General features: G+C 39.7%; 46 protein-coding genes (1 of these 46 running past the window's edge). 34 read left to right on the plus strand and 12 right to left on the minus strand.

Annotation, left to right across the window (positions count from 1 at the left end):
* The 4 genes in view from rlmKL to H5180_RS04085 are tightly spaced (at most 15 nt apart) and all read left to right on the plus strand, a layout consistent with a single transcriptional unit that may run on beyond the window.
* A protein-coding gene (gene rlmKL / locus H5180_RS04070) for a bifunctional 23S rRNA (guanine(2069)-N(7))-methyltransferase RlmK/23S rRNA (guanine(2445)-N(2))-methyltransferase RlmL (protein ID WP_145233826.1) crosses the window boundary here: on the plus strand, positions 1 to 2,076 show its 3' portion. 42 nt of this gene lie to the left of the window's left edge; 2,076 of the gene's 2,118 nt are visible here — the last part of the coding sequence; its start codon lies beyond the left edge, outside the window; its stop codon occupies positions 2,074 to 2,076.
* Positions 2,069 to 2,305: a glutaredoxin family protein gene (locus H5180_RS04075; protein WP_182730950.1), complete on the plus strand. Its 237-nt coding sequence runs from the start codon at positions 2,069 to 2,071 to the stop codon at positions 2,303 to 2,305. Before rlmKL ends, H5180_RS04075 begins: the two co-directional genes overlap by 8 nt.
* Positions 2,306 to 2,320: 15 nt before the next feature.
* Positions 2,321 to 4,240: an ABC transporter ATP-binding protein gene (locus tag H5180_RS04080; protein WP_145233830.1), complete on the plus strand. Its 1,920-nt coding sequence runs from the start codon at positions 2,321 to 2,323 to the stop codon at positions 4,238 to 4,240.
* An 11-nt stretch (positions 4,241 to 4,251) separates the two neighbouring features.
* Positions 4,252 to 5,985 carry a DUF3466 family protein gene (locus tag H5180_RS04085; protein ID WP_145233833.1) on the plus strand — a complete coding sequence of 578 codons (1,734 nt, stop codon included), beginning with the start codon at positions 4,252 to 4,254 and terminating at the stop codon, positions 5,983 to 5,985.
* A 110-nt stretch (positions 5,986 to 6,095) separates the two neighbouring features.
* Here H5180_RS04085 and H5180_RS04090 read toward each other — a convergent pair whose 3' ends face one another.
* Positions 6,096 to 6,605: a DUF2062 domain-containing protein gene (locus H5180_RS04090; RefSeq protein ID WP_145233835.1), complete on the minus strand. Its 510-nt coding sequence runs from the start codon at positions 6,603 to 6,605 to the stop codon at positions 6,096 to 6,098.
* 225 nt (positions 6,606 to 6,830) lie between these two features.
* Here H5180_RS04090 and H5180_RS04095 point away from each other — a divergent pair, with 225 nt between their 5' ends.
* Genes H5180_RS04095 through tcdA form a run of 7 tightly spaced genes read left to right on the plus strand, consistent with a single transcriptional unit; the run spans position 6,831 to position 14,057 of the window.
* Positions 6,831 to 8,864 (plus strand): DNA internalization-related competence protein ComEC/Rec2, encoded by a 2,034-nt coding sequence (locus H5180_RS04095; protein WP_310736480.1) that lies wholly within the window; start codon positions 6,831 to 6,833, stop codon positions 8,862 to 8,864.
* Between the two features lie 58 nt (positions 8,865 to 8,922).
* Positions 8,923 to 10,668 (plus strand): lipid A export permease/ATP-binding protein MsbA, encoded by a 1,746-nt coding sequence (gene msbA / locus H5180_RS04100; RefSeq protein ID WP_145233839.1) that lies wholly within the window; start codon positions 8,923 to 8,925, stop codon positions 10,666 to 10,668.
* Positions 10,665 to 11,645: a tetraacyldisaccharide 4'-kinase gene (gene lpxK, locus H5180_RS04105; protein ID WP_182757718.1), complete on the plus strand. Its 981-nt coding sequence runs from the start codon at positions 10,665 to 10,667 to the stop codon at positions 11,643 to 11,645. Before msbA ends, lpxK begins: the two co-directional genes overlap by 4 nt.
* Entirely contained in the window at positions 11,635 to 11,832 is a 198-nt protein-coding gene (locus H5180_RS04110) for a Trm112 family protein (RefSeq protein WP_145233843.1), read from the plus strand. The genes lpxK and H5180_RS04110 overlap by 11 nt, the downstream gene beginning before the upstream one ends.
* A complete protein-coding gene (gene kdsB / locus H5180_RS04115; protein WP_145233845.1) occupies positions 11,820 to 12,578 on the plus strand; it encodes a 3-deoxy-manno-octulosonate cytidylyltransferase in 759 nt (252 codons plus the stop codon). Before H5180_RS04110 ends, kdsB begins: the two co-directional genes overlap by 13 nt.
* Positions 12,579 to 13,256 (plus strand): TIGR01621 family pseudouridine synthase, encoded by a 678-nt coding sequence (locus tag H5180_RS04120; protein ID WP_182717867.1) that lies wholly within the window; start codon positions 12,579 to 12,581, stop codon positions 13,254 to 13,256.
* The gene (tcdA, locus tag H5180_RS04125; protein WP_182730946.1) at positions 13,257 to 14,057 is read left to right on the plus strand and encodes a tRNA cyclic N6-threonylcarbamoyladenosine(37) synthase TcdA; all 801 of its coding nucleotides are present in this window, start codon (positions 13,257 to 13,259) and stop codon (positions 14,055 to 14,057) included.
* Here tcdA and H5180_RS04130 read toward each other — a convergent pair.
* The 3 genes from H5180_RS04130 to H5180_RS04140 all read right to left on the minus strand — a co-directional run bounded on the left by H5180_RS04130 (position 14,054) and on the right by H5180_RS04140 (position 17,114).
* On the minus strand, positions 14,054 to 14,467 hold the full coding sequence (locus H5180_RS04130; RefSeq protein WP_145233851.1) for a SufE family protein: 414 nt from the start codon (positions 14,465 to 14,467) through the stop codon (positions 14,054 to 14,056). The genes tcdA and H5180_RS04130 overlap by 4 nt on opposite strands.
* A gap of 13 nt (positions 14,468 to 14,480) precedes the next feature.
* Entirely contained in the window at positions 14,481 to 15,695 is a 1,215-nt protein-coding gene (locus H5180_RS04135) for an aminotransferase class V-fold PLP-dependent enzyme (RefSeq protein ID WP_145233853.1), read from the minus strand.
* 132 nt (positions 15,696 to 15,827) lie between these two features.
* Positions 15,828 to 17,114 carry a citrate synthase gene (locus H5180_RS04140; protein WP_145233855.1) on the minus strand — a complete coding sequence of 429 codons (1,287 nt, stop codon included), beginning with the start codon at positions 17,112 to 17,114 and terminating at the stop codon, positions 15,828 to 15,830.
* Between the two features lie 411 nt (positions 17,115 to 17,525).
* Between H5180_RS04140 and sdhC the strand changes: the two genes are divergently transcribed.
* From sdhC to H5180_RS04190, 10 genes are all read left to right on the plus strand, one after another.
* Positions 17,526 to 17,903, plus strand: a complete 378-nt coding sequence (gene sdhC, locus H5180_RS04145) for a succinate dehydrogenase, cytochrome b556 subunit (protein ID WP_145233857.1) — start codon at positions 17,526 to 17,528, stop codon at positions 17,901 to 17,903.
* Complete coding sequence (gene sdhD / locus H5180_RS04150) at positions 17,894 to 18,241, plus strand: succinate dehydrogenase, hydrophobic membrane anchor protein (protein WP_145233859.1); 348 nt, start codon at positions 17,894 to 17,896, stop codon at positions 18,239 to 18,241. Before sdhC ends, sdhD begins: the two co-directional genes overlap by 10 nt.
* Entirely contained in the window at positions 18,242 to 20,014 is a 1,773-nt protein-coding gene (gene sdhA / locus H5180_RS04155; protein WP_182734755.1) for a succinate dehydrogenase flavoprotein subunit, read from the plus strand.
* 10 nt (positions 20,015 to 20,024) lie between these two features.
* Positions 20,025 to 20,741: a succinate dehydrogenase iron-sulfur subunit gene (locus H5180_RS04160; RefSeq protein WP_016709644.1), complete on the plus strand. Its 717-nt coding sequence runs from the start codon at positions 20,025 to 20,027 to the stop codon at positions 20,739 to 20,741.
* Positions 20,742 to 20,827: 86 nt separating this feature from the next.
* Positions 20,828 to 23,647: a 2-oxoglutarate dehydrogenase E1 component gene (gene sucA / locus H5180_RS04165; RefSeq protein WP_145233864.1), complete on the plus strand. Its 2,820-nt coding sequence runs from the start codon at positions 20,828 to 20,830 to the stop codon at positions 23,645 to 23,647.
* Between the two features lie 3 nt (positions 23,648 to 23,650).
* Positions 23,651 to 25,165: a 2-oxoglutarate dehydrogenase complex dihydrolipoyllysine-residue succinyltransferase gene (odhB, locus tag H5180_RS04170; protein WP_145233866.1), complete on the plus strand. Its 1,515-nt coding sequence runs from the start codon at positions 23,651 to 23,653 to the stop codon at positions 25,163 to 25,165.
* Between the two features lie 176 nt (positions 25,166 to 25,341).
* Complete coding sequence (gene sucC / locus H5180_RS04175) at positions 25,342 to 26,508, plus strand: ADP-forming succinate--CoA ligase subunit beta (RefSeq protein WP_145233868.1); 1,167 nt, start codon at positions 25,342 to 25,344, stop codon at positions 26,506 to 26,508.
* Positions 26,508 to 27,380, plus strand: coding sequence for a succinate--CoA ligase subunit alpha (gene sucD, locus H5180_RS04180; RefSeq protein WP_145233870.1), 873 nt, complete (start codon positions 26,508 to 26,510; stop codon positions 27,378 to 27,380). The genes sucC and sucD overlap by 1 nt, the downstream gene beginning before the upstream one ends.
* A gap of 215 nt (positions 27,381 to 27,595) precedes the next feature.
* Positions 27,596 to 28,285: a hypothetical protein gene (locus H5180_RS04185; RefSeq protein WP_182757719.1), complete on the plus strand. Its 690-nt coding sequence runs from the start codon at positions 27,596 to 27,598 to the stop codon at positions 28,283 to 28,285.
* Positions 28,286 to 28,341: 56 nt separating this feature from the next.
* Entirely contained in the window at positions 28,342 to 29,442 is a 1,101-nt protein-coding gene (locus tag H5180_RS04190; RefSeq protein WP_182757720.1) for a diguanylate cyclase, read from the plus strand.
* Between the two features lie 42 nt (positions 29,443 to 29,484).
* Here the strand turns inward: H5180_RS04190 and H5180_RS04195 are convergent, their stop codons facing one another.
* The gene (locus tag H5180_RS04195) at positions 29,485 to 30,555 is read right to left on the minus strand and encodes a DUF3083 family protein (RefSeq protein WP_145233874.1); all 1,071 of its coding nucleotides are present in this window, start codon (positions 30,553 to 30,555) and stop codon (positions 29,485 to 29,487) included.
* 511 nt (positions 30,556 to 31,066) lie between these two features.
* On the opposite strand from H5180_RS04195, the gene glnS reads away from it, so the two are divergent.
* Positions 31,067 to 32,728 (plus strand): glutamine--tRNA ligase, encoded by a 1,662-nt coding sequence (gene glnS, locus H5180_RS04200; RefSeq protein WP_145233878.1) that lies wholly within the window; start codon positions 31,067 to 31,069, stop codon positions 32,726 to 32,728.
* A gap of 90 nt (positions 32,729 to 32,818) precedes the next feature.
* Here the strand turns inward: glnS and fur are convergent, their stop codons facing one another.
* The 5 genes from fur to H5180_RS04225 form a co-directional block, all read right to left on the minus strand.
* Entirely contained in the window at positions 32,819 to 33,259 is a 441-nt protein-coding gene (fur, locus tag H5180_RS04205) for a ferric iron uptake transcriptional regulator (protein ID WP_145233880.1), read from the minus strand.
* Positions 33,260 to 33,445: 186 nt separating this feature from the next.
* Entirely contained in the window at positions 33,446 to 33,973 is a 528-nt protein-coding gene (gene fldA, locus H5180_RS04210; protein WP_182757721.1) for a flavodoxin FldA, read from the minus strand.
* 14 nt (positions 33,974 to 33,987) lie between these two features.
* Positions 33,988 to 34,266, minus strand: coding sequence for a LexA regulated protein (ybfE, locus tag H5180_RS04215; RefSeq protein ID WP_016709654.1), 279 nt, complete (start codon positions 34,264 to 34,266; stop codon positions 33,988 to 33,990).
* A gap of 2 nt (positions 34,267 to 34,268) precedes the next feature.
* On the minus strand, positions 34,269 to 34,490 hold the full coding sequence (locus H5180_RS04220) for a DUF2788 domain-containing protein (RefSeq protein WP_054204660.1): 222 nt from the start codon (positions 34,488 to 34,490) through the stop codon (positions 34,269 to 34,271).
* Positions 34,491 to 34,589: 99 nt separating this feature from the next.
* The gene (locus H5180_RS04225) at positions 34,590 to 35,354 is read right to left on the minus strand and encodes an alpha/beta fold hydrolase (RefSeq protein ID WP_145234106.1); all 765 of its coding nucleotides are present in this window, start codon (positions 35,352 to 35,354) and stop codon (positions 34,590 to 34,592) included.
* A 141-nt stretch (positions 35,355 to 35,495) separates the two neighbouring features.
* On the opposite strand from H5180_RS04225, the gene seqA reads away from it, so the two are divergent.
* The 7 genes from seqA (at position 35,496) to H5180_RS04260 (ending at position 43,426) form a co-directional block, all read left to right on the plus strand.
* A complete protein-coding gene (gene seqA, locus H5180_RS04230; protein WP_149981080.1) occupies positions 35,496 to 36,080 on the plus strand; it encodes a replication initiation negative regulator SeqA in 585 nt (194 codons plus the stop codon).
* A 10-nt stretch (positions 36,081 to 36,090) separates the two neighbouring features.
* The gene (pgm, locus tag H5180_RS04235) at positions 36,091 to 37,728 is read left to right on the plus strand and encodes a phosphoglucomutase (alpha-D-glucose-1,6-bisphosphate-dependent) (protein ID WP_182730940.1); all 1,638 of its coding nucleotides are present in this window, start codon (positions 36,091 to 36,093) and stop codon (positions 37,726 to 37,728) included.
* 84 nt (positions 37,729 to 37,812) lie between these two features.
* Entirely contained in the window at positions 37,813 to 38,865 is a 1,053-nt protein-coding gene (gene astE / locus H5180_RS04240) for a succinylglutamate desuccinylase (RefSeq protein ID WP_182757722.1), read from the plus strand.
* Between the two features lie 261 nt (positions 38,866 to 39,126).
* A complete protein-coding gene (locus H5180_RS04245; protein ID WP_145233891.1) occupies positions 39,127 to 40,341 on the plus strand; it encodes a thiamine pyrophosphate-dependent dehydrogenase E1 component subunit alpha in 1,215 nt (404 codons plus the stop codon).
* On the plus strand, positions 40,341 to 41,318 hold the full coding sequence (locus H5180_RS04250; protein ID WP_145233893.1) for an alpha-ketoacid dehydrogenase subunit beta: 978 nt from the start codon (positions 40,341 to 40,343) through the stop codon (positions 41,316 to 41,318). The genes H5180_RS04245 and H5180_RS04250 overlap by 1 nt, the downstream gene beginning before the upstream one ends.
* Positions 41,319 to 41,326: 8 nt before the next feature.
* On the plus strand, positions 41,327 to 42,904 hold the full coding sequence (locus tag H5180_RS04255) for a dihydrolipoyllysine-residue acetyltransferase (protein ID WP_182757723.1): 1,578 nt from the start codon (positions 41,327 to 41,329) through the stop codon (positions 42,902 to 42,904).
* 156 nt (positions 42,905 to 43,060) lie between these two features.
* Positions 43,061 to 43,426 carry a DUF805 domain-containing protein gene (locus H5180_RS04260; protein ID WP_182730938.1) on the plus strand — a complete coding sequence of 122 codons (366 nt, stop codon included), beginning with the start codon at positions 43,061 to 43,063 and terminating at the stop codon, positions 43,424 to 43,426.
* 218 nt (positions 43,427 to 43,644) lie between these two features.
* Here the strand turns inward: H5180_RS04260 and H5180_RS04265 are convergent, their stop codons facing one another.
* Positions 43,645 to 44,817: a putative manganese transporter gene (locus H5180_RS04265; protein ID WP_145233900.1), complete on the minus strand. Its 1,173-nt coding sequence runs from the start codon at positions 44,815 to 44,817 to the stop codon at positions 43,645 to 43,647.
* A 69-nt stretch (positions 44,818 to 44,886) separates the two neighbouring features.
* Positions 44,887 to 46,512, minus strand: coding sequence for a M28 family metallopeptidase (locus H5180_RS04270; protein WP_145233903.1), 1,626 nt, complete (start codon positions 46,510 to 46,512; stop codon positions 44,887 to 44,889).
* Positions 46,513 to 46,620: 108 nt separating this feature from the next.
* Between H5180_RS04270 and H5180_RS04275 the strand changes: the two genes are divergently transcribed.
* From H5180_RS04275 to H5180_RS04295, 5 genes are all read left to right on the plus strand, one after another.
* Positions 46,621 to 47,430 carry a DUF3025 domain-containing protein gene (locus H5180_RS04275; RefSeq protein WP_145233905.1) on the plus strand — a complete coding sequence of 270 codons (810 nt, stop codon included), beginning with the start codon at positions 46,621 to 46,623 and terminating at the stop codon, positions 47,428 to 47,430.
* On the plus strand, positions 47,427 to 48,215 hold the full coding sequence (locus H5180_RS04280) for an ATP-binding cassette domain-containing protein (RefSeq protein WP_145233907.1): 789 nt from the start codon (positions 47,427 to 47,429) through the stop codon (positions 48,213 to 48,215). The genes H5180_RS04275 and H5180_RS04280 overlap by 4 nt, the downstream gene beginning before the upstream one ends.
* On the plus strand, positions 48,208 to 49,416 hold the full coding sequence (locus tag H5180_RS04285) for an ABC transporter permease subunit (protein WP_145233908.1): 1,209 nt from the start codon (positions 48,208 to 48,210) through the stop codon (positions 49,414 to 49,416). Before H5180_RS04280 ends, H5180_RS04285 begins: the two co-directional genes overlap by 8 nt.
* Positions 49,417 to 49,614: 198 nt before the next feature.
* Positions 49,615 to 49,995 carry a hypothetical protein gene (locus tag H5180_RS04290; RefSeq protein ID WP_182757724.1) on the plus strand — a complete coding sequence of 127 codons (381 nt, stop codon included), beginning with the start codon at positions 49,615 to 49,617 and terminating at the stop codon, positions 49,993 to 49,995.
* A gap of 60 nt (positions 49,996 to 50,055) precedes the next feature.
* Complete coding sequence (locus tag H5180_RS04295; RefSeq protein WP_182757725.1) at positions 50,056 to 51,030, plus strand: hypothetical protein; 975 nt, start codon at positions 50,056 to 50,058, stop codon at positions 51,028 to 51,030.
* Positions 51,031 to 51,125: the final 95 nt, after the last annotated feature.

The following is a 51,125-nucleotide window of genomic DNA, read 5'->3' on the forward strand; positions in this document are numbered from 1 at the left end:
TTGGTTGATGAACTTACTGACATTGGCGCTACGGTGACCAAACAAACAGTCGGTTCTGTGCGTTTTGACGCCGACACTACATTAGCACAAAAGGTCTGTTTAATGAGCCGCTTCGCGACACGAGTGCTGATGTTGATCGAAGAGAAAGAGGGCGTAAATAATAAAGAAAGCCTTTACAATTTTGCTCGCTCACAGCCTTGGCAGGAATGGTTTGGTCCAACGCAAACTTTTGCAGTCGACTTTAATGGTACCAACGACTCACTTAAAAATACCCAGTTCTCAGGTTTAGTGATCAAAGATGCGATTGTTGATTATTTTAATGATTTATTTGAACAGCGGCCAAATGTTGATAAACAAGATGCCAATGTACGCGTTGTTGCGCGTTTATCGCGTCAAGGTGTGGCCATGTATATCGATTATTCAGGGCCGCGTTTATCTGAACGTGGTTATCGAGAAGGTCAAGGTAAGGCACCTATTAAAGAGCATTTAGCGGCAGCACTGATCAAACGCAGTGGTTGGCTTGACAATGTTCAACAGCCGCTATTTGATCCCTGCTGTGGTGCAGGTACTATTTTGATTGAAGCTGCTGGCATGGCGCGTAATGAAGCGCCGGGTTTATTCCGTGAGGGATTTGCATTTGAGCGCTTACCAAGTTTCCGTATTGCTAAATACAAAGAGTTAAAAGAGCAGCTTACAGCACAAATTACAGATCCTAAACTATGGCTTATTGGCCATGACAATGACGCTAATGTACTAAGCAAAGCAGTAGATAATGCTCGTAGAGCTGATCTAGGTGATGTGATCAAGTTTAAACAAAGCGATGCAACTAAGCTTACCTCAGTGGCAAAATTACCAGGTGTGGTTATTTCAAATTTACCGTATGGTGAACGTATTGGTTCGATGGCTGAGTTGGTAAGTTTACACAGTGCTTTAGGTACAGGCTTTAAAAAACATTTTAATAACTGGAAACTTGCCCTACTAGGCATGGATGAGAGTTTATTTAAATTATTAAAGCTGGTGAAACTAAAGCGTTATAAATTTAAAAATGGTCCACTTGATGTGGTACTTAATTTATATCAACTTGATGACAAACAAGTCAGCCAAACAACTGAAGATAAGCCTGCATTGAACTTTGAAGGTTCAATGTCGTTTGCTAATCGGGTTAAAAAGAATAAGCAAGGCTTGAAAAATTGGCTCAAACAAAATGATGTGCAGGCCTATCGTGTCTACGATGCTGACATTCCTGAATACAATGTAGCCGTTGATATTTATGGTGATTCAGCGGTAATATTTGAGTACGCTGCGCCGAAAGAAATTGACGATGTAACAGCGCACAAACGTTTACAAGACGTGATTTCGTTAACCTCACAGCAGCTCAATATCGCACCTGGAAATATTGCTGTAAAAGTACGTAAAAAGCAAAAAGGTGAAGAGCAATACACACCAATGGCTAAGCAAAATCGTACTCAAGTAGTTGAGGAGTTTGGCGCGAAGTTTAAAGTCAATTTATTTGATTACTTAGATACTGGCTTGTTTTTAGACCACCGTCTTGCTCGTCGTTATATCCAAGAAAATGCCAAAGATAAACGCTTCTTGAATTTATTTGCCTACACAGGGACAGCCTCTGTACATGCAGCTCTGGGTGGCGCTAAAGCGATAACCACGGTTGATCTATCGAAAACCTATTTAAAATGGGGCCAAGATAACTTTGACCTGAACAATATCAGTAATACCCGTTATCGTTTTGAACAGGCTGATTGTTTGAAGTGGCTTGAGCATGCCACAAGCCAATACGATTTGATCTTTTTAGATCCGCCAACGTTTTCAAATTCAAAACGCATGAAAGATGCTTTTGATGTACAAAATGATCATATTAAATTACTGACATGGGTTAAAAAAATTCTCAGTCCATCTGGCACGTTGATTTTCTCGAATAATATGCGTGGCTTCACCATGGATGAAGTGGGCTTGATTGGCTTAGGCTTAAAAGCTGTTAATATTTCAGAGCAGACGATTTCTCCTGACTTTAAACGCAATAAAAAAATACATAATAGCTGGTTGATAACCCATGGCTAAGTGGATTTTGTATCATACCGATGGCTGTCATTTATGTGAGCAAGCGCAGGGCTTGATCACGCCGTTGTTGGGTGATGATCTGTTACAGCTTGTTGATATTATGAGTGATGAAGAATTAATTACAGAATATCAGACCAGTATACCAGTTTTAAAAAGCGATCAAGGCCCGCAATTATTTTGGCCTTTCACTGCGCAAGATGTGCGTCAGTTTTTTACGCAAACAGAATAAGAGTAAACAGATAGTATGGATTTAATTAGAATTTCTAAAGCTCAACTCGCGTATGGTACGCATCCACTGTTAGACAACGCTGATGCCGTCATCGAAACTGGTGAGCGTGTGTGTGTGGTTGGTCGTAATGGTGCGGGTAAATCAACGTTACTAAAAGTCCTTGATGGCCAAGTTATTTTAGATGATGGTGAAATAAATCAGTTAGGTAGTATTAAAATATCTCGTCTAGAGCAAGATCCACCAAAAGGAGCTAGTGGCTCGGTGTTTGATTATGTTGCTCAAGGTATGCCTGAGATTGCAAATTTATTAATTGATTTTCATCACGTCAGCACTGAGTTACAAACTGACTGCACAGATAAACTACTTAATAAACTTGAACGTTTATCAAATCAACTCGAAGCTGCAGATGGTTGGCGTTTTGATAGTAGAATTCAACTTGTATTAACACAGTTAGAATTAGCACCAGAAGCCAAACTTGAATCACTTTCTGGTGGCTGGTTACGCAAAGTTGCCCTTGCACGGGCACTTGTCAGTGAGCCGGATTTATTATTACTTGATGAGCCTACTAACCATTTAGATATGGAAAGTGTAATGTGGCTTGAACAATTCTTAAAAGAGTTTAAAGGCGGTATTGTCTTTATTTCTCACGACCGTGCGTTTATTCGTGCAGTGGCGACGCGGATCTTAGATTTAGATCGCGGTAAGCTGATTTCATACCCTGGCGATTATGCTACTTATTTAGAGCAAAAAGCCCATGATTTAAAAGTAGAAGAAACGCAAAACGCATTATTTGACAAACGCTTAGCAGAAGAAGAAACGTGGATCCGCCAAGGTGTAAAAGCACGTCGAACGCGTAATGAAGGCCGTGTCCGCGAGCTTAAACAGCTACGTAATGAACGCAAACAGCGTGTTGATCAAGTGGGTAAAACTGACTTCAATATTGAAACGGCAGACCGTTCAGGAAAATTAGTATTTGAAGCTAAACATCTAAATCATGCATTTAATAAAGACAAAGTAATTGCCAATGACTTCTCTACTTTAGTTATGCGTGGCGATCGTATTGGCTTAGTTGGCCCTAATGGTATTGGTAAGACGACTTTATTAAAACTGCTATTTGGTGATATTGAAGCTGATGCAGGGATTGTTAAGCAAGGGGTGAACTTAGAGTTTGCTTACTTTGATCAATACCGCCAAAAGCTTGATGAAGAAGCCACCGTACAAGATAACGTTGCCGAAGGTAAGCAAGAAGTAATGATGGGCGGACGCTCACGTCATGTACTCGGTTATTTACAAGACTTTTTATTCCCGCCTGCGCGTGCTCGTACACCGGTTAAAGCACTCTCTGGCGGTGAAAAAAATCGCTTATTATTAGCTAAACTATTTTTAAAACCATCAAATATTCTTGTGCTTGATGAGCCGACCAATGATTTAGATATAGAAACCCTCGAGCTGTTAGAGGATATTATTAATCAGTATCAGGGAACCGTGTTAATTGTAAGCCATGACCGTGAGTTTATTGATAATACCTGTACCAGTGTTTGGGCATTTGAAGGTAATGGGGTAATTACAGATATTGTCGGTGGTTACAGTGATTATGAAGCCTATGCTAATTATTTATCACAGGAACAAAAAAAACAGCTAACTACACCTGCTAAAAAAGAAGCAGTCGTTGCACCAGCTCCTGTGGCTAAAGCAGATAACAAAAGTAATAAACTCTCTTACAAATTAAAACTTGAATTAGAACAATTACCCAGTAAGCTGGAACAACTTGAACAAGCATTAGAAGCGCAGCAAGTTGTGGTTAATGACGCTGATTTCTTTAAACAAGATGCCAGTGCGACAACCAAAGAATTGAACCATTTAGCACAACTTGAGTCTGACCTTGAAGCCGCTCTGGAGCGCTGGGAAGAACTTGAAGATTTAAAGAATCAGTAGTAAGGACTAAAATGAAATATAAATTACTCGCGGCTAGTATTCTAGCTACGATGAGTACATCAGCAATCAGTGCAACATATCAGTTGACAGAGCTGAGTTCTTTAGACGAAGCCAAGCATAATTACGTAAAAGATGTCAGCGAAAGCGGCTATATTATCGGGCAGTCTAACGGCTTATATAACTTACCCATAGATGTGAGTTACATCGATTTTACAGATAACTTAATTAAAAATGCATATAGCAACCAAGAAAACTACTTTGAGTTAATTGATAAAGAAATTACCTTTACCTTAGATGATATTGAAAACAATAATGCAGCGGCGACTAACCCAGACGCACATAGTTTTATGCTTTCATTTTTATCAGCACAAGCTAACAACCCAGAATATCAAAAATTGGCTAATATCATCGGTTACAATATTTTGGACGGTATAGCGCAAGAACAAGTTCTTTTTGATGTTGCATCAGTTGATTATGATGGCCTAACACGATCAGTTAGCAATAACTATAATGCAGTAGCAGAAGACGGTATTACGGTAGGTTGGGGCAGTGCGCCTTATGAAAAAACCAGTTTTCTTCCTGATGGTGAAACTGAAGAAGAAACACAATTTGTGCGTGATTTTATCTCCCGTGGCGTTGTTATATCACCATCCGGTTTAAATGTGCCATTAGTGCCAGAATATGCTGAACATGGCGGCTTAAGTTCAGCCAACGGTATAGTTAAAACCAACACAGGATATATTGTAGTCGGGCAAGTATCAACGGGGATCCCAGTTGATAGACAAGAAAATATTGATGATAACTGTGATGGTGAAGATGAACCTGTCAGTGTTTGTATTGAAAATTTGCATAGAAGTACATCATCACGACTGTTTGATAGCCGTGCTATTAAGTGGACACTTGATACAAACTTAAATATTACTAAAACTGAACCGCTTGGTTTAGGCCTTACGCCAGAAGAGGATGACGGGTTTGCATTTATAAGTAATGCACTCGCTGTTAATAGTAATGGCATTGTTGCTGGTTACTCTGACATTCGTGATAATGATAGATCGTCAACAATCAGAGCATTACCTGTTTATTACAAAGACGGTAACGTTGTTGAAATCCTCAATCAAGAAGATGATTGGACTGGTGGTAAGTCAGTAGCCATTAATGAAAATAACATTATTGTTGGCTATGGTATAAAAAGAATTGAAGGCGCTGATCGTCTTAAGTTTTTCTATCATGATATTGCCAGCAGCAGTACTGTATTCCCAAAAGATTTCTTTAATAGTTCTACTTCAGTTGCCAATGATATTAATGATAATGGTTATATTGTTGGTGAAGGTGAAACTGACGTATTTAATGTTGGTGCGCGTCGCCGAGAAGGTTTCCTGTACAAGATTGGTGAAGATGCGATTACAAACATAAATGATTTACTGCCTTGCTATGAAGCAGACGGTGAAACTCGTTATGGTTATGTCGTTGCAGAAGCGAAAGTGATTAACAATAAAAATGAAATTTTTGGTGTTGCTACTAAAACAGTAGAAAAAACTGATTCATTAGGTGGTATTGTTCGTGATATTAATGGTGAGATAGAATACGAAAGTATTGCTGTGCCAGTGAAGTTATCTCCTATTAATGGGACTATTGATAGCTGCTCTGATCCTGAAACTGACACATATGAGCGTCAATCGTCTAGTTTCCCTTGGTATACGTTATTATTACTTCCTCTAGTTGGTCTACGTCGTATATTTCGTTAGTTTTTGAAATTATTACTGGGTGATCCAGCATTAACGGTCACTTAGTATTGAAAAAAAACCCTGCTTTGCTAAGCAGGGTTTTTTTTGTCTATACTTTAAATTAGAAACAGTTATTTTTTATGACGATTTAACCATGCTTTACGCACTGAACGACGCCATAGTAAATCAACACCGAAGTAGCCTATTACTGATGCGATACAAGCACTGATCAAAGAGCCAACTAAAAAAGCAGGGCCAATAGTTGTTAAGCTTTCCATAAACCATTGCCAACTTGGTTGAAATGCAAAATGTTGTTCCGGCTGTCCTAACACTAATGTGCCAATTAAATACGAACAATAAAAGATAGGTGGCATGGTTAGCGGATTAGTGATCCAAACTACTGCGACAGAAATAGGAAGATTTACTCGTAACGGAATTGCCAATGCAGCAGCAAGCACCATCTGAAAAGGAACCGGAATGAAAGCAAAGAATAAACCGACGGAAAATGCCCCACGAGCTGAACGACGATTTAAATGCCATAGATTGGCATCGTGGAGTAAACGACCAAAAATTTTTAAATATTTATGATGTTTAACTTTATTGTGATCGGGTAAAAACCGTTGGATCGTTTTTTTAGCCATTTAAAGCAACCATTTACATCTGTTTGGTTAAGCGTTGGGTTTGTCGTTGGTTGTATTATAACCGTTTTTTATTATCAGACCCTTGTATTTACAGTTTTCGCGTTATCTCTGTTAATTGCGAGTCTCTATTTTAAGCCGTTTTACAGTGTATTGTTAGGTTTTATTTGTGGAATTTTGTGTGTATGGGTACATTTTACCAGCTTCTACGCAATTTCCAGCTTGGCTTTGGATGAAAATAAACCATATCTAAGTAATATTACGATTGTTGAGGTTATTTCTCAGCGTGATCACTATTATTTAAAAGTTCGGCTCAATAAGATAGATAATCAACCTCTATCAAATATTAAGCCTCCTTTTGCATTGCTGACTTTTAATAACGACCAGTTACTTAAGGTGGGTGATCATGTTAAAACGTGGCTTGAATTAGAAAAATATCGCAGCCAAAAAAATTATGATGTGTTTGATAAAGAGCGTTACGCATTTAGTGAGCGACTATTTTTTAAAGGCAAGCAAGTTGGTAGTATTATCGAAATCTCTAATAACTATGAAGCTGACCTAATTGAAAAATACCGTGATTTTATCAAACACACCTACCAACATAACTCGCTAAATTGGCTGTATTATCCGCTACTGACTGGCGACCGCAGTGCTATGAGTTTTTCACAAAAGCAAGAATTACAACAATTTGGTATTAGCCATTTATTAGCCATTTCTGGATTACATATTGGCTTGATGTTTAGTATCGGTTTTTTTATAACCCGCTACTTAATAAGTATTTTTATTTTTGTGGTTAAACCAACAGTACAGCAGATCAATTTGTCGCTTATTTATAGTTTAGGTGGATTTGTGCTTGCTTTTAGTTATGTGTACTTAAGTGGTTTTATCGTATCGGCAACTCGCGCTTTGATCATGTTAGGATGTTATTTAGTTATTTATTACTTTGCTAAACAGGCACTGCGCTGGCGATTTATCTTGTTTGCATTAGTATGTGTATTGCTCATCGACCCATTTAGTTTACTTAATCCAGGACTTTATTTTTCATTCACTGCGGTAGCAATTATCTTTTGGGTTTTTAGTGTCATAACCATAACCAGCTCCGGCTTTTTAGCCATCATAAAAACACTCATTACTCTACAGTTTGCTTTGTTTATTGGTTTATTACCGCTATCGCTTTATTATTTCAATGGGGTCAGCGTAATTGGCTTAGTTGTTAATTTAGTGGCTATCCCATTACTTGGTTTTATTATCATGCCTTGCTTAGTATTATTTTCCGCAATCAGTGTATTTATTGATATTAGCGGGTTGATTAGTGTGTTTGATTCATTATTACAGCATATTTATCAGCTCTTATTGTTGATCCCACAGAATTTTCGTTGGTTTGATACCACAAATTTTAGCCAGCAATTGCTTGTTAGTAGCTATATTGCAGCAATAATTGTGTGTTTTTTGCCCTGGCGTTTGTTGGCATGCATACCATTACTACTGGTTGTACTCGATCACTATTTACTGACTAAACCGCGCTGGCAGCTTAATGTATTCGATGTGGGTCATGGCACCATGGTGTTAGTCAGTAATCAAGACAAAGGTTTTATTTATGATCTTGGCCCAATTTATTTTAATACATTTACGCGGGTCAATAGCACCTTAATACCCTATTTAAAAAGAAACGGTATTGATGTTGAAGTTTCGCTTATTAGCCACATGGATAAAGACCATGCCGGAGGGCTTACCCATTGGTTAGAGCATGGTTACCAGCATACTTTTAAATTGCTACAACCAACTGGCCCAGAGCAAGTTTGCAGAGCGGGCGAATATAGTTTTTATGACTTAATCATTACCGTGAGCGAGCCGGCACAGCATTTAATAACTGACAATGATAACTCTTGTGTAGTGCATATCAGTGATGGCAGGTTCAGTGTTTTGCTTCCTGGTGATATTTCAACAAAAAGAGAAGCACAACTAATCCAGCAGCAAGGTGTGCTTAAAAGTACGGTATTATTGAGTCCTCACCATGGTAGTAATACCTCATCAAGTGATGTATTTATTCATGCGGTTGCTCCTGAGGTTGTTATTCATTCAACGGCATATAAAGGGCAGTGGCAATTTCCACGTACAGAAGTTTTATCACGTTATGCTAAGCAGCACGCTTTACAATATACAACAGCTGAAAAAGGGCAGGTTAAAATTGAGTTTTATCAACATCACTACACAGTAAACCTAGCTCGTGAAGATGAAAGTTATTGGTTTCTAAAAGATTGAGTTTAGTTTTGTGCAACTGGAGGCTACAATAGCCACAGATTATGAATAAGAGAGTACTATGGACCAAACTACATCACAAATTTATAAGCGTTTATTGACGTATGTGGGGGATTATAAAAGCGTTGCCATTTTTGCTGTGATTGGCATGATTGGCTACTCAGCTATGGATGCTTTATTTATCCAACTAATGAAGCCATTTATAGATCAGGGCTTAAATCAACGCAACGCTGAAGTATTAAAATACGCACCATTTGTTGTCATCGCGTTAGTGTTTGGCCGGGGTATTTTTAACTATATCTCGTCTTATTGTTTAAGTTATGTGGGTTCACAAGTTGTCCGCTCGTTACGTCAGCAATTATTTGAGCATATTTTACATTTACCCGTTGCCTTTCATGATCAAAATTCAACTGGGGATTTAATTTCAAAAATAACGTTCGATACCGAGCAAGTGCAGCAAGCGATCACCAAAGCAATGCTTATAGTAGTCAGAGAAGGCGCATTTGTGGTGTTTTTACTGGCTGTTATGTTTTATACAAGTTGGAAGCTGTCATTAATCTTTTTGATCATAATCCCCCTGGTGGCAGTTATTGTTTCCGTTGTATCAAAACGTTTTCGTCTTATCTCTAAAAATATTCAATCGGCAATGGGGCAAGTTACCCGTAGCTCAGAGCAAATGCTCAGTGGCCATAAAGTTATACATGGCTTTGGCGGTCAACAGCAAGAAATAACCCAATTTGCAAAAATTAATAATCATAATCGTCAGCAGCGTATCAAAATGGATGCCACTAAAGCACTTAGTGTGTCTGTGATTCAAATTTTGGCTGCAAGTGCAATGGCAGTTATTCTCTGGGTGGTTTCTATGCCATCAATGATTGATACAGTGAGCTCTGGGGATTTTGTGGTGCTTATTTCATCGATGATGATGTTATTACGCCCTTTAAAGCAATTAGCTAATGTAAATAGCGATTTACAGCGTGGCATATCTGCAGCGCAAAGCATTTTTTTAGTGCTTGACCAAGAGGCCGAAAAAGACGTTGGTACAATTAGTGTAGATAAAGTAAAAGGTATGATTGAAGTTAAAAATGTCACCTTTAATTACCCAACGAAAGCAGAAGCTGTATTAAAAAACTTATCGCTCACTATAAAAGCGGGCGAGAGTATTGCGTTAGTTGGGCGTTCAGGTTCTGGTAAATCAACTATTTCAAACTTATTACCACGTTATTATGACTTACAACCGCCAAGCGAGATTTTACTCGATGGCGTGCCACTGGCGGATTATAAGTTAACAGATTTACGTCGCCAATTTGCTCTAGTATCACAGCAAGTAGTGTTGTTTAATGACACCATTGCCAATAACATCAGTTATGGTATTGCACGTCCACTTAGTGATGACGAGGTCTTGAATGTGGCAAAACAAGCACATGTGTGGGAGTTTGTGAAAGATTTACCCGACGGTCTAAATACCATGGTCGGTGAAAATGGCGTTATGTTATCTGGCGGGCAACGCCAGCGTATAGCGATTGCAAGAGCAATCTTAAAAGATGCACCAATTTTGATTTTAGATGAAGCAACTTCTGCATTAGATACAGAGTCTGAAAAACTGATCCAGCAAGCTTTAGAAGCATTAATGAAAAATAAAACCTCTATTGTGATTGCTCACCGATTATCAACAATAGAACAAAGCGACCACATCTATGTTATTGATAATGGTCAAGTGATAGAAAGTGGTGATCACATCAGCTTACTGGCTAATGATGGCACGTATGCAGCGCTTTGCAAGATGCAATTTGGTGAGCACGGGTGAGTAAATTAGAACAAAGCTGGTATCGAGGTATAAGCTTTCTTACCGTATTACTTTTACCACTGAGTGGATTATTTTGGTTTATAAGTAATCTGCGTAAATTAGCGTATGCGCTAGGTTTATTGAAGGCATACCAAAGCCCTGTGCCAGTTATCGTGGTAGGTAATATTAGCGTCGGTGGTAACGGGAAAACTCCCTTTGTGATCTGGCTTGCTAATTACCTAAAGCAGCGTGGCTTAAGGGTTGGCATTATTAGTCGAGGCTATGGCGGCAACAGTGATAGCTATCCACTCACTGTGACTGAGCATACTGATACGACTCAGGCAGGTGATGAGCCGGTACTTATTCAACGCAGGCTTGACTGCCCTGTAGTTGTAGGCCCAGATCGACAAGCTAATATAGAGCAATTAATTGCGCAACATCAGCTTGATGTGATTATTTCCGATGATGGTATGCAACATTATAAAATGGCCAGAACAATAGAGTGCTGTATTGTTGATAGTCAACGACGTTTTGGCAATGGCTTGTTAATGCCTGCGGGGCCACTGAGAGAAACACAAAAACGTTTAAAATCAGTTGATTTGGTTATTGAAAATGGGGGGAATGCCATGTTTAATTATCAGCTAAGAAGTGCTGATTTAGTAAGTGTTGCCACTAATATAGCCACTAAAGTCCCGCTTTTGAGAGGTCACGCAGTGAGCGCCATTGGTAATCCACAACGTTTTGAAAATAGCTTACGTCAACAAGGCATTACATTGCTAAGTTGTCATCATTTTCGAGATCATTATGGTTATACAGCACAAGATTTCATAAAATTTAATGATGAAATAGTGTTTATGACGGAGAAAGATGCGGTAAAATGTCACTCATTTGCAAAACCAACGTGGTATTTTTTACATGTTGACGCAGAGCCATCCCCTGCGGTGGTATCTAAACTTAACTTATTACTGAGAGAAAAAGGGATCCTAGATGGCCTTTGATACAAAATTACTTGAAATAATTGCTTGCCCAGTGTGTAAAGGCAAATTACGTTTAGACAAAGAAAACAGTGAATTGATCAGCACAGCTGCAAAACTTGCTTACCCTATTCGAGATGATATTCCTGTATTACTAGAAAATGAAGCGCGTGAATTGAGCTTAGAAGAGATTGAAAAGTGGAATTCGTAGTCGTTATTCCAGCGCGCTTTGCATCGAGTCGTCTACCAGGTAAACCCCTTGCTGATATTTGTGGCAAACCTATGATTCAACATGTTTATGAAAAGGCGATGGCGTCAGGGGCTAGTAAGGTCGTAATAGCCACCGATCATCAACAGGTTTTTGATGTTGTCAAAGGCTTTACTAATAATGTCTTAATGACTCGAGATGATCATCAGTCAGGCACTGAACGGCTAGCTGAAGTTGTTGATTTATTATCACTTAATAACGATATTATTGTAGTGAATGTGCAAGGTGATGAGCCTTTATTAGCCGCTGAAAATGTCTCGCAAGTTGCAGCTTTACTTGCTAATTCAAGTGCGCCAATGGCGACCTTGAGTGCCGCCATTGAGAATGTCGATGAGATCTTTAATCCCAATGCAGTTAAAGTCGTCAGCGATGTAAATAAAAATGCACTGTACTTTTCTCGTGCCAGCATTCCCTATGATCGTAGTCATATGTACACTGGTGAGAATAACGGATTAGACACACAAGATTTTCAACGTCATGTGGGTATTTATGCATACCGCGCTGGTTTTATTAAACAATACATCTCACTGACGCCATCCCCATTAGAGCAACTTGAATCTCTTGAGCAATTACGTGTTTTATATCATGGCTATAAAATAAAAATAGAACAGGCAAAAATAACACCCCAAGCAGGGGTTGATACGCCTGATGATTTAGCGCGTGTAATTGCTATACTGCAAAGTCATTAAGTGGTGAACACGTTCACATTACTCAAGGTTATAGCAAAGCACCTTGATTTTTATATTATAGAAAAACCTGCCGGGCTTAATTTCCATAGTGAAGAAGGCCCAGGTTTTGTAGTACTCGCTGAGCAACAACTCGCAGAAAAGTTATATGCTGTGCACCGCCTTGATAAAGTGACATCGGGGCTAATAATTTTAGCACGCAGTAGTGAAGCGGCTGCAAAGCTGACAGTTTTATTTACTGCTCATCAAGTTAATAAGTTTTATTTGGCGATAAGTGATTGCAAACCGAAGAAAAAGCAAGGTTGGATCAAAGGGGATATGGCTAAATCACGCCGTAGTACCTATAAGCTACTAACAAGTAAAGAAAACCCAGCCATAACTCGCTTTTATTCTATTAATTTTAAAGCCAATAGAAGGGCATTTATCTTAAAGCCTTACTCGGGTAAAACGCACCAATTACGGGTCGCGCTAAAAAGCCTTTCTGCGCCGATTTTAGGTGATGTAATATACGGTGGTACTGCTGCTGAGCGCACCTATTTACATGCTTTTGCACTAAGTTTTGTGTGGCAAGGTAAACTACAGCAATTTAGTTTGTTACCGCATTACGATGATGAGTTTACAACATTAATTGAACATGAAAATTTTCAGCCTTGGCAGACACCATGGCAACTGGATTGGTAAATGAGTGAAAAAGTAACCGATATCCGTTTTGGTGGTATCAAAAGATTATATGGCAACACTGAATTTGAATGGCTACAACAAGCCCACTTTTGTGTTATTGGTATTGGTGGCGTGGGCTCGTGGGCGGCAGAGGCTCTAGCACGTACTGGAGTTGGTAAAATAACCTTAATTGATCTTGATGATATTTGTGCAACCAACGTGAATCGGCAAATACATGCATTAACAGGCACGGTGGGTGAAGCAAAGGTTGTCGCAATGAAGGCCCGCTGTGAATTGATCAATCCACTGTGTGAGGTCAGTGTTGTCGATGATTTTATTACTTTAGATAATATTCGTGAGCATATAAGTGGTTTTGACTATGTCATAGATTGCATTGATGCAGTAAAAGAAAAAGCGGCATTAATAGCGCATTGTAAACGTAACAAAATACCGGTGATCACCACCGGTGGTGCTGGCGGTCAAACTGATCCGAGTCAAATCACTTTTGGTGATGTAGCAAAGACCACCCATGATCCATTACTGGCAAAAGTCCGATATATTTTGCGCAAGCAGTACAACTTTAGTAGCAATCCAAAGCGAAAATTCAACATCGATTGTGTTTATTCAACTGAGCAATTGGTATATCCAAGTACTGATGGCAGCGTTTGTCATGCTAAACAGGGGGCTGATGGCTCCATGAATATGGATTGTAACAACGGTTTTGGTTCAGCGACTATGGTAACCGGAAGTTTTGGTTTTTTTGTCGCAGCAAAATCAATACGTAAATATTTAGATCGCTGCGCACGTACCGTGAAAAATTAGTTTTTCTGTTCTGCCATGGTTTGAATACGCTCAACCATGGCTTTAATACCGTTGCCTCTGGAAGGACTAAGGTGCTGGATAAGCCCTAAATGATTAAACTGTGCAAATGCGTCAGTGTTAATAGCTTGTTCAGGGGTTAAACCATTATAAAGCGACAGAATAATCGCTAATAACCCTTTTACTATACGGGTATCTGAGTCACCAATAATAACCAAGCAATTTTCTTCAAGATCAAAATCCAAATACAGCCAAACTTTACTCTCACAGCCAGGTACAAGGGCATCGCTGGTTTTTAAAACAGCCGGCATAGCTGGTAATTGTTTACCTAGTAGCATTATTTCACGGTATTTTTGTTGCCATGATGGCGAGCTCTCAAGCGATGAAGCAATTTCTTTAAACGTTTTAATCATGTCTTATCCATAATTAGTCTAATAACTCTAAGCAATTTTGCAAAGCAGCGATAAATAAATCAACATCGCTATGGTTATTATAAAATGCAAAGCTGGCTCGAACACTGCCATTAATACCTAAATGTTGCATTAATGGCTGCGCACAATGATGACCGCTGCGAACTGCTATACCATAACCATCTAAAAGTGTTGCTATATCGAAAGGGTGTTCGTCTTTATAATTGAAACAAAGGGTACCAATATTGTTCTCAATGTTGCTATAAACGGTAATTCCTGCGATGGCTTGCAGTTTTTCTGCCGCATAATTAAAAATTACTTGTTCATGAGTATATACATTAGTCTTATTTAAACTGGTTAGATAATCGATTGCAGCTGCAAAAGCGATCACTGCAGCAATGTTTGGTGTACCTGCTTCAAACTTTGCTGGTGCCTGACGAAATATTGTTTTTGCTAATGTAACAGTTTCAATCATTTCGCCACCAGTTTGATACACAGCTAAACTATTTAATCGATCATAACGACCATATAATCCTCCTAATCCGGTCGGCCCGAGCATTTTATGAGCCGAAAAAACATAAAAATCACAACCAAGTTGAGGTAAATTTGGCTGTAAATGCAGCGCAGCTTGCGCACCATCCACTAAGGTAATTGCGTCATGGCGTTTTGCGGCATGTAATATTGGGTCAAGATCTGTGATATTACCAAGTGCATTAGACGCGTGAGTGATAGCAAGTACAGATGGCTTATGCTGACTGATGAATTCAACACATGCTTGAACATCAAAGCTGCCATTTTTTTGTAACGGAAGTGCCAGCAGCTTTGCTCCCGTGCGCTTTGCTAACTGTTGCCATGGCACAATATTAGCGTGATGCTCTAAGGCTGAAATGATGATGGTTGAATCATTATCAAGCTGCTCAGTTAAACCATTCGCAACTAAGTTTATTGCCTCAGTAGCTCCTTTGGTCCAAACTAACTCATTTGCGTCGATATTAAAATAATTGGCAACGGTCTGTCTTGCTTGTTCATAGGCGTGGGTTGCTTGTTCGCTTAAGGTATGGCGGCCACGATGAACGTTAGCATTATTACGTGCGTAAAAATGCTCAGTCGCGCTGATAACTGACAGTGGTTTTTGGGTGGTTGCAGCCGAATCAAGATAGACCAGCGGTTGCCCGTTGATGAGTTGTTTTAGGGCAGGAAAGTCTGCGCGAATTTTTTCTATATTAAACATAACTTTTCAACATCAAGCACACCAAAGCCGAATTAAAAACTGAACCGGAATTGTAATGGCTTTGTGATATTTCTCAAGGACTAGATACAAAAAAGGCCGCAAATGCGGCCCTATTTAGCATCAACTATAAAATTAACGCTTGTCTGTTGCTACGTAATCACGGTGTGTGTGACCAGTATATAGCTGACGTGGACGGCTGATCTTATGACCAGGTTGAGATAACATCTCGTCCCAGTGTGTGATCCAACCAACAGTACGTGCCATTGCGAAAATCACAGTGAACATGCTTGTTGGGATACCAATTGCTTTTAAGATAATACCTGAGTAGAAGTCTACGTTAGGGTAAAGTTTCTTCTCAACAAAGTATGGGTCTTCTAATGCAATTTGCTCAAGTTTCATTGCAATATCTAGCAACGGATCTTGAATATTAAGCTCAGCAAGTACTTCGTGACAGGTTTGACGCATTACAGTTGCACGCGGATCGAAGTTTTTGTAAACACGGTGTCCAAAGCCCATAAGACGGAATGGGTCCGACTTATCTTTTGCTTTAGCAACGTATTCGTCGATGCGATCAACAGAGCCAATTTCTTCTAACATGTTTAAACATGCTTCGTTAGCACCGCCATGTGCAGGGCCCCAAAGTGATGCGATACCTGCGGCAATACATGCATATGGGTTAGCACCAGAAGAACCAGCTAAGCGTACTGTAGACGTTGATGCATTTTGCTCGTGATCAGCGTGAAGCATAAAGATTTTATCCATTGCTTTAGCAGTCACTGGATTAACTTTATATTCTTCAGCTGGTACAGAGAACATCATATGTAAGAAGTTTTCTGCATAGCTTAAATCATTGCGTGGGTAAACGAATGGTTGACCTACGTTGTATTTATAAGCCATCGCTGCGATAGTTGGAAGCTTAGCAATTAATTTTACAGCACTTGTTTTACGTTGTGTTGCATCAGTAATATCAAGATCTTCATGATAAAAAGATGATAATGCACCAACTACACCACATAGCATAGCCATTGGATGGGCATCAAAACGGAAGCCTTGGAAGAAGTTTGCAATTTTCTCATCAAGCATCGTGCTATGTGTGATTTGTGATGCAAAATCAGTATATTGCTCTTTAGTTGGTAATTCACCGTTTAACAGTAAATAACACAACTCAACATAATCTGAGTCTTCGGCTAGTTGTTCAATTGGGTAACCACGGTGAAGTAATATCCCTTTGCCACCGTCGATATATGTAATTGAAGATTCGCAAGAACCAGTCGACATGAAACCTGGATCATATGTGAAATGACCGTGAGCACCTAACGTACGTACATCGATTACATCCTGACCAGCAGTACCTTGGTAAATTGGAAGTTCGATTGGATCTAGACCATCAATATGGACTGTGGCTTTCTTATCCGCCATCTATTTATCTCCTATTAAGATAACAACTCTGATTGTTATGTTCTGAATCTGTTTAAGCACATCCTTTTCATTTTAACGTGAAAGAGGGGGTTAAAGTCAATTTTTATAAACATTATGCACAAATGTATAATAAATATTCTGACGGGATTAAATATTATACCATTGGCTAATTCGCAAATAGCTCTAACTAAACAAGAATTGTAAAAAGACCTTTGGCTATATATACTATCGAAGGTTTTATACCGTATTGTCTGTAGGTAAACGTTATTTTTACAGCTAATATTTGCAAAAATGTGAATTTTAGTCGTAACAAAAAGCTTTACTTAGATAGTTCCATCAGAAAAATCGTTTTCTGGTGGGTTAAGAAAAACAAGTAGATGAGCTCCTAGTGGGCAAGATGGGCAAGTAACTGTGAAAAAGCAAAGACCTGTAAATCTAGATCTAACAACTATATCAATGCCGGCAACGGCTAAAGCATCAATTTTTCACCGCGTCACCGGTGTTGCGTTATTTTTTGCTTTAACGTTTGTCATTTGGGCTTGGTCTGAGTCTCTTTCTTCTGCTGAAGGTTTTGAATTCGTCAAGGGTCTGTTTAGCGGATTCATTGCCAAATTTATAGCTTGGGGCACCATTTCCGTATTGGCATACCACCTTATCGGCGGTATTCGTCATATCATTATGGATATGGGACATTGGGAAGAACTTGAATCAGGTAACCTCAGCGCTAAAATTGCTATGGCACTTGGCGTTGTGGCTTCTGTTCTAGCAGGGGTGTGGATATGGTTTTAAATCAAGCAACTCTAAAGCGTGATGGTGTACAAGATTATGTCTCATTACGTACCACGGCACTAGTAATTACCGCGTATGCGATTTTTATTATCGGCTACTTCTTATGTACACCAGAAGTTACTTTTGAAGCATGGCAAGGCCTGTTTTCAAACCTCGCAATGAAAGGGTTTACGTTAATTACCCTCGTTTGCATTATGGTTCATACCCGTATTGGCCTTTGGCAAGTACTGACTGATTACGTGAAAAATGCAACATTACGCGCTGTTTTAGGGTTTGTATTAAACCTTATGGCCGTTGCATACGTAGCTATTGGTCTAATCGTTTTATGGGGTGTTTAAGTGAAATATTCTGTTCGTGAATTTGATGCCGTTGTGATTGGCGCAGGTGGTGCGGGTATGCGCGCAGCACTTGCAATCACTGAATCAGGTAAAACCTGTGCGCTTATCTCTAAAGTATTCCCAACCCGTTCTCACACTGTGTCTGCACAAGGTGGTATTACGGTTGCTTTGGGTAACTCACATGAAGATAACTGGGAATGGCACATGTACGATACTGTTAAAGGTTCCGATTTCATCGGTGACCAAGACGCTATCGAATATATGTGTAAAACAGGCCCAGAAGCAATTACTGAATTAGAAAACATGGGTCTACCATTTTCTCGTTTTGAAAATGGCCGTGTTTACCAACGTCCTTTCGGTGGTCAATCGAAGAATTTTGGTGGTGAGCAAGCTGCACGGACTGCGGCTGCAGCTGACCGTACTGGTCATGCGTTATTACACCTTCTTTACCAGCAAAACGTTAAAAACAAAACCAATGTATTTTCTGAATGGTATGCATTAGATTTAGTTAAAAACGATGATGGTAATGTTGTTGGTTGTACTGCAATCGATATCGAAACCGGCGAAGTTGTTTACTTTAAATCTAAAGCTGTGGTACTAGCAACAGGTGGCGCAGGTCGTATCTTCGCATCAACGACTAATGCACACATCAATACTGGTGACGGTGTTGGTATGGCAACTCGTGCCGGCATTTCTATGCAAGACATGGAAATGTGGCAATTTCACCCAACCGGTATTGCTGGTGCGGGTACGCTAGTAACAGAAGGTTGTCGTGGTGAAGGTGGTTATCTTTTAAATAAAGATGGCGAGCGTTTCATGGAACGTTATGCACCGAATGCAAAAGATTTAGCGTCACGCGATGTTGTTGCTCGTTCAATGATGACAGAAATCCGTGAAGGTCGTGGTTGTGATGGTCCTTGGGGTCCACACATTAAGCTTAAGCTTGATCACTTAGGTGAAGAAACGCTTAATCTACGTCTTCCTGGTGTATGTGATCTTGCTAAAACATTTGCTCACGTTGACCCTGCTAAAGAGCCAATTCCAGTAATTCCTACTTGCCATTATATGATGGGTGGCGTACCAACCAATGTAAATGGGCAAGTACTACAAATCGATGCCCAAGGCAATGAGAAAGTAGTTGAAGGCTTATTTGCAGTTGGTGAGATTGCCTGTGTATCTGTACACGGTGCAAACCGCTTAGGTGGTAACTCATTGCTTGATTTAGTGGTATTTGGTCGTGCAGCTGGTAACTTCTTAGGTACATACCTAAATGATGTTGAAGTATCTAAAGATGCCTCTGAGTCAGATTTAGAAGCGTCACTTGCTCGCTTTAATCGTTGGGAAAACTCAACAATTGGTCAAGGCGAAGATCCAGTCCAAATCAAGAAAGATCTACAGCAATGTATGCAACTTAACTTCTCGGTATTCCGTGAAGGTGAGTCAATGGCAGCAGGTCTTAAAGAACTTAAAGAAATTCGTGAACGTCTGCAGCATGCGCGTCTTGATGATAAATCATTAGACTTCAACACTGCACGTATCGAATGTCTAGAGCTAGATAACATGATGGAAACAGCGTACTCAACTGCAGTCGCTGCAAACTTCCGTACAGAAAGCCGTGGTGCACACTCTCGCTTTGACTTCCCAGATCGTGATGACGAAAACTGGCTATGTCACTCTGTTTTCAATCCGGTAACGGATGAAATGAGCAAACGTGATGTTAACTATGCGCCTAAACTGCGCGAAGCATTTCCACCTAAAGCACGTACCTACTAGGAGCGAGACGATGGCACAAGTACAATTTTCTGTTTATCGTTATAATCCAGATGTTGATAACGCCCCACGTATGCAAGAATATACTTTGCAAACGGAAGAAGGCCACGACATGATGGTTTTGGATGCACTTTTATTATTAAAAGAGCAAGATCCAACGTTATCATTCCGTCGCTCATGCCGTGAAGGTGTATGTGGTTCTGACGGTGTTAACATGAATGGTAAAAATGGTTTAGCATGTATTACTCCTTTATCTACGCTACAAAAAAATGGCAAAGGTAAAATTGTAATACGTCCATTACCAGGTTTACCTGTGGTACGTGACCTTGTTATTGACATGAGTCAGTTCTACACTCAATACGAAAAAGTTAAACCATACTTAATTAATGACACGCCAGCGGCGGGTGAACGTCTTCAATCAATCGAAGAACGTGATAAGTTAGATGGCTTGTATGAGTGTATTCTATGTGCATGTTGTTCAACATCGTGTCCTTCGTTTTGGTGGAATCCAGACAAGTTCATAGGTCCAGCTGGTCTTCTTCATGCTTACCGTTTCTTGGCTGATAGCCGCGATACGGCAACTGAAGAGCGTTTAGCTGATTTAGACGATGCATTCAGCGTGTTCCGTTGTCACAGTATCATGAACTGTGTTAGCGTTTGTCCTAAGGGTCTTAATCCAACTAAGGCAATCGGACAAATCAAATCAATGTTAATAAGCCGTTCGGTTTAATAATCTTGATAAATGTAAGATGGCTAATGTGAATTGGCCATCTTGTTATTACAATTAATTTCTGCGCTAAAGAAAAGGGCTTATAAATGCACGAAGGTGTGATGAAGGCATGGCTAGAATCTTCACATTTAAACGGCGGCAACGTTGCTTATATAGAAGAGCTTTATGAAGCGTATTTAGACAATGCGACTTCTGTGCCAGAAGAATGGCGAGAAGTGTTCGAACAATTACCAAAAGTTGATGGTGTGGATGTTGAAGTTAAGCATTCAGAAGTTCGTGCACAGTTTGCGGCGCTTGCGAAAAACAAGCATAGAGAAGTAGTGGTAGCAGAAGGTGGAAGCAGTGACCCTAAACAAGTCAAAGTTCTCCAGCTTATAAATGCTTTCCGTTTCCGTGGTCATCAAAATGCCAACCTAGATCCATTGGGCATTTGGCAACGTGAACGTGTTCGAGACTTAGAGCTTGAATATCATGAATTATCTAAAGCTGATTTTGACCGTGAATTTAACGTGGGATCGTTTGCCGTAGGCCGCGATACCATGCCTTTAGGTGAGTTATATCAAGCTCTAATGACCACATACTGTGGTTCTGTTGGCGCTGAGTATATGCACATCACATCAACTGAAGAAAAGCGTTGGTTACAGCAACGTTTAGAGTCAGTGCAATCACGTCCAACATTCAGTAAAGATGAAAAGTTGCGTATCCTTAAAGGATTAACCGCAGCGGATGGTCTTGAAAAATATTTAGGGGCTAAGTTCCCCGGTGCTAAACGTTTCTCACTTGAAGGTGGTGATGCATTAGTACCAATGCTTAAAGAGCTTATTCACCGTGCTGGCGAAAGTGGCCAACAAGAAGCGGTTATTGGTATGGCTCACCGTGGTCGCTTAAATGTTCTTGTCAATGTGCTTGGTAAAAACCCATCAGAACTATTTGATGAGTTTGCTGGCAAGCATAAAGAAACATTAAGCTCAGGTGATGTTAAATACCACATGGGTTACTCTTCGGATTTTGCTACTAAAGGTGGCAAAGTTCATATGGCTCTTGCCTTTAACCCATCGCATCTTGAAATCGTAAACCCAGTAGTTATGGGCTCGGTTCGTGCACGTTTAGACCGTTTGGGTGACAGTTCAGGTATTAAAGCACTACCTATCACCATTCATGGTGACTCGGCAGTGGCAGGCCAAGGTGTTGTTCAAGAAACCTTTAACTTATCGCAAACAAATGCGTTTAGTTGTGGTGGTAGTATTCGCATTGTAGTGAACAACCAAGTTGGTTTTACTACAAGCAAACAATACGATGTACGTTCAACAGATTACTGTACAGACATCGCAAAAATGGTGCAATCGCCTATTTTCCACGTTAATTCAGATGACCCTGAAGCGGTTGCATTTGTTACGCAAATCGCACTTGATTTCAGAAATCAATTTAAACGTGATGTGGTTATTGATTTAGTTTGTTATCGTCGTCACGGCCATAATGAAGCGGATGAGCCGAATGCGACTCAACCGATCATGTACCAAAAAATCAAAAAACACCCAGTGCCACGTTTGATCTACGCAGATCAGTTAATGGCTGAAGGCTCGTTTACTGAAGATGAAATTAAAGCACTGGCTGATGACTACCGTAATGGTTTAGACGAAGGCAATTGTGTTGTTGAAGAAATTCAACCAGAAACATCACACTCATCTGATTGGGCTAAGTATGTTGGCCATGAATGGAGTGTTGATTACGATGCCAGCGTTCCAGTTGAAAAATTAAAAGAACTAGGTAACAAAATAGCAAGTTACCCTGAGCAATATAAAGCTCAGTCTCGCGTTAAAAAGATTTACGATGATCGCAAATTAATGGCTAACGGTGAGAAACCACTTGATTGGGGTATGGCAGAAACACTTGCTTATGCAACGATCGCAACTGAAGGTACTGATATTCGTTTAACAGGCCAAGATTCAGGTCGTGGTACTTTCTTCCACCGCCATGCAGTTGTACATAGTCAAACTGATGGGGCCACTTACACGCCTTTACAGCACTTAAGTGAAGATCAAGGTACTTTCCAAGTATTTGACTCAGTGCTTTCAGAAGAAGCGGTTGTGGCGTTTGAATATGGTTATGCGACAGCAGAGCCAACATCACTAGTACTGTGGGAAGCACAGTTTGGTGATTTTGCTAACGGCGCACAAGTTGTATTTGACCAATTCTTAAGTTCAGGTGAGCAAAAATGGGGCCGCTTATGTGGACTGACCATTTTATTGCCACATGGTTATGAAGGGCAAGGTCCTGAACACAGTTCAGCACGTTTAGAGCGTTTCTTACAGCTATGTGCTGATCACAACATGCAAGTATGTGTGCCTTCAACACCGGCACAAGTATATGCAATGTTACGTCGTCAATCAGTAAGACCACTGCGTCGCCCACTGATTGTTATGACACCTAAATCATTGTTACGTCATCCACTTGCAACGTCGTCGCTTGAAGAGCTTGCAGAAGGTGTATTCCATAATATGATCGATGAAATCGATGATATTGATGCTAAGAAAGTAGAACGCGTAGTATTTTGTAGTGGTAAGGTTTACTACGAGCTATTACAAGAGCGTCGTAAGCTTGAGCAAGAGAATGTTGCTATTGTGCGTGTTGAACAGTTATACCCATTCCCACATGATGAAATGGAAGCCATTATGGCGCGTTATCAACATGTGAAAGACTTTGTTTGGTGTCAAGAAGAGCCGCAAAACCAAGGTGCTTGGTATTGTTCACAACACCACTTTGTAGATGCAATCCCACAAGGTGCGAAGCTTAAATATGCAGGTCGTAAAGCCTCTGCTTCTCCAGCGTGTGGTTATATGTCAGTGCATACTAAAGAACAACAAGCGCTTGTCGCAGACGCGCTTACTATTGAAAATAAAGGATAAGCAATGAGCACAGAAATTAAAGTTCCTGTTCTTCCTGAGTCGGTTGCTGATGCTTCCGTTGCTACATGGCATGTAAGTGTTGGCGACAAAGTAAGCCGTGATCAGAACTTAGTAGATATCGAAACAGACAAAGTTGTTTTAGAAGTTGTTGCACCACATGACGGTGTGATCACTGAAATTTCACAAGAAGAAGGTGCAACCGTACTTGGCGACCAAGTGATCGGTATCATTGGTGAGGCTGATGCAGCTACGCCAACTGAAGACGCAAAGAGCGAAGCTGCACCAGCTTCAGACAAACAAGAAAACGCGCCAGCGGCGCAATCAGCACCAGCATCAGAAGGTAAAGAAGTGGACATTAAAGTACCTGTACTTCCAGAATCAGTCGCAGACGCGACAGTAGCTACTTGGCATGTGCAACCAGGTGACGCAGTAACACGCGATCAAAACCTAGTTGATATCGAAACTGATAAAGTTGTTCTTGAAGTTGTTGCTCAAGAAGATGGCGTAATGGGTGAAATTATTCACGCAGAAGGCGATACAGTACTGGGTGACCAAGTTATCGGTAAAGTTAAAGCCGGTGGCGCACCAGCTGCAGCCCCTGCAGCAAAAGAACAAGCTCCAGCTGCTGATTCTAGCGATAGTTCAGACGTGTTAACACCGTCAGTGCGTCGTTTAATCGCAGAAAAAGGCCTAGATGCTTCTAAAATTAAAGGCTCTGGTAAAAATGGTCGTGTGACAAAAGAAGATGTTGATCAATTCTTGAAGTCACCAGCTCCTGCGGCGAAAGCTGAAGCAGCGCCAGCGGCACCAATGGGTGACCGTACACAAAAACGCGTTCCTATGACACGTTTACGTAAAACCATTGCTAATCGTCTTCTTGAAGCGAAAAACTCTACTGCAATGTTAACGACATTTAACGAAGTTAACATGAAACCAATCATGGATCTTCGTAAGCAGTATCAAGAAGTGTTCGAGAAACGTCACGGTATCCGTTTAGGTTTCATGTCTTTTTACGTAAAAGCAGTTACTGAAGCACTAAAACGTTTCCCTGACGTAAATGCATCAATTGATGGCGATGATATCGTATACCACAACTATTTTGATATCAGCATTGCAGTTTCTACGCCACGTGGCCTAGTGACTCCAGTACTAAAAGATTGCGATAAGCTATCTGTTGCTGAAATCGAAAAAGGTATTCGTGAATTAGCACTTAAAGGTCGTGATGGTAAGTTAACACTTGACGACATGACTGGTGGTAACTTCACTATCACTAACGGTGGTGTGTTCGGTTCGTTACTATCAACACCTATTATCAACTTACCGCAGTCTTCAATTTTGGGTATGCATAAAATCCAAGATCGTCCAATGGCTGTGAATGGTAAAGTTGAAATTCTTCCTATGATGTATTTGGCATTATCTTATGATCATCGCCAAATAGATGGTAAAGAATCTGTTGGCTTCTTAGTAACAATTAAAGAGTTACTTGAAGATCCAACTCGTTTATTACTGGATGTTTAATTCAGTAGTATAAAATATAAGCTGTGAGTCATATTCACAGCTTTTTTTTTGCGCCTTTGGTCGTACTGGGGTTTTCATGTTAAGCCTTGGGATCTATACTAGGTGCGCAATTTGGGATAGCTGTCTATTTATAAAAATAGTCAGCTCTTTTAGTATAAAAAATTGGATAAAGCATCATGAATTTGCATGAGTATCAGGCAAAACAACTTTTTGCCGAATATGGTTTACCAGTTTCTCAAGGTTTCGCTTGCGATACACCTGAAGAAGCTGCAGCAGCTGCTGAGAAAATCGGCGGTGATATGTGGGTTGTTAAAACTCAGGTTCACGCAGGTGGACGTGGTAAAGCTGGCGGTGTAAAGCTAGTTAAAACTATCGACGAAGTTAAAGCGTTTGCAGCTAACTGGTTAGGTAAAAACCTAGTTACTTACCAAACAGACGAGAATGGTCAGCCAGTTGCTAAAATTTTAGTAGAAAGCTGTACTGATATCGCCAACGAATTGTACTTAGGTGCAGTTGTTGACCGTGCATCTCGCAAAGTTGTTTTCATGGCGTCTACTGAAGGCGGTGTTGAAATTGAAACTGTTGCTGAAGAAACACCAGAGCTTATCCACAAAGCAGAGATCGACCCATTAGTAGGTCCTCAAGCTTACCAAGCACGTGAACTAGGTTTTAAATTGGGTCTTAACCCAGTACAAATGAAACAGTTCGTACAGATCTTCATGGGTCTTGGTAAAATGTTTACTGATTTCGATTTCGCACTACTTGAAATCAACCCGCTTGTTATCACTGATGAAGGTAATCTTCACTGTCTTGACGGCAAAATCGGTATCGATGGTAATGCACTTTACCGTCAACCTAAAATGCGTGATTTCCACGATCCATCGCAAGAAGATGCACGTGAAGCACATGCAGCAAGTTTTGAACTTAACTACGTTGCATTAGACGGTAACGTTGGTTGTATGGTTAACGGTGCAGGCCTAGCAATGGGTACTATGGACATCGTAAACCTACACGGTGGTAAGCCTGCAAACTTCCTAGATGTTGGCGGCGGCGCGACTAAAGAACGTGTATCTGAAGCATTCAAAATCATTCTTTCAGATGACAACGTTAAAGCTGTTTTAGTTAACATCTTTGGTGGTATCGTTCGTTGTGACATGATCGCTGAAGGCATCATTGGCGCAGTTAAAGAAGTTGGCGTAAACGTACCTGTAGTTGTACGTTTAGAAGGTACTAACGCTGAGCTAGGTCGTGAAGTTCTTAAGAATTCTGGTCTAGATATCATTGCTGCTGAATCACTAACAGACGCGGCTGAAAAAGTTGTTGCTGCTGCGGAGGGCAAATAATGTCTGTATTAATCAATAAAGATACAAAAGTTATCTGTCAAGGTTTCACCGGTGGCCAAGGTACTTTCCACTCAGAGCAAGCGCTTGAGTACGGTACACAAATGGTTGGTGGTGTAAGCCCAGGTAAAGGCGGTCAAACGCACCTTGGTCTTCCAGTATTTAACACTGTACGTGATGCTGTAGAAGCAACAGGTGCAACTGCATCAGTTATCTATGTACCAGCACCTTTTTGTAAAGATGCTATCTTAGAAGCAATCGATGCGGGCATCGAGCTAATCGTTTGTATCACTGAAGGTATCCCTACACTTGATATGGTTGACGTTAAAGTTAAACTAGATCAAACAGGTACTCGTATGATCGGTCCTAACTGTCCAGGTGTTATCACTCCTGGTGAGACTAAGATTGGTATCATGCCTGGTCACATCCACAAACCTGGTAAAGTAGGTATTGTTTCTCGCTCTGGTACTTTAACGTACGAAGCTGTTAAACAAACTACAGATGCAGGTTTCGGTCAGTCTACCTGTGTTGGTATTGGTGGCGACCCAATTCCTGGTACTAACTTTATCGACGTTTTAGAAATGTTCGAAAAAGATCCACAAACTGAAGCGATTGTAATGATCGGTGAAATCGGTGGTACTGCAGAAGAAGAAGCTGCAGAGTACATCAAAGCTAACGTTACTAAGCCTGTTGTTTCTTACATTGCTGGTGTTACTGCACCAGAAGGTAAGCGTATGGGTCATGCTGGCGCAATCATCGCTGGCGGTAAAGGTACTGCTGATGAGAAATTTGCTGCATTAGAAGCTGCGGGCGTAAAAACTGTACGTTCACTTGCTGATATCGGTAAAGCACTTAAAGAAAAAACTGGCTGGTAATAACCTGCTATGTTTCGAAAAAAGGCTCACTTAGTGAGCCTTTTTTTTGCCATTATTTATAAAGTATTATGTCTAGATAATGATAAATTTCCGAATCTCTAGCTGTATATTTAATAATAAAAATCAATAGCTTGTTTCAATAAACTCTACTGGTAATAATCAAAACTGCCGTTATAATGTGCGATTGCTTTTTATCATTGGAAGATCTAGCAGTAATGCGAATAATTTATTTTACAGTCTACCTTGTATGCTTTTGTTGCTCTTTCAATTTATTTTCATCTACTTCATTTCGTACCGCATTTTTAGTAACCGAACAACGCGCATTAGCTGAACCAAATCAGTTGATCGAAGAATTAGTTATTACACAAGCAGCTCAGCGTATTTCTACCACTGAACACGCTTATAATAATACTTTGTTAGCGCGGCTGTATTTATTTAAAGGTGATATCGCACGTTCACAAAGTTACTTTGAACTTGCCCAACAACAACTGCCTAAAGACGATGATTGGATCCAAGGTTATTGGTTAATGTATCGGAGTGTTTTTTCTTTAGAAGAAGGGCTGTTACCTGAAAGTATTAAACAAATCCGCTTAGCACAAAATGCCTTTATTCAAGCAAACGATTTAGAGATGTTGGTACAAGCTGAGTCAATTGAAGGGGCTCTGTTGCTCTGGCAAGAGGAATACCCTAAAGCAATAGAAATTATCGAAAATGCCTACATTGAAGCCAAAACTGCGAATATGTCATCAACTACCATGCTTTATGTTTATGATAGTTTAGCTGCATATTATTCGACCATGTCACTATTTGAGAAAGGTGAGCAATATGCAGTTTTAGCACGCGATCTCGCCAGTAAAACGGCAATGTTGTCAATGGTTTGCCTGTTATCTATATCTTATGCATGACATATGAGCGCGCCGAAAAACTTGATTCAGCGGCGGCTTGTTATGAAGAAATGATAATGTTATCAGCAATGGTAAAAGCACCGCGCTATCTTTTTTTAGCGCCAGCTGGTAAAGCAAATGTCGCTCTGAAGCAAAAAAAATATTCGCAAGCGTTGCAACTACTATACTTGGCTAAAAGTTATGTTAATAAAGTGATTGTAAATCCAGCGCATATAATTGCGTTAAATAATGGATTTGCTAAAACTTTCTTAGCATTACAGCAACCAGAGCAAGCACTTGAATATATTCAAGCATCAGAGTTATTGTTGACTGATTACGATAGGCCGCTTAATAACCGTTACAGCCGGAATACACTCAGCTTAAAGGCGCAAAGCCTAGAACAATTAGGTCGTTTTGCAGAGGCTACTAATGCACTGAAGTTATTGATTAAGCTTACAGAGCAAGCAAAAGAAACAACGCAGCAGAAACTCGAGCAAGAAGCACGCTCACGATTTGAATCTACTCAACAAGATATCAAATTGCAGTTGGCTGAAGAGAAATTCAAATACCAACAAATTACTTTAGATAAGTTAGCTAAAGAAGGACAGTTACAAGCAGCCTATTCTGTTATTGGTATATTAGCGATATTAAGCATTACAATTTTCGCATTAAATCAACGCAAAGCATATTTACGAAGCCAACGCAGAGCAAATACAGATCCACTCACTGGAGCTCATAACCGTCGCTATATTCTCGATTTTATTGCAGCGCAACTTATCGGGAAGCAACAAAACTTTTCAGTTTCAATTTTAGATATTGATCATTTTAAACAAGTAAATGATCAATATGGTCATGATATCGGTGATCAAGCCCTAATTGCTTTTAGCGCGTTACTTACAGAGCAGTTAGCTGATACTGAGTATCAATTTGCTCGCTTTGGTGGTGAAGAGTTTATTGTGGTAATGCCAAACTTAACACTTGCACAAGGGCATGATTTTATCGGTAACTTATGCATTTGTTTAAAAACGTTAAGCTTGACCGATAAAAAAATCACTTTAACAAGCAGTGCTGGTGTAGCACAAATGCAGCCAGGACTCGCCCTTAATACGTTATTAAAAGTTGCTGACACAAACCTTTACCATGCTAAAAATACTGGCAGGGATAAGGTCTGTAGTTAACCTGAACTTAGCTTAAGGGGTTGATTATCGACAAGCTCGCTATTATAGATAATGATTGATATGTTGAAAAAATCGCACAGTGATATCTTGGCGCTCTATATTAATAGATAATGGTTCGATGAGTGTACGGATCACACTTTCAACTTGATTCATAAACCGACCGTGGCCAATTCCTTGTTCGTCTTTTTCACTGGCAACAATAACAAAATGCAGTGAATCTACTAGTTTTTCATCATGCCAATAATGACTATATTGCGTTTTTTGATCGTCGGTTGAAAAACTTAGCTTTTGCAATTCATGATTGCCATCGTTGTTATCAGTCTTACTGTTTCTAATTATTGGCATCGTACCATTTGCTATCATCGCCGCTAAATGTAAATTTTTGGCGGCGCATTGCTTAATAAATGCGTCATAAAAGTGCTGGTAAAACTCTGTGAATGTTGGCTTATTAAGTAAATGATGAAACTGAGTTTTAATAGTACGTGTTATTGGGATCGCAAATGTCGTATAGGTCATCTCATTATGTTCTGCAGGGAGTGTACAATGGCGGCTTTGGTAGCGAGGGTAGAGTCCTCTGAGTTTATAACCGTAGCTTTCTTTACATCCTTTCGCTTTGGCGAACAAGTCATAGGTTAAATGTTGATGATCACGCACTTTTATTGCTGCTTCATCGATCAATAATGTGCTTTGTAGGTATTCGAGTACTTTTTTAACCCGAGTATGGAATATGGCAGCATTCGCACGCAAGTCTTCACCAGTAGCAAGGAAGAGTAAGCGAATTTTTTTACTGGGTTTGCTGCTGTCGTAAATGCATTTATGCGCTTCATGGTAACGCGGGTTATAAAAGAATAAAATTTGTTTTTCTGTTTGTAAACAATACGACTCTTCATGAAACCTAACAACGGGGAGCTTATCGTTTGCTATCAAATGTACATTGTGTAGCTCGTATTCATCACATGAAGAGAATAGCTGTCGTGCTAAACGTTCATAACATTGCTGTATATTACTAAAACGTGCGTATAAATCGGCACTGGGTACGAACTCCGCTAAGATATATTGGTTTGCGCGTGCAGTAGTTGGGATATAAACGCGATGCTGTGAAAGTGAAGCCATTATTTTCTCCTTAAAAGAATTACTTTAATTACGTCACTGTAGCTTGGTTGAATGACTGTTTTATTGCGCTAGAACAATTTATCGTCATTAAGAGATTAAATAACAACCCAGGCGTGGTTCTTTAGCTAGTATTTTCCGCTAAGCACACAATATGTAATAAACCCGCATCTATTACTGTATGTTAAAGTTTGTTTTTATAATATACCCAAACCACCTCAATATGCAGAATTCAGCGTTTCACAGGGGCTTAATATCAAGGCGTTACTTTGCAACAATGGCAGTCCCTTTTAAGAAGTAACAACGATGAGAGTAAGTGCCTGCGAAACGCCCAACGGGTTGGTTTAAAAGCGATTTATACTGCGTTATTGATTTTACCAATAGAACCACTATTATTTGCAATCAATGCCTTGCCTAAATCGCTTTTAATTCCAACTGAAACTCGCATCTTGGGGTGGTTTGGGTATAATGCAGTAGTTTTGTCACCATGCACTATTGTGAGGATTGTATTCCTATGGCGGAAATTGAGAATCGCCCAAGTAACTTTATAAGAACCCGTATTGATGAAGATTTAGCATCAGGTAAACATGCGTCTACACATACTCGTTTTCCACCAGAGCCAAATGGTTTTTTACATATTGGTCATGCTAAATCAATTTGTTTAAATTTTGGTATTGCGCAAGACTACAGTGGTCAATGTAATTTACGTTTTGATGATACTAACCCTGAAAAAGAAGATATTAACTACGTTAATTCAATCAAAGAAGATGTTCAGTGGTTAGGTTTTAACTGGGATGGTGAAATAAAGTATTCGTCAAATTATTTTGATACTTTGTATGACTATGCTGTAGAGCTTATTAATAAAGGCTTAGCCTATGTGTGCTTTTTAACAGCTGATCAAGCGCGTGAATATCGCGGCACGTTAAAAGAGCCTGGTAAAAATAGTCCAACCCGTGATACTAGTCCTTCAGAAAACTTAGCACTATTTGAAAAAATGCGTGCTGGTGAATTTAAAGAAGGCGAGTGTGTATTACGCGCAAAAATCGATATGGCCAGCTCATTTATGGTGCTGCGTGATCCTATTATTTATCGTGTGCGTTTTGCTCATCATCATCAAACCGGTGATAAATGGTGTATTTACCCAATGTATGACTTTACGCACTGTATCTCAGATGCGCTAGAGGGCATTACCCATTCATTGTGTACACTTGAATTTCAAGATAACCGCCGTTTATATGATTGGGTGTTAGATAACATCAGTCTTGAATGTCATCCACAACAAATTGAGTTTTCAAGGTTAAACCTTGAATACACTATAATGTCAAAGCGTAAGCTAAATGATTTAGTGGTCAATGAGTATGTTGAAGGGTGGGATGATCCGCGTATGCCTACCATTGCAGGTCTTCGCCGTCGTGGTTATACACCAGCATCAATTCGTGAATTTTGCTTACGTATTGGCGTAACCAAACAAGAAAACATGGTTGAAATGGGCATGCTTGAAGCCTGTATCCGTGAAGACTTAAACGAACATGCTCCACGTGCCATGGCCGTTCTCGATCCGGTTAAAATCATCATTGAAAACTATGCTGTTGATACCGTTGAAACCTTATCAATTGCAAATCATCCAAATGATGAAAGTATGGGTCGTCGTGATGTTCCGTTCACCCGTGAAATTTATATTGAACGTGAAGACTTCAAAGAAGAAGCAAATAACAAATTCAAGCGCTTAGTACTTGATAAAGAAGTTCGATTACGTGGTGCTTATGTTATTAAAGCAGAGCGTGTTGAAAAAGACGAAAATGGCGAAATAACCACGATTTTTTGTAGCTATGATCCACAAACGCTGGGCAAAAATCCAACTGATGGACGTAAAGTGAAGGGCGTTATCCACTGGGTGTCAGCCAGTGAGTCAATCACCGCAGAAGTTCGTTTATATGATCGGTTATTCAGCGTACCAAATCCTGCAGCAGCTGAAGACTTTGCAACAACTTTAAATCCTGATTCATTAGTGGTTTTAGCAAACGCAAAACTTGAGCCATCACTTGCTAATGCAGAGCCTGCACAAGGTTTTCAATTTGAACGTACAGGGTACTTCAGCCGTGATACTAAGTCAGAGAACATTGTATTTAACCAAACAGTTGGTTTACGTGATTCTTGGACTAAAACACAGCAGTAGTTTTTATCCCTTCGCTCAAAGGCGAGGGGATAAAAGTAACAGACATAAAAAAACCTGCAATTTGCAGGTTTTTTTTATTCAGCTAATAAATTATTGGCTATCAGCAAATGCTTTACATGCTGCAGTGTCAGTACACTCACCATACAAATAAAGAGAGTGGTTGGTTAATTTAATACCATTTTCTTCTGAAATTTCAAGTTGACGACGTTCAATCATTTCATCTTCAAATTCAACAACTTTACCACATTTTAAACATACTAGGTGATCATGGTGTGTGCTACCAGAGAGTTCAAATACAGACTTACCGCCTTCAAAATGGTGACGGCTAACAATACCCGCATCATCAAATTGGTTAAGTACGCGGTACACAGTAGCAAGGCCAATTTCTTCACCTAGGTCCAAAAGAATTTTGTAAACATCTTCAGCGCTGATGTGTTGGTTATCTGGAGATTGTAAAATCTCTAAAATTTTAATACGCGGCAAAGTTACTTTTAAGCCGGCTTTTTTTAATTCCAAGTTATGATCAGTCATTAAATCTGTCTCAATTATATTTGGTTATACTAGACACCTTACAAAGATGTACACGACACATTAGCAACGATAAGAATAACGTGCCTAGTCATTAAGTGCAAAGATCAATTGCTAGAAATACTTATAAAATGTGTAATAGGAAAACGAACGTCACTATTTTATACGATTACTAGCAATAAAGTGCATTTAATCAGCAAGTTCACTTAAACACATTTCTTCATAAATTTGTGCTGACCATGCTTTTACACGTTGTTCAGTAAGCTCTGGTTGACGGTCTTCATCAATGCCTAAACCAACAAAATGGTTGTCATCAGCCATGCCTTTCGAGGCTTCAAAATCATACCCTTGTGTTGGCCAATGACCCACAACAATAGCGCCACGCTCAGTAACGATGTCATTGATCATACCCATCGCATCAAGGAAGTATTCAGCGTAGTCTTCTTGATCGCCACAGCCAAAAATAGCCACAAGCTTGCCTTCAAAATCAACTTCTTCTAATTCAGGGAAAAAGTCATCCCAATCACATTGTGCTTCACCATAATACCAAGTAGGAATGCCAAATAAGATTAAATCAAATTCTGCGATCTGTTCTTTTGAACTTTTAGCAATATCATGCACAGCCACTAACTTTTTACCCAATTCTTTTTGGATCATTTTAGCTACGTGTTCTGTGTTACCTGTGTCACTTCCGAAAAAAATACCTACACTTGCCATGGATTTAAAACCTTTTATCTATCAATAGCCAATCTTTCTTGTAAAATAGTTTCAATCAGCGCACTGCGGCTAATATTTTGTGCATCGGCCATATCGCTTAACGCTTGATATAACTGCGATGAAACTTTAAATTCGACACGCTTTAAACCACGTGCTTTATCTCTTTTTATTTGATTACGTTTATTTACCTTTAACTGAACCTCCCTTGGTAGGGGATTCGTTTTTGGTCTGCCGGGGCGTTTTTCGTATTCAAATAAATCGAGCGTTGTTCTATCTGTTTCAGACTTAGCCATGGTTAACCCACACCCGCACCTTGCCAAAAAACTTGAATAAGTCCTTTAGCGATAAAACCAGAACACCCTAAAAATAGCACAAGCCATACTACATAACGGCCAAATTTAGGCACATTACCTTTTTTTAGTACGTCTTGGATAGCCATACCAATAAAAAAGAACACACCGGCTAAGCCAAAGTACAACCCAAGGGTATCAAATTCGTTAATTAACTGACTGACCATCAACGTATAACCTTTAAATTAAACGGCGCGTATTATAGCATATAAAATTGTAATAATTTAGTGCGCTAAGTCAAAAATACGTGATTAAATTTTGCTTTATTAAGCCATTAAAAAATCATTGATAGACTTATTAACCGCCATTGGTTTTTGGGCATGCAACCAATGACCTGCGCCATGAATAATTTTTGCTTTTGCGTTGCTAAATTGAGCCATAATAGCTTCACGATATTCAGGCAATATATAATCAGAATCGTTCCCTTTGATAAATAAAGTATCGCATAAACAAGAATCATTTGCTTTAATATTTGCTAAAATATTGCGATATTTTTCACTTAGGGTAGTCAAATTAAAGCGCCACTGCAGTTCACCAAGTTCGTTTTTCGCATAGCTTTTTAGCAAAAACTGGCGAACACCTAATTCAGGTATTAGCTGCGTCATTAATTTATCCGCTTCTTTGCGGTCATTAATAGCATGGCTTTTTACCAGCTTTAATGCCGCAATGATATCATCATGACGACTTTGATATGCAACAGGAGCGATATCTAATACTACGAGCTTATTTACTGAGCTTGGATTAATATGTGCTATTTGCATAGCAACTTTCCCGCCCATAGAATGACCGACTAAATGGGCTTTATCAATACTTAAATGGTCCATTAAGGCGAGTACGTCGTCAGCCATTGCCGGGTAATCCATAATATCACTGTGTGGTGAACGGCCATGGTTACGTAAATCAAGATTCGTTACTGTAAAATTTTCTGCCAATGCATTGGCTATAACATTTAAATTTTCCAGTGAACCAAACAATCCATGGATCAAAATTACATGCGGCCCTTGGCCAGTTTGTTTGTAATTTAACAGCATCACAGTTTCCAAAAACAATTTCATAAAAGTGTGCCTAGTTTGCCTAGTGAAATAACAAATTGCAAAACATAGAGAATTAAATCAGGTTTGGGTATAATCAGCATGGATGAAAAAAATGTGACCCGTAACGACAGGAATAACATGAAAAAAATTGACATAGACGACGAGTTATATCAATACATTGCAAGTAACACTCAAAGTATAGGCGAAAGCGCCTCAACTATTTTACGTCGTTTATTAAATATTCACGGCGAAAATGATTTAGCCGCGCAAGAAAAACCAGAACAGCCCGTCACGCATGAGGTTGCAAAGACGACTCAAACAACTGAAAACACCTCATCGACCGAGAATAAAAAGTCAGCCGCTGTCACACCATTGACACAAGCGCATGCCAGTGTTTTTAATATACTCAATAAAGAAGAGTTGGCGATGCAAAAAGGCGTAGTAGGGCGCTTTTTGTTTATTTTATCTGCTTTACATAGAACTCATAAAACTGATTTTTCAGCGGTATTGGATGTGCAAGGGCGTGATCGCGTTTACTTCGCAACCAGCAAAGAAGCGTTAGTAAACAGTGGCAGCAGTATGAATCCAAAAAACATTACCGACAGTGAATACTGGGTAATGACCAACTCAAATACTACCCGTAAGAAAATGATGCTACACGAAGTGGCACTTGGCTTAGGCTATAGTGCTGAACAAGCTGAAAAAATTCGAGACTACTTATAAAGGAAATGTAATGGCGATTCATTCCGGTGCAGGGAAACCTGCAACACAATCAGATTTAGTAAATGTACCAAAATTAGTGTCTGCTTATTATTTAAATGAACCCGATCTAGAGCAAAACCCTGAACATTGTGTTGCTTTTGGTACTTCAGGGCACCGAGGTTGTTCATATGATGTGAAATTCAATGAATCTCACATTCTCGCCATTACTCAAGCAATTTGTGATTACCGAAAACAAAATAATATTTTTGGACCGCTATTCTTAGGTAAGGATACGCACGCGTTAAGTGAGGCGGCTTACAATTCAGCGATTGAAGTGCTTGTTGCTAACGAAGTACAAGTGATCACGCAAGAAAACGACGATTTTACACCTACACCGGTGATTAGCCACGCGGTCGTGTGTCATAACAAATTACATCCTCATGAATTAGCTGACGGTATTGTTGTTACACCTTCACATAATCCTCCAGAAGACGGCGGTTTTAAATATAACCCACCTAATGGCGGGCCGGCAGATACTGACGTTACTAAGTGGATAGAAGACAGAGCAAATCAACTACTACTAGAAGATTTAGTTGAAGTTGAGCTATTCCCATTTGCAAAAGCTGCCCGTTCAGGTTTTATTAAATACCAAGATTTAATGACTCCTTATATTGAAGATTTGATTAATGTTGTTGATGTAAAAGCGATTGCAAAGGCAAATATTAAAGTGGGTATTGATCCGCTCGGTGGTTCAGGGATCAACTTTTGGCCTATTATCGCCGAAAAATTTGCTTTAGATTTAACAATCGTTAATGAAAGTGTCGATCCGCGCTTTGCATTTATGCCACTTGATAAAGATGGCAAAATTCGTATGGATTGCTCATCACCTTATGCGATGGCAAACCTAATCGCCCTTAAAGATGATTTTGATATAAGCATTGGCAATGATCCAGACTATGATCGCCATGGTATTGTAACTCCTGACGGCTTAATGAATCCTAATCACTTTTTAGCGGTTGCCATTGATTACTTATTAAATCATCGTGATTGGTCCAAAGACGTTGAAATTGGCAAGACACTTGTTTCAAGTGCGATGATTGACCGAGTAGTTGCCCGTAATAATCGTCAAGTACGAGAAGTACCTGTTGGTTTTAAATGGTTTGTCGAAGGGCTAAGTACTGGAACACTCGCGTTTGGCGGTGAAGAAAGTGCCGGGGCATCATTCCTTCGTTTTGACGGTACAGTATGGAATACCGACAAAGACGGTTTCATCATGGGATTATTAGCCGCGGAAATTTTAGCTGTAACAGGAAAAACCCCATCAGCACTTTATAAAGAGCTTGAGCTCGAATTTGGTGCGCCTATATACAAACGTATAGATGCACCTGCAAGTTCTGCCCAAAAAGAGCGACTTAAAGGGCTAAGTGCGAAAGATGTTACGGCAGATACCCTTGCGGGCGAGCCTATTTTACAAAAGCTAACTCATGCGCCTGGTAATAATGCCGCTATTGGTGGTTTAAAAGTAGTTACTGAAAACGGCTGGTTTGCAGCGCGTCCATCAGGGACTGAAGACATTTATAAAATTTACCTTGAATCATTCAAAGGTGAAGAACATTTAGCGCTATTAGAAAAAGAAGCCAAGAAGTTGGTTGATTCAGTGATTAGTTAATAACGCTTAGACTATTTTATAACGGCTGATTTATTCAGCCGTTTTTGTTTCTCATTTGCATAATAATATGAAGGCATTTGGATTATGACAGCCAACTCAGAGTATTTAAACGAATTACAACAGCAAGGCGATTTTTTAACTCTCAGCCGTAATAATGAATGGCACTTAGCAGCGAGTGCTTTTACTTTAAGTAATGGTACCACTGTAACTATTCATGACACCGGCGTTATAGAGTTTCAACCAAAATGCTCTACTACAATCGATGTGGTACTTTCAAGTGCGATCCATGGTAATGAAACAGCACCTATTGAAATTTGCGATGAATTAATTAAGCGTATTATCTTAGGCGATTTACAACTAGCACAGCGTGTACTGTTTATTTTTGGTAACCCGCAATCAATTAATATTGACAAGCGTTTTGTAGAAGAAAATCTAAACCGTTTATTTAATGGTCATCACACTGTCGAAGGTGTAAAGATGAATAATGAGCGCACACGAGCGGCCAAGCTTGAACAATATGTTAGTGACTTTTATCAACGCGGTGGGCAGCAGCGAGAGCGCTGTCATTACGATTTGCATACTGCTATTCGTGGTTCAAAAAATGATAAATTTGCTGTATATCCCTTTTTACATGGTAAACCGTGGAAAAAATCGCAACTACAGTTTTTATTAAGCTGTGGAGTAAATACGGTGCTAATGATGAAATCACCAGCCACCACTTTTAGTTACTATTCTTCTTTTGTTCATGGTGCAGATTCATTTACCGTTGAACTTGGTCAAGTAAAACCGTTTGGTGAAAATGATATGAGTCGTTTTGCGAAAACCAAAGCGACCCTAATCGCATTAATTAGCCAAAAAGAAGTGATATATAAAGAATTTGATGCAAGTGACTTTGAGTTATTTGCTGTGCACCGATCAATCAATCGCACTGAACACGATTTTTCGTTTCCTTTTTCGGATGATGCCGAGAATTTTACCGGGTTTAGCAAAGGTGATTTACTCGCAACGGATGGTCAGACCTGTTATTACGCAGATGTTGAAGGCGAAGCAATTATATTTCCTAATGCCGATGTTGCCCTTGGACAACGTGCATTATTAACGGTAATACCATTACAACTGACTGATAATATTATTTAATTTGTTGCTTTGCAGGTCAGCTCAAATCATTAACTATATGATTGTATATACTTTATGCTTTTGTATAGTTAACTTTCCAATGCCACTGTCGCCAATTAACTTTGTTTCGTCTATGATTAGTTGAATAACACTTTACGTTAACGTAAAGTGTTAGCAGCTTTAATTTAAATACAGTACAGTTTCTGCAAAGTTTATCCTGCAGAGCACAGCCAATAATAACAACTGACTTGTACTGTTTACGACAACAAAAGAAGGTAGGTTATGAGCAATCCAAATAACGTATCGCTGAATATTAGTCATGATCTCTCATTTATTGACGGTCATGCCTTAAATATTCCGACCTTGAGTATTTTAAACGAGGATGGCGATATCCACGACGGTGCAACAGCCCCCGATATTGATGAAAGTACTGCGCTGCGGTTATATGAAACAATGCGTTTTATTCGTGCACTTGATGAGCGTATGCAAGCTGCTCAACGCCAAGGCCGGGTAAGCTTTTACATGCAATGTTTAGGCGAAGAGGCGGCAGTGACAGCGTCTGCTGCGGCACTTGATCAAGACGATATGATCATGGCGCAATACCGTGAGCAGGCTGCACTTCATTATCGTGGCTTCACACTTGATCAGTTTATGAATCAAATGTTTTCAAATGAGTTGGATTTAGGTAAAGGTCGCCAAATGCCAATTCACTACGGTTCAAGTGCACTTAATTACATGACTATCTCATCGCCGCTAGGTACTCAAATACCGCAAGCAACAGGTTACGCGTACGGGCAGAAAATTAAACACATAGATGCAAAATCAGGTGAACTAAGCTCAACGATAGATAACATAACTATCTGTTACTTTGGCGAAGGGGCTGCTTCAGAAGGAGACTTCCATGCTGGTTTAAATATGGCCGCAGTGCATAAGTCACCGGTTATATTTTTTGCTCGCAATAACGGCTATGCGATTTCAACTCCTGCGGATGAGCAATTTAAGGGCGACGGCATCGCTTCTCGTGGCGTAGGTTACGGTATTAAAACGATTCGTGTTGATGGTGCTGATGCACTTGCTGTTTATGCCGCAACTAAAAAAGCCCGTGAACTTGCCACTAAAACAGGTGAGCCGATTTTAATTGAATCGATTGCATATCGCCTTGGCGCGCATTCTACATCAGATGATCCTAGTGGCTATCGTTCAAAAGACGAAGAAGCAAATTATCAATCTTGTCCAATCGAACGTTTTCGCAAATGGTTAATTAAGCAAAACTGGCTTAATGAAGAAGAAGACAATAAAGCCAAAGAGCAAATTCGTGAAGATATCCTAGCCGCATTAAAACGCGCTGAAGTGATTGCAAAACCGGCCTTAGAAGAGTTGGTGTCGGATGTATATGATACACCGATCCCTTCTTTGCAACGTCAATACGAGCAATTGAAAACGCATATCAAGCAACACCCCGATGCTTACCCAGTGACTGCAGGGAGAATTAAGTAATGGCTAAAATGAATATGTTACATGCGATTAATTCAGCCCTTGATATAACTATGGCTGAACATCCGCAAGCGTGTATTTTTGGTGAAGATGTTGGCTATTTTGGCGGCGTATTTCGCGCAACGTCTGGACTACAAGAGAAATATGGTCAGCACCGTGTATTTAATACACCATTAACCGAACAAGGGATCATGGGTTTTGCTAATGGCTTAGCAGCGTTTGGCGCACCAGCACTTGCTGAAATTCAATTTGCCGATTATATATTTCCAGCCTTTGACCAAATAGTAAATGAGTCTGCTAAATTTCGTTATCGTAGCGGTAACGAGTTTAATGTTGGCAACCTGACTATCCGTACTCCTTACGGTGGTGGTATTGCCGGTGGTTTATATCATTCGCAATCACCTGAAGCTTATTTTGCACATACCCCGGGACTTAAGATTGTTGTCCCTCGCAACCCTTACCAAGCAAAGGGCTTATTACGTGCTGCAATTAAAGATGATAATCCAGTTATTTTCTTTGAGCCTAAACGTTTATATCGTGCATCAACGGGTGAAGTTCCTGAACAAGATTACAGCATTGAGCTTGGTAAAGCTGAAATAGTTAGTGAAGGTACGGATGTAACACTACTTGCTTGGGGCGCACAGATGGAAATCATCGAAGATGCTGCAAAACGTGCAAGTGAGCAGGGTATTAGTTGTGAAGTGATTGATCTACGCAGTATTTTACCATGGGATATGGAAACGATTGTTAACTCAGTGACAAAAACAGGGCGACTTATTGTTAGCCATGAAGCACCAATCACTAATGGTTTTGGTGCAGAAATTGCGGCGACAATCCAACAAGAATGTTTTTTGCATTTAGAATCACCTATCTTACGTGTTTGCGGCTTAGATACTCCGTATCCATTAGCGCTTGAAAAAGAATATGTACCTGATGCGTTGAAAGTGCTCGCAGCAATCAAGCAATCGGTCGAATTTTAGGAGTCATCATGGCAAAAGATTTTATTTTACCGGATATCGGTGAAGGCATCGTTGAATGTGAAGTTGTTGAATGGTTAGTAGCCGAAGGCGACACCGTAGCTGAAGATCAACCGATTTGTGATGTAATGACAGACAAAGCACTGGTGCAAATTCCTGCGGTTCATGATGGTGTGATCAGTAAGCTCTATTATGCTAAAGGGGATATTGCTTTAGTGCATGCCCCGCTGTTTGCAATGGATGTAGCTGGTGAGACTACAGCCGATCATACTCAACCAGAAACAACCAGCGTAATAGAGCACACGCAAACAAATACTGACTCTGAAGTCGTTGAGGATTTTATCCTTCCCGATATTGGTGAAGGAATTGTTGAGTGTGAAATTGTTGAGTGGTTAGTCAGCGAAGGCGACTTGATAGAAGAAGATCAAGCCGTTTGTGATGTAATGACAGATAAAGCACTCGTACAAATTCCAGCTAAATATACCGGCACAGTGGTAAAACTTTATTATGCTAAAGGGGATGTTGCGCAAGTACACAGTCCACTTTTTCAAATGTCGATTGCAGGCACTCAAGCAAATGTTGTCGATATCAATGATGCATTAGTGAAAGCACAAACCAAAGCGGTAGAGCAAAAACCAGCAGTAGTTGAAAAGTCAGTAACAGCCCCTGTAATTAATAAAAAGGCGGTCGCATCACCGGCAGTAAGACGCAAAGCACGTGAACTTGATGTTGATCTAACCACAGTCCCAGGCAGTGGTAAGAATGGCCGTATTTACAAAGAGGACATTGAACAGTTTGTGAAAGGGGAAGTGCCAAATAGTATTGATACATCACCACTGCAAACGAAGCCTGACGTTACGAAAACCACAGCTAGCGACACTGGCGGCATGCGCATTGAGCCAATTAAAGGCATCAAAGCAGCAATGGCTAAACAAATGGTTGCTTCGGTAACGACTATCCCACATTTTACATTTTGTGATGAGATTGATTTAACAACTTTGATTGCTTTGCGCAGTGATTTAAAAGAGCAATATAAGCAACAAGGCGTTAAATTGACAATGATGCCATTTTTCATCAAGGCCTTATCGCTGGCTATGAAAGAATTTCCGGTATTAAACTCGAAAATAAATGATGAATGCACTGAGCTTAGCTACTTTGATGATCACAATATCGGTATGGCAGTTGACTCTAAAATTGGTTTGTTAGTGCCAAATATCAAACAATGTCAAACAAAGAGTATTGTTGATGTAGCCAATGAAGTAACGCGATTGACGGATGCTGCCCGTGAAGGACGTGTTAGCCCTGACGATCTCAAAGGCGGCACAATTAGCATTTCTAATATTGGCGCGATTGGCGGAACAGTTGCGACGCCAATTATCAACAAGCCAGAAGTGGCGATTGTGGCATTGGGTAAATTACAACATCTACCGCGTTTTGATGCCAAAGGGCAAGTGGTGTCTGCTGCAATTATGCAAGTTAGTTGGTCAGGCGATCACCGAGTGATTGATGGCGCTACGATAGCGCGATTCAATAACTTGTGGAAATCGTATTTAGAAAACCCAGCCAAAATGATGATGGCAATGAGTTAATACTTTTTAATTACTTTTAAAATATTACCTATTTTAAAACCAGCTTAATGCTGGTTTTTCTTTTACAAATAGTTGTTTTTAATTAATATACAAGGGTTACTGAAAAGTAATAAAGGCCCTATTAGGGAATATAAAAAATAACACTAAGGAAATACAATGGAACATTATATGAATGCGTTGCGCAGCTACGCGGATTTTTCAGGTCGTAGCCGTCGTAAAGCTTACTGGATGTTCGTATTATTTAATACGATTTTCTCAATTGTATGTAATGCTGTTGATAGCTTATTAGGTACAATGTTTATTGGCACTATCTATAGCCTCGCGCTATTGATCCCAGGTCTAAGTGCTGGTGCTCGTCGTCTTCATGATACGAATCGTTCAGGTTGGTGGCAGTTACTTTGGTTAGTACCAGTAATCGGCTGGATTGTTTTAATTGTTTTCTATGCACAAAATTCGCAAGAAGGGGAGAACGATCATGGCCCAAATCCAAAAGAAGTTGCTCTAGAATCCGCTACTGTTTAATTAAATAATGAATAATACCAATTGACTTAAATATTTAACCATTCTAGCGAGCTAAATAAAGCGCTAACTGCGTTATAATTTTTCAAGTAGAACAACTACATGTCAAAATTTATGCCTTGTTATCACTGTATTTATCTGTCGCTATAAATGGTCAGTAACTTAACACGATTGGTATAATGAAAAGCTCAGCAGTCGCTGAGCTTTTTTATATCAGTGACTTACACCTCAAATAAATATAAGCCATAACCAACGAGTAAAGCGGGAATTGCCGAATATATTGTTGCCACAAATGCGGCACGTGGTGCCATTGCGATTGCAGGGAAAAGGGCATCGCCGTCATTTGATATTGCATTCGCAGCTAAGGCACTAAAGGGAATGATGCCTTGAATATACAATGTAGTTACCACTATTTGTGGTCCACAGCCAGGTAAAAAACCAATCAAAACGGCAATTAAAGGCGCTAAGTATGCATAGTGAGTAAACCAGGCTTTTAAATCTACACCGGCAAATGTTACTAATAACTCAAATAGCATAAACGAGGCAACTACCCATGCCGTGACAAAATGGGTGTCTTGCAAAACTTTATATAGCTTTGAAGGGGGCGTTATAGTTTCTTCTTCTGAAGTTACTTGTTGATAGCTTTGACCTTTAGACGACAGCGCCCAAGTGGTAACAGCCAATAGCGCCATAATAGCGCCAAATAAGGTTATTGATTCAGCAAGTAGAGCGTCAAAGGCTGAAAAGTCAGTATTGAAAGCAATCATTATTGCCACAATAAGACTGGGCATCATAATAATTTGCCAAATTGATTTACTGACTATAATTGCCTTACTAGGCTGATTTAAGCACTCATCAGCATAATCATTTTTTGCTGGGCGAAGATAATCTTGCTTATGAAATGCATTGACTAAGGAGCCGCTGATAATACCAACGCTCAGGCCAATAATCATAATAAGTAAGCCTTCAAGCGGCTTCGTTGCTAATAGTAAAAATGCAGCATCCCCCATGGTCGCTGTTAATACAGCAACGATAGAGCCAAAGCTCGCTTGTCCTTTGGTAAATTGTGTCACTACTATGATGGCGCCTCCGCAGCCAGGTAAAGCACCGAGTAATGAAGCAAAACTAATTTCTAACAAGGGTGATTTTTGACTTAAATAGCCAAGCTCTAAGTGAGGCAACCGATCGATGGCGTAGTAATAGATAAATAAAGTGGCGGCAACAAATATACTAACTTGAAAAAACGCATCACTCATTGCCGTTAATGTCATTGCTCGCAAAGGAGCATAAGCTAAACAACACAACAACAATAGCGGTAATATCAGCCGTTTATTACTGGTAATAAAATGTGTGGACGTTGGAAAACTAATTTTGGGCAGTGAAAGTGAAAACATAAGTGCAACCTAAAAACTATCTAAGTTGCACTTTAGATTTAAATCAAATGAAAATCAATATCATTTGCGTTATTTTCTTTGGAATTCTGAGTTCGCATTCCATTTTGGCCATTGTGGTTGCTCAGAAATGTCAAAACCTACTTGATAAAACAGTTGTAAGTCTTGTACAGCTCCCGATAGATCCCATTCGTCACGGTATCTGTCACATGGTTGATGGTAACAACCACGTAGCACTAAGCTCATGCGTTTACGATAATTAGCCGTATCTTCGTCAAGTGCTTCACTGCCACCACCCGCATACATCGCTGGAATACCCATGTTGGCGAAAGCAAAATGATCAGAGCGATAGTACCCGCCTGAAGATGGTTTAGGATCGCCCGAGACAGTGCGCCCTTGTGCATTAGCTGCCTGTGCTAATAGCGAGTCCATTTCTGATTTACCAATACCAACCACGCTGATATCTTTTACTTTGCCTAACAAGTTCAAGCTATCCATATTAATATTAGCGACTGTCTTATTTGCTGCTATCACTGGGTGTGCAGCATAATACTTAGATCCTAATAAACCTTGCTCTTCAGCTGTCACTGCCAAAAAAGTCATTGAGCGGCTAGGGTGCTTTGGTAAGTTTGCAAACGCTTCAGCTACTTCAATTAAGCCTGCAGTGCCTGTCGCGTTATCATGTGCTCCATTGTAGATTTGGTCGCCTTTACGGTTTTTATCAGTACCTAAGTGATCCCAGTGTGCTGAGTATATAATATGCTCATCTGGTTTTTCACTACCGGGTAAAGTCGCAATGAAGTTATATGAAATTGATTTTTTGATGGTGTTTTTAACCGCAACAGACGCTGTTAAATCGCCCATATCAACATGATAAGCGCCTTTTGCTGCATTGGCTTTCGCACTGGCAAAATCTAAACCTGCTTTAGTGAAAAGCTCGTTAGCAACCTCTGTGGTTACCCAACCTTCAACAGCGACTCTGTCCATATTATTGTTTTCTTTTTGAAAACCAAACTGCTCGCCGCTCCATGAGTTTTCAACCACAGACCAAGGGTAAGAGGCCGGTGCAGTTTCATGAACGATGATAGCCCCAGCAGCACCTTGACGGCTGGCTTCTTCGTATTTGTAAGTCCAACGGCCATAGTAAGTCATGGCATCACCGGTAAACAAAGCAGGATCTTTAGTGGCAAAACCAGGGTCGTTGACTAAGATCACCACAGTTTTACCCTTAACATCTAAACCTGCGTAATCATTCCAATTATATTCTGGGGCATTAACACCATAACCAACAAATACCAGTTCAGAGTCTTTAATACTTTGGCGTTCGCTAATGCGACTGCTGCCCATTACCATGTCTTTTTTATACTGGTAATCTTTGCCGCCGATAGTTAACACCATGTTTGGATCTGCTTCAAGAGACACCAACGGAACTTCTTGTAAGAAGCTGTCGCCATTACCTGGTTGATAACCTAGTTTTTTAAATTCTTCAGTAAGGTAAGCTAGTGTAAGTTCTTCACCTTTTGAAGATGGAGCGCGGCCTCCAAATTCATCGGAGGCAAGCACTTTGACATGCTCTGCGAGTTGTTGAGCATTGATTGAATTATACCCTTTGCTAACATCATCAGAGGTGAGACTTGTTGTTGCACATCCTGCAAGTACCGCAGTTGCAAGGAGTGTCAGAGAAAAATAACGTTTCATAGTCGCTCTTTTTTTGTTTTAAGTGAGCTCAGTATAAGAACTTCTATTAAAGAGAACCAGTTTTTGCGGTAAACTCCAACCATAATAATTGTAAAGCTAAAGATACTCATGAAGCGTTTTACCCCTTACGAACAATGGCATAGCCCCAGTTTAGAAAATGGTGCATTTAGCCATTTAAATACACTGTTTTCTTTAAATGGTTTATCCGACTGGCCGCAATGTGCGTGGTTTTCATCATTTTTAGATGCTAAAAATGCAAATCAGCAAACAATTCGCTTTGTTGATGACGCCTGCTTTAGTGAGGAAGAGCGCTATTATGAGCAAATCATTTTTGATACCGGTAAAGTACCAACGCGACAACAAAATTGGCATGACTTATTTGGTGGACTTATCTGGTGTTTATTTCCTAAAACGAAAGCATTAATCAATCAACGCCATGTTGAAGAGATCACACTTCACGGCACTAAAGTACGCTCAAAACACCGCAATGCCTTAACCTTGTTTGATGAATGTGGGGTTGTACTTGCTGTAAGTGATGATGTTTGGCCTGCGTTACTTAAAAATCATCAATGGCAGCAGGCATTTATTGAGCAAAGAGCGTTGTGGGGGAAAACCATTGCGCCATTTATGTTCGGCCACGCTAATTATGAAATGCTAACAAAGCCGTATATTGGTCTGACAGGTAAAGCATTATTTGTAAAAGTACCGAGTGACATATTTTGTAAAGATTTAGCCCAGCAGTATCAGTATATTGATCAAACCCTTTATGAGATGATTAGCGTCGATAACTGTTTAAGGGACAATAGCCAGCTCTCACCATTACCACTGCTAGGCGTACCAGGCTGGTATGATAATAATAACCCCGAGTTTTATAGTAATACAGATTACTTTAGACCAAAACGAAGGACACGAACATGATAGAAGTTACGGGGCTTAAAAAGAAATTTAAGCTAACTAAAGACCATAAAAAAAACAAAGTCGATAAAATAGATCCCCGTGAAGATAAAGATTATTTTCATTCGGTGCGAGATGTCAGCTTTCATTGTAATAAAGGCGAAGTGCTGGGCTTACTCGGCCCTAATGGTGCAGGAAAAACCACCACGCTAAGAATGATCTCGACAGCGTTAAAACCCGATGAAGGGCAAATAATTATTGCTGGTGAAGACATCATAAAAAAACCACTATTTGGTCGTAAGTCTATTGGATTTCTATCTGGCAGTACCGGTTTATATGGCCGTTTAACGGTAAAAGAAAATATCGAATATTTTGCAAAACTGCACGGTATGGGTAAAGACGCGATTAGGTCACGGTGTGAAGAGTTATTTGATTTACTCGACATGCATAGCTTTATTGATAAACGTGCTGATAATTTATCAACGGGTATGAAACAAAAAGCCAATATAGCCCGCGCAGTTGTGCACCACCCGGCAGTCGTAGTACTTGATGAGCCGACCACTGGATTAGACATAATGACCACTCAAACGGTGATCGAGTTTATCAAACGGCTTAAAGCGCAAGGGACTCCTGTTATATTTTCAACCCATCATTTAGATGAAGTAGCGCTACTGTGTGACCGCGTTGCGGTGATCAACGAAGGTATCAGTTGTTTTGACGGCAGTCTTGACGAATTTAAAAAAGTGGGTAAAAGCGACGAACTAAATCAAGCGTTTATGAATATTTTGACGGAGAAAAATAATGTTTGAAGTATTTAAAAAGGAATTAAAAGAGCTATTACGTGATAAAAAAACACTCATTTTTATTGTCGCATTGCCAGTTGCTATCTTTCCATTATTATTTGCGGTGATGGCATTTATTAGTTCTCAAGCAACACTTGAAGCCGAACAAAAAGTTCATACCTATGCCATTATCAATGGCGAATATGCGCAATCATTCACAGATAAAGTTTTTTACCATAAAAGTTTTCAATTATACAAAGGTGAACACACCTTTAATACAGTTGCAGAGCTTACTGAGGCCGTTAAAGCTGGCATCATTGATATGGGTATTTTCTTACCCGCAGATGCCAAACAAAACCTTGATGACGCAAAACAGAGCCAGTGGCAAGTGGTTTATAACGATGCCAAAGCGATTAACTTTTTATTCGACAGAGTAAAAGAGCTTGCTGAAGAATTTGGTAATAAGCTAAGAGCTGAAAAACTATTGAGTTATGGTGTTTCAGTTGAGCAACAAAGTGCGATTATTGATCCAATCAAAGTTGTAAAAGTTGATACCGCTGATAAACGAGAAAATTTAGGTGAGAAAATAGGCGGCTTTATTCCTTACTTACTGATCCCATTAGTTTTGATGGGAGCAACATACCCAGCAATTGATTTAGGTGCAGGTGAGAAAGAACGCGGCACATTAGAAACGTTACTACTGACACCAATCACCCGTACGCAACTTGTATTAGGTAAATTTATTACTTTACTTGCAGCGTCAATCGCCACCACAACGATAACCGTGTTGAGTATGGGCGTATGGATCAGTATCGCGATTTCTTTCATTGATTTGGATGTTATAAAAACAGCATTTAGTTCATTACGAGTATTAGATCTGGCACTCATTTTTATTATTTTATTACCCGTAGCGGCGATTTTTTCTTCTCTTGCGTTAGCAATATCGATTTATGCGCGTAGTTTTAAAGAAGCACAAAATTATATGACACCACTGAGCATGGGGGTGATATTTCCTATCATTGTTGCTTTATTACCGAATGTTGAGCTAACAGCTAAAACCGCATTTATTCCGGTTACTAATGTGGCTTTAGCGATTAAAGAAATTATCAAAGGTACGATTGATTACACGTTACTTGGACTAATCTTTTTAGCGACCGTGATTGTTGCCGGTGCACTATTAGCATTTTGTGTTAAATGGTTTAATAAAGAAGAAGTCTTATTTAGGTAACAAGTTGTAAAGAAGTAGGCTGGGCGTAGTTGTTACAATACTCTCAGTTAAATAATAAAAAATGACGGGATAGCTCGTCATTTTTTATTACTTATTTATAGTTTCATGGTTAAAACTAAGAATCGATAAAAAGCTCAAAGATAACTTTTTTAATTGCTCTATAATATAGTTTGTTTTGAAAGCAAACTGGCAATTTTGATGCGCTACCCTCTGACATTTTCTAATTTATTTCGCAGTAATAAACTTTCTTTATTAGCTTTGCTGTTTTTTTTCATCTTCGCAACTCCTGCTTTATATATTTATGAGCAAAAAGCACGCAAAGATGTTTACCAGATTGCCCAAACCACACTACAGCAAGAGCTTGATACAAAAGCACAAATATTAAAAGGGCATTTAAAAGACAGTGTCTCGTCAATCAACTTTTTAAATGTCACGCCGCCTATCAGTGGTATTAGTCGAGCCGCTGCAAATAACCTTATTGATCCACTATTAAATACGCCCATCGCAATATGGCAAACGCGCTTAGCTGAAATATTTAGTGGCTTTATGCGCACTGACCAGCAGCTATTACAAGCCTGATATATTACCCTTGCTGATAATGGTCAAGAAATTGTCCGTGTTGATAGGATCAATGATGTTGTGGTGCGCCTCAAGGGAGACTTATTACAACAAAAAGGGCAACGGGATTACATGCTTAATGCCAGCAGGTTAGATAGTGAATCTGTCTATATATCACCGATTAACTATAATCGAGAGCATGGTCAAATTCAGATACCCTACGTGAGTACCTACCGAGTTGCGAAGCCGGTATTTAATAAACAAGGAGCAGTATTTGCTGTATTAGTAACAAATTATTTTGCTGACGAGTTATTTAATAGTGTTACTTTTAGTTCATCTGCTGGGGTTGATGTTTATCTGTTAAATGATCAGCAGCAGTTTTTATTTCACCCAGATCCTAAACTACGATTTGGTTTTGAGTTTGGTCAAGACATTACTTGGTCAAGTGTATTTAGTCAAAGCCAAGATATGAGCAGCCAAGCGACTTTACCTTTTCATGATTTACCAAGTCATTATTATTTAAAACAACGTATTAGTTTAGAAAATAACATTAGCATGTTGCCCCTTGAACTTGCGGTATCAATTAATACCGATATTTTGTTAACAGACGTTGCTAAGCGCCGTGATCATTTTGTGTTGGTAATTATTTCACTTTTCACTGCTTTGTGGTTATTAGTGTGCTTATACCAAAGGTATATAAACCGCAAATTAGAGCTTCACACCTTGAAGGAGCGTAATAACAAGATTATTGAAAATTCTCTCGATGCAATTTTAACAGTACAAGAGGATGGCCTTATCAGTAATGCTAATAAAACAGCATTACAGTGCTTTGATATCATTATTGATCACACCCAGTTTACGCAATTATTTTCGCTAGCAGAAGGTGATAAGTCATGTATTGATGAAACAATAGCACAGGGATCAAAACCATCATTTGAAGGCGTATTTATTGACCCGCAAGATCAACAACACTTTTACTCAATTACACTTACTAGCGTGTTTGATATCTTTACCCAGCGCTACCAAGTAGCAGATGTATGGACTCCTCCCCATTAACGGGAGAGTACGGTATAAAGAAACTGCAGAGAATCTTTTACCAAATTAGGAGTCCATACATGGCACATTGTAATTTAGTTGCTATTGATTTAGCA

The sequence above is a fragment of the Pseudoalteromonas sp. SR41-4 genome (genome assembly GCF_014163985.1).
GTDB lineage: Bacteria > Pseudomonadota > Gammaproteobacteria > Enterobacterales > Alteromonadaceae > Pseudoalteromonas > Pseudoalteromonas rhizosphaerae.

Excerpts from the sequence above, each read along its gene's own strand:
- H5180_RS04255 (WP_182757723.1), top strand. The coding sequence starts at position 41,327 with ATGGCAAAAGATTTTATTTTACCGGATATCGGTGAAGGCATCGTTGAA.
- sucD (WP_145233870.1), top strand. The coding sequence starts at position 26,508 with ATGTCTGTATTAATCAATAAAGATACAAAAGTTATCTGTCAAGGTTTC.
- ybfE (WP_016709654.1), bottom strand. The coding sequence starts at position 34,266 with ATGGCTAAGTCTGAAACAGATAGAACAACGCTCGATTTATTTGAATAC.
- seqA (WP_149981080.1), top strand. The coding sequence starts at position 35,496 with ATGAAAAAAATTGACATAGACGACGAGTTATATCAATACATTGCAAGT.
- H5180_RS04270 (WP_145233903.1), bottom strand. The coding sequence starts at position 46,512 with ATGAAACGTTATTTTTCTCTGACACTCCTTGCAACTGCGGTACTTGCA.
- H5180_RS04160 (WP_016709644.1), top strand. The coding sequence starts at position 20,025 with ATGGCACAAGTACAATTTTCTGTTTATCGTTATAATCCAGATGTTGAT.
- H5180_RS04275 (WP_145233905.1), top strand. The coding sequence starts at position 46,621 with ATGAAGCGTTTTACCCCTTACGAACAATGGCATAGCCCCAGTTTAGAA.
- H5180_RS04220 (WP_054204660.1), bottom strand. The coding sequence starts at position 34,490 with ATGGTCAGTCAGTTAATTAACGAATTTGATACCCTTGGGTTGTACTTT.
- H5180_RS04080 (WP_145233830.1), top strand. The coding sequence starts at position 2,321 with ATGGATTTAATTAGAATTTCTAAAGCTCAACTCGCGTATGGTACGCAT.
- H5180_RS04195 (WP_145233874.1), bottom strand. The coding sequence starts at position 30,555 with ATGGCTTCACTTTCACAGCATCGCGTTTATATCCCAACTACTGCACGC.
- H5180_RS04280 (WP_145233907.1), top strand. The coding sequence starts at position 47,427 with ATGATAGAAGTTACGGGGCTTAAAAAGAAATTTAAGCTAACTAAAGAC.
- H5180_RS04260 (WP_182730938.1), top strand. The coding sequence starts at position 43,061 with ATGGAACATTATATGAATGCGTTGCGCAGCTACGCGGATTTTTCAGGT.
- H5180_RS04185 (WP_182757719.1), top strand. The coding sequence starts at position 27,596 with ATGCGAATAATTTATTTTACAGTCTACCTTGTATGCTTTTGTTGCTCT.
- H5180_RS04140 (WP_145233855.1), bottom strand. The coding sequence starts at position 17,114 with ATGGCGGATAAGAAAGCCACAGTCCATATTGATGGTCTAGATCCAATC.
- pgm (WP_182730940.1), top strand. The coding sequence starts at position 36,091 with ATGGCGATTCATTCCGGTGCAGGGAAACCTGCAACACAATCAGATTTA.
- H5180_RS04130 (WP_145233851.1), bottom strand. The coding sequence starts at position 14,467 with ATGATTAAAACGTTTAAAGAAATTGCTTCATCGCTTGAGAGCTCGCCA.
- msbA (WP_145233839.1), top strand. The coding sequence starts at position 8,923 with ATGGACCAAACTACATCACAAATTTATAAGCGTTTATTGACGTATGTG.
- odhB (WP_145233866.1), top strand. The coding sequence starts at position 23,651 with ATGAGCACAGAAATTAAAGTTCCTGTTCTTCCTGAGTCGGTTGCTGAT.
- H5180_RS04225 (WP_145234106.1), bottom strand. The coding sequence starts at position 35,354 with ATGCTGTTAAATTACAAACAAACTGGCCAAGGGCCGCATGTAATTTTG.
- sucC (WP_145233868.1), top strand. The coding sequence starts at position 25,342 with ATGAATTTGCATGAGTATCAGGCAAAACAACTTTTTGCCGAATATGGT.
- H5180_RS04075 (WP_182730950.1), top strand. The coding sequence starts at position 2,069 with ATGGCTAAGTGGATTTTGTATCATACCGATGGCTGTCATTTATGTGAG.
- H5180_RS04085 (WP_145233833.1), top strand. The coding sequence starts at position 4,252 with ATGAAATATAAATTACTCGCGGCTAGTATTCTAGCTACGATGAGTACA.
- H5180_RS04285 (WP_145233908.1), top strand. The coding sequence starts at position 48,208 with ATGTTTGAAGTATTTAAAAAGGAATTAAAAGAGCTATTACGTGATAAA.
- H5180_RS04190 (WP_182757720.1), top strand. The coding sequence starts at position 28,342 with ATGTTATCAGCAATGGTAAAAGCACCGCGCTATCTTTTTTTAGCGCCA.
- tcdA (WP_182730946.1), top strand. The coding sequence starts at position 13,257 with ATGAGTGAAAAAGTAACCGATATCCGTTTTGGTGGTATCAAAAGATTA.
- sdhD (WP_145233859.1), top strand. The coding sequence starts at position 17,894 with ATGGTTTTAAATCAAGCAACTCTAAAGCGTGATGGTGTACAAGATTAT.
- glnS (WP_145233878.1), top strand. The coding sequence starts at position 31,067 with ATGGCGGAAATTGAGAATCGCCCAAGTAACTTTATAAGAACCCGTATT.
- H5180_RS04090 (WP_145233835.1), bottom strand. The coding sequence starts at position 6,605 with ATGGCTAAAAAAACGATCCAACGGTTTTTACCCGATCACAATAAAGTT.
- H5180_RS04250 (WP_145233893.1), top strand. The coding sequence starts at position 40,341 with ATGGCTAAAATGAATATGTTACATGCGATTAATTCAGCCCTTGATATA.
- H5180_RS04110 (WP_145233843.1), top strand. The coding sequence starts at position 11,635 with ATGGCCTTTGATACAAAATTACTTGAAATAATTGCTTGCCCAGTGTGT.
- H5180_RS04135 (WP_145233853.1), bottom strand. The coding sequence starts at position 15,695 with ATGTTTAATATAGAAAAAATTCGCGCAGACTTTCCTGCCCTAAAACAA.
- H5180_RS04290 (WP_182757724.1), top strand. The coding sequence starts at position 49,615 with ATGCGCTACCCTCTGACATTTTCTAATTTATTTCGCAGTAATAAACTT.
- sucA (WP_145233864.1), top strand. The coding sequence starts at position 20,828 with ATGCACGAAGGTGTGATGAAGGCATGGCTAGAATCTTCACATTTAAAC.
- astE (WP_182757722.1), top strand. The coding sequence starts at position 37,813 with ATGACAGCCAACTCAGAGTATTTAAACGAATTACAACAGCAAGGCGAT.
- fldA (WP_182757721.1), bottom strand. The coding sequence starts at position 33,973 with ATGGCAAGTGTAGGTATTTTTTTCGGAAGTGACACAGGTAACACAGAA.
- H5180_RS04265 (WP_145233900.1), bottom strand. The coding sequence starts at position 44,817 with ATGTTTTCACTTTCACTGCCCAAAATTAGTTTTCCAACGTCCACACAT.
- fur (WP_145233880.1), bottom strand. The coding sequence starts at position 33,259 with ATGACTGATCATAACTTGGAATTAAAAAAAGCCGGCTTAAAAGTAACT.
- H5180_RS04245 (WP_145233891.1), top strand. The coding sequence starts at position 39,127 with ATGAGCAATCCAAATAACGTATCGCTGAATATTAGTCATGATCTCTCA.